Consider the following 57,671-nt stretch of genomic DNA (forward strand, 5'->3'; position numbering starts at 1 on the left):
GAGTTATATCAAAATGCATTGGAAAGATATTTGTCGGCTACAGTTGAAGCTTAATAGTTCTTATAATTACTGCTCTTTTTCTAGAATAATTTTCACTGCATTTAATTTTTTTGTTGCGACAAATTATTTTTAAATCATTGTGTGACTTATAATACAAATACATTCAAATTAACTTAGGAAATTGCATCCTGAATATTCAGAATTATATTGGATGGAACGAAAAGAACTATACCTTGTTAAAAAATTAAAAGTAATAATATGAAAAAGACTTTCCTGATTACTCTATTTATTTCGTTAAGCACAATGTTAATAACACAAACATCTTGCAATAAAACAGCAGATGCAAATGGTGGAAATTCAAAAAAAACATCTGAAGAAAAAAAACAAGAGGCATTCACAACAAATGACCAATGGAATAAATACTGGTATCAGGGTTTGGCAGAAATCAGCAGTTATACTTTGCAACAAGGAAGATATAGCCATGTGCATCCGGGTATTGTGGTAAATATTTTTGTTACCGAAGATTTTTCTAAATCTAAACAAGTGAAATTGGATGATCCTGCAAATGCAGGTGCTGATAAATTGCCAATATTAAAACTCAATCAGAGTTTTAAATTCAATACAGGTATTTATTCCTACAGTAGCATGTTGTCCGTATTTCAACCTTCAGATATTAATAATTATCCGCATGCAGTAAAAGTAACTGCAAGTGTTCAGGATTGGTGTGGTATGGCCTATATGCAATTGAATGCAAAAGGAAAGAAAAATGAAATTCAGCAGTTATCTTATTTTGAATCTGAAGGCGACAGAGATTTTTCTTTTGATCAAACAGTTTTAGAAGATGAGTTATGGACATTGATACGAATTGCTCCGGATAAATTACCTGTAGGCAATATGCAAATATTACCGGGTTCCATTTATTTGCGTTATTCGCACAAAGAAATAAAACCGTATTCTGCCTCTTTGAGTTTGCAAGATGTAAATGATACTCGAGTTTATATTATTCAAATTCCTGAGTTGAAAAAATCACTTACAATTACTTTTGAAAAGGAATTTCCTTACACCATTTTAGGATGGGAAGAAAGCTATCCGGGATTTGATGGTACTCTGTTAAAAACAACTGCAACACTCAACAAAACAATTATGAGTGAATACTGGAATAAGCATAATCTGGAAGACAGAGTTTTGAGAAAAGATTTGGGTTTGCCGGAAGATTTTCAATGATAATTCATTTGATAAATTTTATTCCAGACTGATTTTATATTTCGCACCAAAATCTTGTTGAATGGTAGCAAATTTTTCGCTTGCAATCTGCCATTTGGAATACATAATATCCGACAATGAATCCACTTTTATTGAATCTGCCGGAGTATAAATACTGTCGTGCATTAATTGATAAATAGTATTAAAATCCTGCTTTGCAATTTCTTCATATATCGTAGTTAAATCAATTGCCGCTAATCGGAGCGAATCATCTTTGCCCGGCGCTTCAATTGCTTTTAAATTGCTATTAATATTTTCAAAAGCCGAAGTGTAATTTCCCATTACTGTTGGATAGGCTTCAAAATCTTTAAAAGTGAATAGTTGCCGGATTGTACTGTCAGCAGATTTTACTTCGTTCACCACTTCATTATTATAATCTGCATATGCTACTTTATCTTGTTTACAACCATAAATAGTTGTGACTAACAGTGCAAAAAGTAAAACCGTATTTCTCATCCGAATTGTTTTTTAAGATATTTGTCGAATCCAAAATTAGATAAATGATAGTAATTACAGGAGCAGCAGGATTTATTGGCAGTTGTCTGGCAGCAGAATTAAATGCCGGCGGAGAAAATGCATTGGTATTGGTAGATGATTTTTCATCCGAAGAAAAAATAAAAAATATGGATGGAAAACATTTTAAACACTGTATTGAGCGTGAAAAATTTATTGAATGGTTTGCGGATAATGCCGATGAAATTAGTTTGGTTTTACATATCGGTGCAAGAACAGATACTACCGAATTCAATAAAGAATTATTATTTGCATTAAATACGCAATACACAAAAGAAATTTGGAAAATTTGTACTCAACATGCTATTCCATTAATTTATGCTTCCAGTGCGGCAACTTATGGTGCCGGTGAATTGGGTTATAATGATGATCATAAATTGATTCCCCAATTGCAGCCATTAAATCCGTATGGTGAATCAAAAAATGCATTTGATATCTGGGCATTGCAACAAGAAAAAACACCCCCGAAATGGATAGGTCTGAAATTTTTTAATGTGTATGGACCTAACGAATATCATAAGTCAAGAATGGCTTCTGTAATTATGCATGCATATAATCAAATACAGGAAAATGGAAAAGTGAAATTATTCCGTTCGCATAAAGAAGCATTTAACGACGGCGAACAATTGCGTGATTTTATTTATGTGAAAGATGTGGTACAGGTAATTAGCTGGATGTGTAATCATGATTTACCAAATGGTATTTATAATCTCGGCACAGGCAACGCAAGGACATTTTATGATCTTGCAAAAGCAACTGCAAATGCAATGGAAATTCCACTTGAAGTGGATTGGATAAATATTCCGGAGGATATCAGAAATACATATCAATATTTTACAGAAGCGACTATGCAAAAATTAAAAGATGCTGGATATAATTCTAATTTTTATTCATTGGAAGAAGGCATTACCGATTATGTAAAAAACTATTTGATTCCAAACAAATACTATTAATTATATCTCGATGATGATGCCGAGTGTTGGCAATAATGTACCCGAAGGATTTTGTATATAATACATTTGATAACGTGAAGGATCATCAGGATTAATGATAAGGTTTCCATCCGCATCTTTTTGTGCATCCAGAATAGGTTGTAAATCTGTTTTGAAATTCAATACATTTTGAACATCAGCATATAGATTGATATTGATTTTATTTAAGTACCATTTTTTATCAATTCTAATATCTACTTCTTGTGTAATTCCTAAACGAACAGTATTTAGTTGATCATAATCAGGCACACCGGATTTATTGATATCCCAAACATAAGTCAATGATGAAAAAGGAACATCATAAGGCGTATAAGGAAGTCCAGTATTAAATCGCCATTTTAATCCCAACTCCCAATCCTTTTTAAATTCATACCCACCGGTTAAGGAGATAATATGTCTGTTATCCCAAGAAGAAGGCACATACACATTATTCTTATCCTGAAATTGCGAATACACAAATGTGTAAGCAAGTATTCCATAGAAATTTTTTGTAAGACGTTGTTGTGCTAAAAATTCAAAACCAAATGCTCTGCCATCAGAAGTAGAAGAAACAGGTTCATCGCCAATTACGCCAAAATCCGCACCCAGATTTGCAAGTGAAATTGAATCTCTTATGGAAAAAAGATAGTTGGAATATTTTTTATAAAATCCTTCCAACGTAAATCTTGTACTTGTGCGGGGACGATATTCAAAACCGGCTACGATATGATTTGCACGAATGTAGGTTAGGCCATTTTCCTGATTCACTAAATTATTTTCTGCATCTCTATAACCTAAAGTAGTATAAGGAGGTAGTTGATAATAAATTCCTGTGTTTGCATTAAAACTCCATTTCGGCAAAAACTGATAACTGAATGATAGGCGAGGAGAAAGTTGATTTAATAAATTTTGCATCTCTTTATCATAACTATTTGCATCGGCACGCAAACCAAATGCAACAGTAACCAGGTTATCAAAAAAGGAATTGCTGATGCTTCCGAATAATCCCCATTTATGTAAGTCGAGATTTGAAGTATAATTTATAAAATCATATCCGGTATCCGTTGGCAATACCTGATAGGTCGAATTGAAATAACGTGCATATTCATACTGCGCACCACCGGAAATTTTCATATCACCAAAGCGCATGGTTTCTTCATATCTGAATTTATTTTCAATCTCTTGGGAAGTGTAATCAAAAATTAAATTGGAAGCATCGCTCTCATCATTATTTAAATATTTATAAGCACGATTATTCAACATATTTCTACTTGCCACTAATGTGTTATATCCATTTTCACGATAATGTTTATACACTGCACCTATAGTATAATTCCATTGTGTCTGCACTGGAATAGTCCCTAAAATATATTGTTGTAATGCAGAAGTATCGTCGGCAGTATTTAATTCGAAATCATCAATTGCACCTAATCCAATAAATGTGAGTTCATTTTTTTGATTGAGTTTTATTTTATACTTGAATTGAAAATCATTGTATGTCGGTAAAAAAGGTAGGCCGAGAACGCCAAATAATACTTGCAGATAACTACGCCGTGCAGAAAATAATAATGTAGATTTTTCATTTACCGGACCTTCCACTAAAATACCAATATCACTTGCCCCCAGAGTAAAAGATCCTCCCCATTTATCACTTCTTCCATCCCGTTGTTGAAATTCAAAAACAGAACTCAATGCATTACCTCTGTTTGCCGGAAATGCACCTGAATAAAAATCCACTTCTTTAATAAAATCCACATTGATTAATCCAACCGGACCACCGGAAGAACCTTGTGTTGCAAAGTGATTAATATTTGGCACTTCCACACCATCTAAATAAAAGCGATTTTCATTAGGTGCACCACCACGAATTAAAATATCATTGCGAAAAGAACTTGCTGAAGTAACACCAGGTAAACTTTGAATTACAATGGAAATATCTCTGTTGCCACCAGGACTGCGTTTTATTTCATTCACACCAATTGTGCGCAATGATAACGGACTTTCTTCAGTGCGGTCGCTTGGTGCAGCATTAATAACTACAGCATCTAAAAGTTTTACATCTTCTTCTAATGCAATTACCAATTCAAGAGGTTTTACATTAGAAACCTGCAAGTCTAAAATAGATTTCTTTTTAAATCCCACTGAGCTTACCTCAATATTATATATACCCGGATTTAATCCATCTAAAACAAATTTGCCATCAAAATCTGATTGTGTACCAATGCTTGTCCCGGTAATTAAAATTGTACTAAAAGGTAGAGGTTCATTACTAACAGAATTTACGACATTACCGGATATTATTCCGTTTTGAGCTGCAAGTAAACTTTGAAAAGCAATAAAGAAAATTACAATATATTGTTTCATAAAATGTGTAGGAGCAGAACACAGATAACTGTGCATAGTTTAATCACTACACCAAAATTATATTTTTTATTCAGAATGCTTTCAGAAAGCGATATTCCAATCCAAGCGTATGCGACTATTTTTTTCGAGAGTGGCGTCCGGATAATTTTGTTGAATTCCCTCTAAGAAATAAGCTCTGAAAACAAGATTGTTTTTTGGGCTTAATGCATAACCTAAACGAATCTCATGACCAGCAAAATTAGAGCTCCTTGTTCCAGGTGCACTATCAAAACCCCAACGTGTCCAATCATCCTGAGCAAAGTAATCAACAACAGAATATTTTTCAATATGAGAATAATAATATCCAATTAAAAAATTGCCTTTATTAGCTAATTGCCCTGCTTCTAAGTTTATAACATAGCCAAGCGTTTCATCTTCCATGGCATTTACAGTAATATTTGAATCAGCAGAATAATCTGTAAAATTCATCATCAAATCTACGCCGATGCTTATTGGTACTTTAAGTTTTTGTGTGTATTTAGCAGCAACTGTCATTATATCATAATCAAGAGTGTAGGTTCCTGATCCATCCGGTGTATTCGATAAATTATTAAAAGCAAAAAATCCTGCTGCAACATTTATTGCAGAAGTGGATACATTCTTTTTTATATATAATTGTCCGGCAGTTAATGATCTGTCTTTACCAAAAAAATCACCTTGTGAACCAACGATATAATATCCAATGGTTGGTTTAATTTCTAATCCCGATTCTGATTTAGAAGTATAGCCAACTGTTACACCTTCGGGATTCACATCATCATCCCAAAACAATTCATTATTGGTATAAAAAGGAAAGCTGTTTTTACCGGCCCACAGGAAAAAATTCTTTGAATTATATTTAATATATGCTTTATCAAGACCAATTGGAATTGTGCCGAATTCACCGGGAGAACCTAAGGTAATATGTGGTGATTGCTGATCCAAATTATTTCCTGTGCGAATTCGCATGCCGAAATCAAAATGCTCATTGAAATTATAATTGAACCCGAATCTTGCACGGATTCGCATTCTAATCCTATCATCTTGTTCAGAACCGGATGCAGTAATTCCATTGAAATCATTTTCTAATCTGAATCGCATATCACTGTTAAAGGTGAGTTTATTATAAAATGCAGGTAAGGCGGGTTGTGGTGTTATTTCTTGTGCGTAAACACCAATAGATATAGCAAGGGTATATACTATTATAAGTATTTTCTTCATAGAATTTTTATGGTAATTTATGAGAAGTAATGAATATTAAATGGAAGTCAGGTCAATTACAAAATGACCTACAAATGCATGGCGCTCGAAAGACAATAGCAATACATGCAATTTAGTATTATCCGATTCATCAATAAACATCAATGGACCATCAATACCGATTTCATGGCTGTCGAGCCAGAAATTATTTTCATCCATTAATACAGCAAAGTATGGATTATCTGATGCAGAATTATTGAGTATGGTTTGATAATCGGAATAGAAAGAATGGTTTGAAAATCCCATGGGTTGTTGCCAGCCCTTTTGCATATTTTCAATATTTAAAACCGGTAATTTTTCTATTTGTAAACCACCAATTATAAGACGAGTTGTTAAAGAATTATCGGAGTTGCTGAATATCAGTTGCAATTCATCAGATTGACTGCCTTTTAAATTAACCGAAATGGATTTACAATATGTAACTTTAGTTAAATCACTAAATCTACTTAAATATGTAGCTCTGGGATCTGACCTTGTGTAGTAACCCGGAGAAGCGTAGGTTGCGAATTTGGTATTATCATTCAAGAAATCATTTATAGAAGTATATTCAATCGGAGAAACGATATTTTTTGCCTTTGTTAAACGCTCCCCTTTTAATGGATATAATTCGTTGTTTAAGTTTACGAATGTGGCTTCCTTTTCATAATTCACTGTACGCACATGATCTAAATTTACTTGGGCAGATTGTTCTATCTTATAATTTTTAATAATATCATTATATGCATTAATTCCAATGCCATTTTTTTCATAGAACATTGCGTCATATAATTCTTCCGGAAACTGAAACCAGCATTGATAATATAATACATCATTGTTGTTTTCTTTGGTATATAATATCATTTCCCATTCTCCCTTGCTAAGACAATTATTAGCAAGATCAAACCGTGAGATTACAGATTCTTCATTTCCACCACCTGAAAGTTTATAATAACTATTGTTGAACCTCACCTGAATTCTATTCCATTCCTGATTGAGTATTGCTAAGTTAGTTAGGTAATTATCTGCTCTGAGATATGCAGGTGCAGCTGGCACCATTTCAATCAAATTAATATTCGCTAAAAAGATAGTATCACTTATTGCATTTCCCGGATATACGGTAATATCATAATAACCTTTACTTACTTCTGTAAATTGAATACGATTGTGTGCATAGCTTCCTACTAAATTGCTGCGGAAACCTATACTATTATTATCGGGATATTGGGCATCTGTCAATACTGTGATTACTGATTCATAACTCTTTTTGTTTTCTGATCCATTTGCCGCAGAAGCAAATCCATAAACAAGACTAAATAGGATAAATGTAATAGTGATTTTCATTTGAAATATTATTTATTTGCAAAAATAGATTCACTATAAATAGGACTTCAGGGAGTTTTGTTAACTAAACTCCAATTTAATATAACAGCAATATAAATTAATTAAAAAAACCACCCGAAGGTGGCTTTTGTAAAATAAATAAGAGTGGTAATTGTTATAATTTCGTTTTCCACTCGGCAATATTCTTTGTATTCATATCAATATATGTTTTGTAATTTGCTTCTTGTGCAAGCTTTAAACTATACTCTGCTTTTTCAATTGCTTCCTTATACATTCCTTTCGCAGCATACACACGACTAAGTGTATAAACATTCCAGAATTTCGGACTCATATCCACAGATTTTTTTGCCCAAGTAAGTGCCTGATCTAAATCCATGTTATTATCCATATAATATTCTGCAGCACCTTCATAAGTGCGGTATGATCCTTCTGCTTCTGCAATAGCCGAGTTAATATTTGCTAATGCTTTTTCTTTATAATCATTTTTTAATGGAATGCTCACTTTTGTATTTTCCCAATACAAATTCAAATTCGCAGTACCATCACCAAGATCAGAAAAATCTATTGTAAATGTTTGTGTAGTAGGAATCGTAGTTGGTGTAATTTCCATGCGGGCAACATCATCTTTTATATCATAACCACCTGATCCCCAAAGTCCGGTATTTTTATTTATTATAACAGTCCAGGTTGTTTTTCCGGGAATTGTATATAATGAATATTCTCCTGCTTCCACATTTTTTCCATTGATAGCAATTGCGTCATCAAAGGATATTTTAGTAGAGGCATTTGCACCTGTGCGCCATACTTCATCTAAGGGCACGATATCACCAAATATTTTTCTTCCTTTCATTGATGGTCGGGAATAAACTACTTTCACTTTTGCAAGACCTACCATTTGTTCAGTTTCTGCCCAAGGGCTTGGTTGTGGTAATTCTTGCGCCACTAAGAGTTTCGCAGTCAGCGAAAATGTAATTGTAAGTAATAATACAATTGTTAATTTCTTCATGTTTTTTATAATTTATGTTTAATAATTTGCAAACAAAATGGATAGCCTTTTGTTTTACAGGCCTCGAAAATAATGAATATACTTTTATTAATAATAGGATTAGTGCTCGTGGTTATTGGATCTAACTGGATGGTGGATGGCGCTTCATCACTTGCAAAAAAGTTAGATGTTTCTGATTTAGTAATTGGATTAACGATAGTTTCATTTGGAACTTCAGCACCGGAATTAGTGATAAATATTTTTGCATCATCCCGAGGAAGTGCTGATCTGGCAATTGGTAATGTGCTGGGTTCCAACATTTTTAATACGTTGGCAATTTTAGGAGTTGCTGCAATTATTTTTCCCATCTCAGTTCAAATAAATACCCTTTCAAAAGAGATTCCTCTGAGCTTATTAGCATTGGTCGTTTTATATGTGTTGGCAAATGATAGAATTATTGATGGAAATTCATTTTCAATTATTAGCCATTCCGACGGAATAATTTTACTTTCTTTTTTTGCAATATTCCTTTATTACTCTTTCATATTAGCAAAACAATCTACCAATGATACAATGGTTGTAAAAATATTTCCACTTTGGAAAAGCACTATTTACATAATAATTGGAATTGCCGCATTAGTTTTTGGAGGAAAATTTATGGTGGACGGTGCATCCAATATTGCAAGGAATTTAGGTGTAAGTGAATCTATTATCGGCTTAACTATTCTTGCAATAGGATCATCAATTCCGGAACTTGCTACTTCGGCAATGGCAGCATATCGCAAAAATTCGGATATTGCAATTGGCAATGTGGTGGGCTCCAATATCTTTAATGTATTTTTTATTTTAGGCGTTAGTTCATTAATAAAACCTTTGCCATTTAGTACCAATTCCAATATAGATTTATTGTTTGCAATTGCTATCACTATCTTATTATTCTTCTTCATTTATTTATATCGAGAGAACCAACTCATTCGCAAACATGGTATTGCATTTATTGTCATTTATATGGCATATATATCTTATCTAATTTTCTTCGAAGTCTGATTTTAAACATTTCACTTATGCATCTGTTGAGCAAAGTATATAATGATAGAATTTAATAAATTAAAAGATAAATTGAATGCGATATTATTTATATCCGCATTGTATTTTATTTTATGGGGAATATTAGTTTTAGTTGTTCCTAATTTGATGCAATTTATTTTAATCAAATCTAATTCAACTTCCATGATTTTTTGGGACATGGTAAGTATTACAACACTTATTCTTGGATTTGCTTTACTCATCGCTGCATTTGATCCGTATAAAAATTGGTTGATATTGTTAATCAATTTGTTATTCCATTTAAGTATTGTTTTCGGGTTTGTAATTGGTTATTATCAAAATATTTTTTCTATAGATTACTTGCCATTTGTTTTATTAAATCATGTACCCTGGGTGATTCCTTTAATTATTGGTTTACGTGCCACTTATCATCGCAATTATTTTTCTGATAGCACGCTTATGGAAACATTCAGCACAGATTCTTATCCTTTAGAAATATTTGATACAATTAAGGGTGAGAATTTATTGGCGATAAGTAATAAATCACCAACACTTATGGTATTCCTTCGTCACTTCGGTTGTCCGTTTTGCCAGGAGACTTTATTATATATGAGTGAGCATAAACATTTGATTGAAGAAAAAGGAATTCGGTTACTGTTAGTATATATGACGGAACCCCAAGTTGCAGCGGAATATCTGGAACATTTTAATTTACAAGATGTAGATCAAATCAGTGATCCTGAAAGTATGCTTTACAAACGATTCAAATTACATCGGGGTAAATTTCTTCAGCTATTAGGAATTAAAGTGATTACACGATGGATATGGCTTGCATTTTCCAAGCGTATTGTTTTTAATGGTGTGGATGGTGATATCTATCAAATGCCGGGATTATTTCTTTTACATAAAGGAAAAATTGTAAAACAATATAAATATCACAGCTCTGCGGATACGCCAGATTACAATCAAATGTTGGATTACTCATTGTAATTCCATCACACAGGAATCGGAAAGCTTAAATTTGCATAACTGGCAAATGCATGGCTAACTCCAATACATACGATTATCGTTTATTTATTCGAAAGAATATTTTAATTGTAGTGGACACATTGCTCATCCTACTTTCTTTATTTCTATATCTGCGTTTTTTCCATCCTACTGCTTTTGAAAGTTATTACACTTTCACTGATAATGTTATTTGGACACTTGCTATTGTGATACTCTGGTATTTTTATGCTGCTATCTTTGATATGTATAAAATCTCTCGCTTAAATAAAACTGCGGAGATAATTAAGAATACAATTATTACTGCAACACTTACCGGCATCACTTACATTTTTATTCCTTACATCAGCCCTACATTACCATTAAACAGAATGCCTGCTTTTGTGCTGATAGGTACAATGGTAATTTTGTTATTAATCTGGCGTGTGGTGTATTCGCTTGTGTTTCAACATCCCATTCTTGTAAAACGGGCATTAGTAATTGGTGCTGGTTGGACAGGCAGAGAGTTAGTAAAAACATTAACTCAAAATGAAAAAATATATCATAACACCGGATATTATTTTTTTGGTTTTATTGATGATGATGCAGAAAAACAACAACGCACCATTGATAATTTAAAAGTGTTGGGCGGTAGCAATATGTTATACAAATTTGTGCGGCGATTAAAAATTAATGAACTTATTATGGCAATCCCCGAGCATGAAAGTTTAAAGAGTCAGTTGGTGGGGGCATTGGTAGATTGCGAAAATTATGGAACACATGTTTCCTATGCCTTTGATATTTATGAAGAGCAAACAGGTAAAGTAATGGTGAAATTCAGGAACAATGAATATTATCTTGCGAATCCATATCGTATCATTCAAAGTAATGCATTTTATACAGTTACCAATCGTATTATAAATGTTATCTGTGGAATTATTGCAGGTGTAATTTTTATTCCTATAGCGTTTATGATTTATGTATTAAATCTTTTAGCAAGCAGAGGCTCTTTGTTTTATTCTCAGGAAAGAGTGGGCAAAAATGGCTCTGTTTTTACAATATTTAAGTTCCGTACGATGATACCTGATGCGGAAATAAATTCAGGACCTCAGTTTGCTTCGCTCAATGATCCTCGTATAACAAAGATTGGAAGATGGCTGCGCAAAACAAGATTGGATGAATTGCCGCAGTTTTGGAATATTTTAAAAGGTGAAATGAATTTAATTGGACCCAGACCTGAACGTAAAATATTTGTAGATGCATTATCACAAACAATTCCTTTTTTTAAATTGCGCAATGCAGTGAAGCCCGGGCTAACAGGTTGGGCTCAGGTGAATCATAAATACGCTTCCGACAGTGAAGATTCGCTGATTAAATTGCAATATGATTTATACTACATTAAACACCGTTCATTCACTCTTGATCTTTGGATTGTATTGCGCACTATTGGTGTAGTAATAAAATTTAAAGGCACTTAATTATATATTTACAGATTAATAAGTGCATTTGAAAAATCGTTTGGCAAATATATTTCCCGACACTTCCTTTATTTATAAAGTATTTTATTTTTTTGTGTTTGCAACAATTCTCGTATTGCCTTTTCATAAAATATTTGCTTCCTTTCCGCTCACTTTTGCTGGCATGGCCGGTGTAATTGCACTGCTGTTTTCAGGTGGAGTTAAGTCGGGTAATCGCAATCCGGAAATGTTATTATGGTGTTTGATATTTTTTGCATTTCTTCCCGGTTTTTTTATTGCAAACGATCAATCACTTGCATGGAAGGATGTGTCGGGAAAGTTATATCTGTTTGCTACTCCTTTATTATTTTTCTTTTTAAAACCTCCCGGCGAAAAGTTATTTCGCAGAATGCTTCGCTTGTTTGTTTTTTCATGTCTTGTTTTTATTCTTGTTTCAATTGTTATTGCAATCTTAAATTATTTAATGCATGGCGTTTCTCATTTTTTCTATAAAGAATTAGTGAGGTTCACTACAATGCATCCTTCTTATATTGGTATGTATATCAACTTCGCTATCGTAATTACCGGGATTGATTTTTTTAGAAATAATTCTAAACTTGAAAAAAAGCAGAGGATATTTTATTTAATTGCTTTGGCAATTATGTTTGTTTACTTATTAATACTTACTGCAAAAACTGCAATTCTGATTGGTGGGATTTCTCTTATCTGGATGTTTGTGTATTGGGGGAAGAAACAAGGTAAATTTAAACTTGCAATAACTTATTTAATTCTTGCTTTAGTACTATTATCTGCAATTGCACTTTCCAATAAAGATATACGCACAAGAGTAGGTATGTTATTTAATTATAATGAAGTGAATTACGACAACAGTGTGTTGTCTCGTCAGTATCAATGGTTATCTGCCTGGCAATTAATTAATGATTCCAACTGGCAGGGTGTAGGCGCTGATGTATCCACTGATAAATTAGTGGAGTATTATGCAAAAAATAATTTTCAAAAAGGTGTAGATGAACGGTACAATACGCACAATCAATATTTACAACTAGTGGTGGATGGTGGTTGGCCTGCATTACTGATGTTTTGTATTGCGCTTGCCGCATTATTACACGTTGCATACTGGAGCCGCAGATATATGTTGTTTTTTTTTCTACTCATTCTTTCTATTTCTATTCTCACTGAATGCATGTTTGAAACATTAAGTGGCATTCTCTTTTTTGCTTTATTCGGTCCTCTACTTATCTGGGAAAAGCCTTCGAAAAAGGCTTAACATTCTTTAACACAACTTATTTTACATCAGGTGTAACATTCGATTATACCTGTGCGCCTAATTGCTGTAACTCAAATTTTAAAAAAAACTAAACAATGAAAACTTTATTAATCTCAACAATCCTTTTCGCATCTATAACAGCACATGCAGGTAATACACCAGGCGGTATTAATGATGGAAATAAAAAAGAAATTAAAAGCCAAGTAAACGAAATTGTTACTGATAACATATTGGTAGAATCACTTGGATTAACTGGCGAAGCGAATGTGCGACTCACGGTTGACGACAACAATCGCATACATGTAGTAAGCATTAAAGCCAATGACTATTTATCTGAATATCATATCAAACAATCTTTGGAAGGTGTGTTTATGCAAGCGAAAGAATCTTTAATCGGAAAAACATTTGCAGTAGTAATTGATTTTGTACAATCCAAATAGATTGTCATCTCGGTTTGTACAATTAAGTCCCGTTCACGAGCGGGACTTTTAATACTACTTAACAAAAGAAATTCCCATTTAACTAACCAGCGAAATACTTAACACAAACTGAATTTTATTTAATAGGATTTAAACAAATCATAAGACAACTCACTGTTTATTTGCTATACAAATCGCAGGTTTATTTTTTACCCTTTAAAAATTAAAATTATGAAAACTACTTTCTTACTAATCGTTGCCGGATTATTAATTACAGGTAATACATTTGCCGGCCCGGATGCAAATTGCGCAGCAAAATCATATCCCGAAGAAATTAAATACCTGATGAGTAATTGCACATCATTTTTTGATGCAGATCTGAATGGAACTGTCCATATAACTTTTATTGTGGATGAAGAGAATAAAATCCAGATTCAGGATGTGGAATCAAAAAATATATTTCTCGAAAATTATGCAATGTGTGCTTTGGAAGATGCTGAAATTATCACTGAATGCTTAAACCCGGGGGCATTTTTTGAAATTAATATTGTGTTTTACGATACAAATTATGAATAGCAGTCATTTAGTGGTTATATAGAAGCTCCGGCATCCAAAAGGGTGTCGGAGTTTTTTATTTTTAACAAATGTATTTTTGCTGCTGATTATGAATAAACGAACATATCGTACTTGGTGGATAATTGTAATTGTTGTTTTGCTAATCACAGCAATTGCAGCGTATTATGTGTATAATAGAGTATTTAAATCCAATGTGATTACTACAGAGGAAAGTACCTATCTATATGTACCTACGGGTACTGACCTTGCCGGTTTAACGGCACATTTAAAAGATCAACAAATTATAAATAATGCAAATACTTTTTTGTGGACAGCAGAGAAAAAAAGATTTAGTAAGGTAATACCCGGAAAATATCTTATTGAAGAAGGTATGAGTAATAATGCGCTTATTAATTTATTGCGCAGTGGAAAACAAGAACCAGTGATGGTGACATTTAATAATGTTTTTACCAAAGAGCAATTAGCCGGAAAACTTGCAAAGAGTATTGAAGCAGATTCATTAGAGTTTATTTTTTATTTTGATACTGCAACTATATTTAAAAAATTATTTATTTCTCAGGAAAATATTCTCACCATTTTTATTCCTGATACTTACGAATTTTATTGGAATACTTCTGCCGAGGAATTTGTAGAACGCATGTTGAAAGAGCATGAAAAATTTTGGAAAGGAGACCGTGCAGATAAAGCGGCTTCTATTGGATTAACGCCACAGGAAGTATATACACTTGCATCTATAGTGTATGCTGAAACAAAAAAAGCTGATGAAGCAAAAAGAGTTGCCGGTGTGTATATGAATCGCTTGCGATTAAATATTCCTTTACAAGCAGATCCTACTTTAAAATTTGCACTCGGTGATTTTACTATTCAGAGAATATTGAAAAAAGATATGTCGGTGAACTCGCCGTACAATACTTATAAATATACCGGCCTTCCACCGGGACCGATATGTATGCCACCCAGAAATTATTTGGAAGCAGTGTTGAATTATGAAAAGAATGATTATATCTTTTTCTGTGCGAAAGAAGATTTTTCAGGCTACCATAATTTTGCAGTTACATTGCAGGAGCATAACCGCAATGCTAAGAAATATCAGGATGCATTAAATAAGAGTAAAATTTATCGTTGAGGTATAAAAAAAATATTTTTGATTTTTTATAATACAATTAAAATCTACATATAGTAAATTAAATATTTCTGGAAGGTGGCTGCAAACGTTTGGTTGTCATTTCATCAATAAATGAAAAAAGACTATCTGGTGTGTACTTCCGCCAATTGATATCATTTACCGGAAATCCCATCAACATATATTGATCAAGATGAGCAGATTTAATTTCATGTTCTACAAAATCACGAAAGTTTAATAATGCAATCCATCCATCATCAATTTCATCAAACCATTCCTCATAATAGCAATCATCATCCGTATGAAAGTTTAAGACATTTTCTCCGATTAAAATAAACTTATTGATTTTGTTCTTTATAAATACGTCAATGACATTGCGTTTTAGAAGCATAATATCGTTGTGCAAACAGTCATTCCATTCGCCAATCAATTCAATGATTACAAACCCATCATCGTAATCTGCAAATAATACTTTCAGATATAAAGTACTGGATTCGAAATCATCCCATTGCGGATGGATATAATAATTGTAAATGGTATTGCTGAATTCAAACTCGCTGTATTCTTTGCCATGGAAAGGACTCAATGCATCTGCTTCCGAAGAATAATATTCAAGCCAGTTATAATATGGTTCGAGATTTTGCATATTTCAAAACGCAAGGTAATAGCTATGTTGTATAAATACAATAGTTGTATAAAATGTTTGCAAAAAAATTATTTTTTATATTTATCTATTGCCAAACGAACACTACCTTCTTTTAATAATAATGCTTTTGCTTTATCGTATTCAATTTCAAGTGAGTCTGCAATCATTTTACTACCACGATCAATTAATTTATCATTCGTAAGTTGCATATCAACCATTTTATTTCCCTTCACTCTTCCGAGTTTAATCATTGTTGCAGTGGAAATCATATTCAAAACTAATTTTTGCGCAGTACCGGATTTTAATCGTGTAGAACCTGTAATAAATTCCGGACCTACAATAACTTCAATCGGATAGTCTGCATGTTTTGCAACAGGAGTTTCGGGATTACAAGTGATGCAAGCTGTAATTATTTTATGTTCTCTACATTTTTGCAAAGCACCAACCACATAAGGCGTGGAACCCGATGCAGCCACACCAATCACCACATCATTTGAACGTACCTGATATAAATTTAAATCTTCCCAACCGCCATTAATATTATCTTCTGCGTGTTCCACCGCTTTACGAATTGCAATATCACCACCTGCAATTATTCCTATCACTAAATTAAATGGCACGCCAAAAGTGGGCGGACATTCCGATGCATCTGTAATTGCTATTCTGCCTGAAGTACCTGCGCCGATATAAAATAATCTGCCTCCGCTTAACATTTTATCTGCAATCACATCTACTAACTTTTCAATTACAGGAATTACTTTTTCAATTGCATCAGGTACGCTGCGATCTTCCCGATTCATGTTTTCTAAAATAGACCGAGTACTCATTTCTTCTAATTGATTATAGTGAGAATCCTGTTCAGTTATTTTTTGCATGGTTAGAATTTAAATGGAATAGTTTGCATGAATAGTTTGAAATTATTTTTGAAGTTTGTAAAGATATTAGGATTTTATTTCAATCTGCATTCTTGTTCCTTGAACAAATTATATCTGTAATTTTCTGCTTACATTTAATGCACAACAAATAATTATCGTGAGCAGATATTTTTCATTAATAAACAGAGCACTTGATTTTATAAATCAATACAATGGTGATGCACCTTTAGAATATGTTTTAAAACAATATTTCAAGCAGAATAAGGTGATGGGTTCCACTGACAGAAAAAATTTTAAACAACTTATTTATAATTATTACAGAATTCTGGGCAATAATACATTTATAGATACAAACCAAGTATTGCATTTTGCCTCAGCGTTGATTCCGACAATTGCAAGGGCATCTTTAGAAATTCCAGATTTAGAAGATGAAGTTTCCATTGAAAATATACGAAGCAAATTGCAATTAGACGATACAGGTTATTTTCCCGCTCAATTAGAAATCAGTGATGAGATTGATACAAATATTTTTATAAAATCACATTTCTATCAACCGGAAATATTTATTAGAGTTAATCAAAAATATAGAGAACAATTAGAAAAATCATTTACAGAAAAAAATATACAATACTCAATAATTTCAGATCATACATGGTTAATAGAAGGCGTATATCCGCTTACTGATACCGAGGCATATCTGAATGGATTTTTTGAAATACAAGATTTTGCTTCGCAACAAACAATTGCATTTATGCAACCAAAAGAAAATTCCACATGGTGGGATTGCTGTGCCGGTTCTGGTGGAAAATCATTGTTACTGTTGGAGAAAATGAAAAATCTGAATCTGTTTGCATCGGATTCCAGACTTTCTATTTTAGAAAATTACAAGGAACGTCTTGCACGACATGGTTATAATAATATTAATGTGCAACATCTTAATTTAAGTACAGATGATGTTGATTTAAATGTAATACCAATGTGTGATGGAATCATTGCGGACGTACCATGTACCGGCTCGGGAACATGGAGGAGAAGCCCTGCATATCTGCAACATTTTAATATTGCTGATATTAATTTCTACGCACAATTGCAAAGAAGTATTTTAAAAAATATCGTTACAAAATTGAATACAGGAGGCGCATTACTTTATATCACTTGCTCAGTTTATAAAGTTGAAAATGAAAACAACGTAGAATATATTTCAAACGAATTACAACTACTATTGCAAAGCACTCAATATCTCACTTATTCTGATAAGGGAGCAGATACAATGTTTGTTGCCGTATTTAAAAAATAAAATACTAATTGAATTTTGCTTTTAATGCAGCCATAATAATATGCTCTTTTTCTGCTGCCGCCACTGCAATTTTTTCAGCTCTTTGAAGAATGTCTTCTACAAATTCATTATCCTTTATATCCTTGGCATTCACTTTCACATTCAGATACGCACCTTTTACAGCAGTGTTTGCACACAAGGCCCCAACACCTGCATCTGTAATTGAATTTGGATTGCCTTCTGCTGTCATTGCCTGCAACAAATCCATGCTTTCATAACATATTTCCATTACTTTGAAAGGAACTTCCGTCGCATATTTTGTAGCTTTCTCAACTGCATTTTTGCGAATTTCTTTTTCTTCTCCATTTGATTTTGGTAATGTAAAGGCATCCATAATTGCATTATAAGAATTGGTGTCTTCATCTACCATGTGTAATAATCTGTCTTTAATTTGTTGTCCTTTTTCAGCCCATGAAGAAAATGATTCAAGTTTATCTTCCCATCCTTTTTTCTGTGAGGATAAATTTGCCACCATAATACCTAAAGAAACTCCCAATGTTCCCACATACGCAGAAACGGAACCACCACCAGGTGCAGGAGATTCGCTTGCAGTTTCACCAGCAAATACATGCAATGGCATGCTCACTAATTTGCCATGTCTATTTTTTCCGGCAAGTTTATATTCAATAATTTTTTCTTCAGGATTAAATGGAGATAATTCATCTAAGCCCATAGACTTAATTGCAATCTTTATTAAATCTGATTCATTTACACCTGTAGATCGCTGTTGTTTTTGCAAAAAATATTTTCCTGCGTCAATCATACTTTGCAATGGAATTAATCCAACCAACTCACTTCCTGTTACACGCATACCTCTATTATATGCACTCTCAACACACGCATCAAATGCTATATGCACAGGGGTGATATTTGTATTGATTAAATTCATGGATACTTGTGCAATTCCGTATTCCTCTATAAACCAACCAATGCCTTTTACTGCTTTACATTTTCCTGCAATGCGAATTACCTCACCGTTTGCATCTTTGTTTCCGGATGGATCAACTCTGCCTTGTTCACGCACATCAAAGGCTACAGAATTTGCCCGCTTTATACTCGTAGTATTTAAATTCACATTAAATGCAATCAGAAAATCACGTGCACCGATAGCAGTATTCCCACTGCGCTCATTAAATGTTGCAGGACCGAAATCTGGTTTCCATTCAGGGCTTGTAATTTTTTTATTTATTCCTTCATATTCACCCGAACGAATATTTGCAAGATTTTTTCTTTGATCATTACTTGCAGCACTTTCATATAAATACACAGGAATACCTAACTTTTCACCTACCATTTCACCTAACTCTTTTGCACAGGCAATACAATCTTCCATAGTGGCATTCGCAACAGGTACAAATGGACATACATCAGTAGCTCCCATTCTCGGATGTTCTCCGGTATGTTTGCGCATATCAATTAATTCTGCCGCTTTTTGAATAGCGACAAATGCTGCTTTAACCACATCCCTAGGCTCGCCAACAAAAGTTACCACAGTGCGGTTGGTAGCTTTACCCGGATCCACATCTAATAATGTAACGCCTTCCACTTTTTCAATTTCGTCAGTAATCTTTTTAATGATATCCATGTTCCGACCTTCACTAAAATTCGGAACACATTCAATTATTTTTTTCATATTGTTATTTAACTTGTTTCGCAAAAATACATTTAGAATATACAAAACCATGAAATTCCATTTTGGTTTTTTGATTTAGCACGAGTGGTTTATATTTGCACTCCAATTGCGAGAGTAGCTCAGCTGGTAGAGCACGACCTTGCCAAGGTCGGGGTCGCGAGTTCGAATCTCGTCTCTCGCTCAAAGTCCACTCAAACTCCCTCTTTCAAGGAGGGAATTTAATTCAAGTTCTTTGTTGCCCGGGTGGTGGAATTGGTAGACACGCAGGACTTAAAATCCTGTGGACAGCGATGTCCGTGCGGGTTCAATTCCCGCCCCGGGTACAATAAATAAAAGATATGTTTATTGTTGATGCAATACAAAGCACAGTAAGAAACTACATTTATGTAGGGCTTACTTCTGATATAAAAGCAAGAATAGAAAGACATAATAATGGTTATGAAAGAACAACAAAACCTAACAGGCCATATCACCTAATTTATACCAAAGAGTTTGCAACACGCATTGAAGCAAGGTCACATGAAAAATATTTGAAGCATGCAAGCGGAAAAATTTTTTTAAGAAAATATTCAGCAGATAAAGGTAGTGCGAGCCTGCCTGACTGACGTCAGTCAGGCAGGTTCAATTCCGCCCCGGGTACTTATAAATAGAATTTATATCTTTTATTCATTCTCAAAAAAATGCAGATGAATAATCAGTTTGAAGTTTATATTTTTTTTAATTAGTTAAGTTTTCTCTACGGAAAGACAGATCTGTATTTCGGCTCATTCTATACACACCGATATAAATTAAAACCAAGCTCATCATCATGAACACATGGCTAATATCCTTAAAGTTGAACCATTCACTTACAGAGATTTGATAAGAATGAATGAGAAGAGTAAGTAATGATAAACTGAATGCCGCTACTATCCAACCGCTACCAAAATGGTTTTTAATCGTTGCAATAACATGCGTTGTAAAAATTAATGCGACACCAATACCTGTGTGGATTTTCAGTATTTCAAATTTATTCCAGGCGAGTGTTGCAATTACAAAGCCTATAAGGATAACTATATTAATAATTAAAAAAAGACGATTCCAAAACTTTTCTGCACCAATAAAAATGATAGTGGCTTGCATACTAAAAAACACCGCCATACTCACGCTAATATTCATCAGCATCCATAAAATATTATGCACTTTACTGCCCCATTCCTCATTAAATCCGTGAGCAAATGTGCCTATGGAAGTACTGATGCCCATAAATAAAAAAAACAATGCCCAGGAGTTGAAGAAAAATCCTTTTGTGCAATTCTTTTTTACTTTGGAAAATAAAATAAAAGCGATAACACTTAGGAATACATCTGTAAGACTCGTCATCGGTTCGGTAATAATAAGATTGCCTAAGGATATGCTGGTAAGGATCAATTTCGATTGGTTTTTATTTTATTTGATTATTGATTGTTGGCTATTGGCTATTGACTATTGACATTGACTATTGATAAAACAAAACTCATCCTTTATATAATGGCTATTAGCGATTAGCTTGTAGCTTTTAGCAAAATAAAATTCAATATTGAAAAACTCATTACTCATCACTCATCACTCATCACTCATCACTCACTATTCACCATTCACTACTCACTACTCACCATTCACCATTCACTATTCACCACTCACCATTCAAACAGTGCGTCCGGGATATACTTTCAAAGCTTGTTCAAGACAATCCATGGCGCTATTTAAATCTTTTTGTTTCAGTACATAAGCAATTCGCACTTCTTGTTTTCCTAATCCGGGGCTGCTATAAAATCCCGTAGCCGGTGCAAGCATTACTGTTTCATTATTCATATTAAATTCTTCTAAAAGCCATTGACAAAAAACATCGGAATCATCAATAGGTAATTGAGCCATTGCATAAAAAGCACCGCCCGGTGTTGGGCATTTTACGCCTTTCATTGCATTTAATCTTTGTACTAATAAATCACGACGAATTAAATATTCGGATTTTACAGAATCAAAATAAGTAGCGGGCACTTCTGTAAATGCTTCTGCCAAAATTTGTTCTAAAGTAGGAGGGCTTAATCTTGCCTGCGCAAACTTTAAAGCTGTTTCCATAAATTTATTATTGCGGGAAACCAATGCACCTATTCTTGCACCACATGCACTATATCTTTTGGAAATGGAATCCATCAATACTACATGCTCATCTAATCCATCAAGATTTAATACTGAAAAATGTTCGGCGCCATCATACACAAACTCTCTATACACTTCATCCGCAAAAAGAAATAAATCATGTTTGATAACGATATCTCTTAACTGTTGCAATTCACTCTTTGAATATAAATATCCTGTTGGGTTATTCGGATTGCAAATTAGAATCGCTTTTGTTTTTGGTGTAATCAGTTTTTCAAATTCTTCGATTGGCGGCAATGCATAACCGTTGTCAATAGAAGAAGTAATAGGTTTAATATGAATATTGCCAGCAGTGGAAAATCCCACATAATTCGCATACAAGGGTTCAGGTACAATTATTTCGTCTTCAGCATCTAAGCAACTCAGCATTCCAAATTGTATCGCTTCAGAACCACCTGTTGTAATCATTATATTATGGTGATTCAATTTAATACCGCATGAATTATAATAATCCACTAATTTTCTACGATAGCTTTCATTCCCTGCCGAATGACTGTATTCAATTACCTGAAGATCAGTTTTTTTAACCGCTTCAATCATTTCCGGAGGAGTGATTATATCGGGTTGACCAATATTTAAATGGTAAATTTTCATACCTCTGATTTTTGCTTTTTCAGCAAATGGTACAAGCTTTCGAATAGGTGATGCGGGCATTATTTGCCCTCTGTTTGATATGTTTGGCATGTGTCAAAAATAGAAAAAGTCCGTAAGCTTAATGCTTACGGACTTTTTATTAGAAGTTAAAAATTAATTATCTGAATTAAAGATTGTTTTTTGTTCAGGAACACTGCCTGTTTGCTCGGCTTTTTGAACAGTCCCTTTGAAATACAATTTTACATTTGGTGTTTTAGAATTTGACTGAACAGTAATAGCTTTTGTAAAGGGCCCTTCTTTAGCGGCATTAAATTCAGCAGCAACAAATCCCTTTTGACCAGGCATTACAGGTTCTTTTGTCCAATCGGTAACTGTACATCCACAAGTTTTCTGCACATTGCTTACGATAAGCGGTTCTTTACCTACGTTTTCAAAATAAAATTTATTAGTTACCGGAACGCTTTGTGGTATAGTTCCAAAATCATGAGTTTCTTCCACCCATTTAAATTCAGGTGCGTTGGGGTTTGCCTCTGTTAATTCCTGTGCAAATATAGTTGCCATTGAAAAGGAGACGATTGCAATAATTGAGAACAGTTTTTTCATTGTATTACATTTTTATGTTTGAAAATAATTTTTTTAAATAGCCCTATAGTTTCATTTTGAGCTGCGCAAAATTTAACAACAACCATACCATGAAACTATATCTACTGTGGTTTTACAGACATATTTAAAACCCAAATCGCATTTAATTATCTTTGTTAGCATATCTAAGAAATTATGCCGGAAAAAATAGCAATAGAGAAATTAACCTTTGAAGATTTTAAAAAAGAGGTTTTAGAAGATTTTAAAATAGCATTAATAAGTAGAGAAGCAAGCTTGTTAGGTAGAAAGGAAGTACTTACAGGTAAAGCAAAATTTGGAATTTTTGGTGATGGAAAGGAAGTGGCCCAGCTAGCAATGGCTCGTCAATTTCGTGAAGGAGATTTTAGATCCGGATATTATCGGGATCAGACTTTTATCTTTTCATCTGAGATGGGAACAGTGGAAGAATTCTTTTCTCAGCTATATGCAATTCCATCTGTAATTGATGATCCAAACTCCGCAGGCCGCCAAATGAATGGACACTTTGCAACACGCAGCTTAGATGAAAACGGTAATTGGAAAGAACTGAAGAACTTAAAAAACACCGCCTCTGATACTTCACCCACCGCAGGCCAAATGGCAAGAGCAGTAGGTTTAGCACTTGCTTCTAAAAAATACAGGTCTATAAAAGAATTACAGAATACTCCTTTTTCGGAAAATGGTGATGAAGTAGTTTTTACAACTATCGGTGATGCATCCACTTCCGAAGGTGTTTTTTGGGAATCTCTGAATGCTGCCGGTGTTTTAAAAATTCCAATGGCAATATTTGTTTGGGATGATGGGTATGGTATTTCAGTACCACGTAAATATCAAACAACAAAAGATAATATTTCTGAAGTGTTATCCGGATTTCAATTGGATGAAAATGGAAATGGTATTAGGATTTACGAAGTTAAAGGTTGGGATTATGCCGCATTGATGCAAACTTTTGAAGAAGGCATTGGTCTTTGTCGTCGTGAACATATCCCTGTTTTATTTCATGTAAAAGAAGTTACACAACCTCAAGGGCACTCTACTAGTGGCTCGCATGAGAGATATAAATCAAAGGAACGGCTTGAATGGGAAACAGAATTTGACTGCATTAAAAAAATGCGTGAATGGATAATAGCCAATAATCTTGCGGATGCTGCCGCCTTGGATTTAATGGTGGAAGAAGCAAAAAATTTCGCCAGACAAGCCCAGAAAAATGCATGGAACAAACATATCTTGTCTATTAAAACCGACATGGATGTATTATTTATTCGACTGAATGCGCTCATTTCTGCCACAACTCATACTGATGAAATGGAAAAGTTGGTTCAGGAATTAAAAAGTACTATGGATCCCATTCGTCGAGATATTATGAAAACTGCAAGACGTGCATTATTCATTTGTGCCGGTGAATCTAGTGAGCAATTAGATGAATTGAAAGCTTGGGTTAAAGAATATGAAGATATAAATGCTGACAGATATAATTCTTATTTATATAGTCAATCAGATAAAAGAATAGAAGCAATTAATGAAGTGAAGGCAGAGTATTCAGAAAATTCTGTTCAATTAAATGGATTTGAAATATTGAATAAATGTTTTGAAAATAATTTTAATCGCTATCCGGAATTGATTGCATTTGGTGAAGATCTAGGTAAAATAGGAGATGTGAATCAAGGCTTTGCGGGATTACAGGAAAAATTTGGTGAGGACAGAATTTTTGATGTAGGTATTCGTGAAGCAACTATTATCGGTCAAGGAATTGGAATGGCAATGCGAGGTCTCAGACCAATTGCTGAAATTCAATATCTGGATTATTTAATCTATGGCTTACAACCAATAACGGATGACCTTGCAACATTGCAATTCCGAACTAAGGGCGGTCAGAAAGCACCATTAATTATTCGCACAAGAGGGCATCGTCTGGAAGGTATCTGGCATACAGGCTCTCCGATGGGAATGATATTGCATAGCTGTCGAGGCGTGCGTATTTGTGTTCCCCGCAATATGGTACAAGCTGCGGGTATGTACAATTTATTATTGCAAAGTGATGAGCCTGCAATTGTTATTGAATGTTTGAATGGCTACAGATTAAAAGAGCAACTTCCCGATAATTATTCTGAATTTACATTGCCCTTAGGTATTCCAGAAATTTTAAAAGAAGGTACTGATATTACCATTGTTAGCTATGGTTCAACCTTGCGCATTATTGAAGAGGCAATAGTTCAGTTGGAAGCAATTGGAATTTCTGTTGAGCTAATTGATGTGCAGACATTATTGCCTTTTGATACAAATGAAATTATAAATACTTCTATCCGTAAAACAAACAGAGTGGTATTTATTGATGAGGATGTTCCCGGTGGTGCATCGGCTTATATGTTAGATATGGTTTTTAAAGATGAAAGTCTGTTTAGGTATTTAGATAGTTTTCCAAAAACACTTTCAGCAAAGGCGCATCGTACAGCTTATGCTTCCGACGGAGATTACTTTGGCAAACCAAATACTGAAGACATTTTTAGTTGTATCTATAATATAATGAATGAAGTGGATCCTGAAACATGGCCGGAGATTTAATGCGCAATTTCAAATTTTAAAAAGGTTTTAAAATTAAGTAGGCATACTTTCGTTTATCACCTCTATAACTTTATTATCTTTACGAATTATTAATTATTAATTTTTATTATTTATTACAATGGAAAAAGGAAAAATCAAATTCTTTAATGCAACCAAAGGTTTCGGATTCATAGTGAAAGACGGAACTAATGAAGAAATTTTTGTTCATCAGTCTGGCCTTATTGATCAGGTTCAGCAAAATGACGAAGTTACATTCGACATCATTGACGGACGTAAAGGAAAAAATGCCACTAATGTAAAATTGGCAAATTAATCTCCGAAGTTTAAAGAAAAAAAAGAGCCGCCTGATTGGGCGGCTTTTTTTATTTTGAAAATTTCAATTTATTCTTCTTCCATATTGTGAAATACATTCACCACATCTTCATCTTCTTCAAATCTGTCAATCAAACTATAAATTTGTTCCTGATCTTCATCACTCAACTTTACTTTAGTTTGTGGCAAACGAACTAACTCCGCTTGTTTTATTTCTAATTGCAGTTCTTCTATTTTGTGCGCCATTGTTCCAAAATCAGTAAATGGACAATAGATGTAAACCATTTCATCATCCTGCTGAATATCTTCTGCACCGCCATCAATTAAGTCCAGTTCTATTTCCTCCAGATTAATTTTTGATTTTTCAATTGTAATTAATCCTTTGCGATCAAACATAAAATTTACAGAGCCTTGTGTGCCCAACGAACCATTCCCTCTGTTAAAATGCATTCGCACATTTGCAACCGTTCTTGTACTGTTATCTGTAGCACATTCAATTATCATTGCAACTCCGTGCGGACCATAACCTTCATATACTATTTCTTCAAAATCGCCTTCGTCTTTTGAAGTAGCTCTTTTAATTGCAGCTTCAATTCGATCTTTCGGCATCTGATATCCTTTGGCATTTTGAATTGCCATTCTAAGTTTTGCATTAGAGTTGGGATCAGAGCCGCCTTCTTTTACAGCCATTGAAATTTCTCTACCTGCCTTCGTAAAATTTTTTGCCATGGCATCCCATCGCTTAAACTTTTTTTCTTTTCTGTATTCAAATGCTCTTCCCATAGTTTTAAGTTGTGTCGTAAAGTTAAGTTTCTGATGCAGCAGGTGCAAGCATATTATATTTTTATCAAAGCAAGTGTTGTGATTTCTTTTTCACTTTTTAAATGAACAAAGTAAACACCTTTAGTTAAGTTTGATGTTGTAATCTGCAGTTCTGCAATGCCACTATCAGGCAAACCATCATATAACGTTGCCACATTTCTTCCTGCTATATCGGTGAGAAATATTGTATATCTGGTATTGCCATCTGATTGAAAAAACAAGGATGAATTAATGTTGCTTGGGTTATTAGTAAGGTATGGATATTCCGGATTATTTACAGGTGGTGGTGCATCGTCTTGTTCATTATTATAACCTGGACTTGGAAATGGTAATACTTCAAGATTTCCCAAACCATTTGGTATTCTTCCGTAGGAAATATCTGCTGCTTGTTCTGAAAAAGAAAAGGAATCTACTACTGCAAACCAATTTGTGGCCGGAGAATAAAGTCCGATAAATTCTTCTGATTTACTCAATTTAAAATTGGTATGATATGCTCCTTGATCTACTTCATCATCTGCCCAAATTAATAGATAGCTATCCGGATTTATTATGGTTGAAGGAAACTGCCATTTGTTTGGATTTTCCGGATCATCGGTTAAAAAAAATCCGGTTATATCCTGAGGCAATTCACCCCAATTATATAACTCAATATAATCTTCATACTCACCTGCATTATCTGTAATCACTGAATTATTTTTTGCAAGAACTTCATTAATTGTAATTGAAGGAACAGAAGGATCAATATTAATTCGATAGTAATCACATGGAGGATAAACTCCTGTATTTCCATCCGCATCTTGCACTTCAATTAAAACATCAAAAAAACTTACACCGGTTGTAAATGGATATTCCTGTCCAAAAATTCCATCATTAGCAATTGCATCACCATACAATCCATCATCAAATAATTCTATAAAATTATCTTCGAAGATATTTCCGTTTGCATAAAAATGCGCAAGTACATACTCGATTTCACCATCGTCAACCACATTTACATTGATTGTAAAAGTTTGAAACCTGCCAGGTACTAACGGGTCGTGAGATATTTTCCAAACCACAGGTGGCATGGTATATTCTTCAAGTTGATTTTCCGTAAATGCATTCCTACTTTCCACAAAATTTGTAATACCATAAGGCGTATGTCCATCAATATCATTGGTATTAAATCCATCCCAGAAATCATCAAAAGTATATCCCCAATCATAAGTGCGATATTCATCTTCCGCAGCAGCTTCTGCAATTAAATCCCGCCATGCAAACACTTTTTCTGCAACAGAATCTTGTTGTAAATAAGTGTCCTTAATTATTTTTAAATAAGTACTGAATTGATTTCTGTATTCGGTCACTTCCAATACTCTTGTTGCAAGTGGTACATCATACCAACCTGTTGGCCAATTATAAATATCTTGTTCAGTCCAATCGAAACCCAACCAATCCACACCAAATGTATTATCAGTATCGAAAGAAAGAAATTCGAATTTATCCGTGAAGATATTATGATACAAATAGTAGTTATTAATGTTGCCCGTATAACTATCCCAATGCCCTGAAGAAATATCCAAAGCATAAATCCATAAATATTGTTGCACATTAAAAACTTCTTCCAAAGCGCAAACAAAATCTGCATCCGAAGAATTATTAATGACGTTAACCAATTCAATTAAATCATCCCAGTTATTTTCTTCTTTATTTGTTTCTAATTCATAACCCTGATCAATATAAGCAGATGCATTCGAACCACGGTAATCTAATTCAGCAGGATATGTACATTTAAATAAATTTCCCGAATTATCTCCGAATCTGTTCTTCAAAAACACTTCATCTATTTGCTCCATGTTTGTATAAAGTCCATAGTAATCATCATTCAAATACACTCTTACAAAATTGGAACGACGCTGTGGCATTCCCATCGCATTGTATGTATCGAAATATAATTTTTCACGCACCATTGTCGGGTCATTATGCATACCCAATAAATTCAATTTTTCAACACCTTCATATTTACGTCCCTGCACATAAGTATTAAAAGAAACTTTAAAAGATTTTTTTTCAGAACTCAATGAAGTATTTCCTCGTAATCTGAAACCGATATTTTCAACTGTATCATAACTTACTCCATCGTCGAAAATAAATAATGCAGTATGCTCATATTCATTTTCTAAATTATCATAAATATCTTCTAAGGAATCCGGATCTAAATAAATATAAATGCTACTTACTTTAGTATCATCAAAAAGTTTGGTGTATGGTAGTGTTTGAGAACTGACAGAGTCAATAATGAGGAGAGAAATACTTAAAAACAAAAGTTGTATTTTCATTCGCATATTCAAGAATACAAAGCTAATCTTTAAACAATGAAATGCATTTGTAATATTTTTTTGCTGCTGATTTCCTCAAGTATATTTGCGCAGGAAGTGGATGTACCTGAATGGGCGAAGAGTGCTGTTTGGTATCAGATTTTTCCAGAAAGATTTTTTAATGGTGATACATTGAATGATCCAACGAATGCAGATATAATTGGTGCCTGGCCACACGATACAAGTGGTGAATGGCAAGTGCAAAGCTGGACTAGCGATTGGTATGAAATGCAGCCCTGGGAAAAAGAATCAGGACATGATATTTGGTGGAATATGCAGAAGCGCAGATATGGTGGCGACATACAGGGCATCATTGATAAACTTGGTTATTTAGATCAGTTAGGAATAACTGCAATTTATTTAAATCCTGTTTTTTGGGCGCCTTCGTTACATAAATATGATGCGATTATGTATCATCATATTGATCCTACATTTGGACCTGATCCGGAAGGTGATAAATTATTAATTGCAAGTGAAGATCCTACTAATCCAAAAACTTGGCAGTGGACTTCCGCAGATAAATTAATGCTGCAATTAATTCGTGAATGTCATCAACGTAATATCAAAATTATTTTCGATGGTGTGTTTAATCATTTAGGAGTAACAAGTTTTGCTTTTCAGGATTTGAAATTAAATCAACAGCAATCAAAGTATAAAGATTGGTTTATTGTAAACAGTTGGGATGATACAATTGCAGGTACTACTTTTCAATATGAAGGTTGGTTTGGTGTGCCAGATTTACCTGAAATAAAGGAAGATGAAAATGGTATTGTTGCCGGACCAAAAAAATATATTTTTGATTGCACTGCACGATGGATGATGCCGGATGGAAATCGTGCAAATGGAATTGATGGATGGCGATTGGATGTGGCGTTTTGTGTGAATCATAATTTCTGGAAGCAGTGGCGATTGTTAGTGAAGGCAATTAATCCCGAAGCATATTTAACTGCCGAAGTAGTGGATAAAATTGAAGTGGTAAAACCTTATTTGGAAGGCGATGAATTTGATGCTGTAATGAATTATGGTTTTGCTGTGGTAGCTTCCGAATTTTTTATTAATCAAGAGCAAAGAATTTCTGTCAGTGAGTTTGATTCTTTATTAGCAGAATTACGCAATGCATTTCCGAAAGATATTACTTATGTGCAACAAAATTTATTTGATAGTCATGATACACAGCGATTCACTTCTTATATCGTAAATCACGACATTGCCCGCTTCCGTACATGGGGAGATTATTTCAATAAAACAAAAGCAACTAATCCAGATTATAATACACGCAAACCAACAGTGGAAGAATATGCAATTCAAAAATTGATGGTGATATTTCAAATGACGTATGTTGGTGCGCCCATGATTTATTATGGTGATGAAGTGGGTATGTGGGGAGCCAATGATCCTGACTGCAGGAAGCCGATGTTATGGAGTGAAAAAAAATATAACGACGAAGTTTTTAATGCGGATGGCACTAAAAGAATTATACCCGATAAAGTGGAAGCAGATGTGGCAATGTTTAATCTTTATCGCACATTAATTTTTATCCGTAAAACTTATGAGGCATTAAATACAGGTAATTTTGAATCATTGATATTGGATGATAAAAAAAATGTGTTTGCCTATAAAAGAAATAATGATGCGCAGGAAATAATTGTGGTATTAAATAATAATGCAGATACAAAAAAAATTGCAATAGGAGAAGTACTGAATGGTAACTATAAAGATGTGCTAAACAAAGGCGCTGAATATACTTTCACCGGTAAAAAAGTTAACATTATTTTACCCGCATTTTGGGGAGCAATTTTGGTGAAGCAATAACAATTAAATATGTTATTGCTTCACGTGTACTCTATTTGCATTTTGCTTCAAGAATACGATTGCAAATAATATTATAACCTTTCCAATTGTTTTCGCAATTTGTCTTCTACATCGGTTAAAAGTGCGTGGAAATTATCTCCATACGATGAAGCGAAAGGGTCATTACCTGGAACACCTAATCTTATACTCACTTGTTTTTGCTGAGTTGCCTTTTCCGCTTTGTCCTCAAGGTAAATATCTGCCCATTCTATTTTGTCAGAAAATCGACTAAGGCGTGTGATACTCTTGCGTATCGTGTCTTTTACGTCGTCTTCTATAATAATATCCACTGCTTGAACATTAATCTTTATTCCTGTAATATTTTCTGTATAATCCATAATTTAGTTTTTTTTAATTTCTGTTATGCCGGATAAATCCGTACTCGTTTTTCTTATTCAATAATATAATTACTCAAGCTCATTTGGTCCTTTTTATAAGTTCTGTTCACCCAAGAACTAAATGCAAATTACACTTTTTTTAAACTACCTATCAGGTCTGTTAAGTTTTTGAATCAACTTGAACGATGCATAATCTGCATAAGCGCCATAAGCGTTTACCAAAAGACCTTTTATCTTACCATCTGTTGAGGAAATGGCATATAAAACACTTTCATTATCAACATCAGACATTTCTTGAAATCGGTGTTTTTCATCAATTTCAAAATCATCAGGCTTTAATTGACATTGGTTTTCCGGACATTCTATAAAATCTTCTTTTATATTAAAGTTATGAGTATAACCTTTTTTTGTAAGGTCATTAATGGCTACAGATAAGCTTGTGTATTTTCCCATTATATTAAAGTTTAAATTGATTATTATTTAATTGACCAAATAGATCCATTTTTTGTTGTAAATTTTTTCAATGTTCCTTTTTCAGAAAGTTCATTCAATTTATTTTCACTTTCGTTTCTTGGTGTTCCTGAAAGTTCAGCATACTCTTTTGCTGTAAGCGTATGATATTTTGAAAAAAGTGTTTCCCAATTTTTACTGTATTCGCTTTTGTTTGTATTGGGATTTAATTTAAGAATGGCCATCTCATAAAATGCATAAGGTCTGGAGCCATAAACCGTTTCCATATTGCCAGCATTATCCATGAAGAATATAGTTGGAAATCCTCTTACTCCAAGTTCTTTAGCTAATTTTAAATCTTCTTCAAACAAAATTTTTGCTTTGCCTTCATAATCGGTTTTCAATTGCTCAACATTAAGTCCTACAGTTTTAGCTGCTGAAGCTAAATGTTCCCATTTCGCAATATTTTTCTTTTTCAGAAAAACCATTTCCCTGACTTCTCTCATAAACAAACGGGCTTTTTCTTCGTCTTGCATTTGTGCAGCTTTAAAAGCAATGGATGGCGGATAAGATGAATCAAGCGGATCTTCTAACCATAAATCTCCATCAATAGGCATATCGTAATGCACACTTACTTCGTCCCAATGAGACGCTACGTCTGAAGGTTTACCAATACCACCACTATTGTAACTCCAATCTGGTAATAAACCGCCCATTTTATAGTCTATGTCAATAGCATTTCCATATTCCAATTTAAGTTTTCGTATTTGCGGTTCTATTCCCCAGCATGATGAGCAAATTGGATCGGTGTAATATAATAGTTTCAAGGATTTCTCCTTTGCTTGTATATTGCTTTGAGCTGCACTATCATCATTTTCAATAGTGGTTTCGCACATTCCGGTTTCTATGTCGCATATAAGCGGATTGTGATTTGATTTATCCTCATTCATATTTTTCTTCTTTTTAATGCTTTTGTAATGTTGAAATACCTAACAAAAAAAAACTTTTTCACTTCTTCCGAAGTTGCAAATTATTCCATTTTTTTAATCAAATCGTTTTTAATAGAATATATCTGAACCGATTTTTCAAAGACTTCAATTCTTGGTCTCCATTATTATATTTATACAAAATTAAAATCTATACAAAGCATTGATTCTGGAATTAGAATTTGGCATTTCTTCTTTATCTAATAAATACACTTCGCCACCATTTAAAAATGTTTTTACCGCTGCTACATTCATCAAGGATATCGTGTTGTCATCTTCCTCTCTTTGGGTGACAGTTATAGTACCATTTTCTTCTTTATAGTTGCCAAAAATATCTGATATATTTTCACAAAATAACGCATCAACTTTTCCATTAATGGCGGCTGGTATAATTTCATCTATTCCGATAGCCGTTTTGCCTGTGCCTTGCTCATCGGCGAAGAGTGCTATTTTATCCTTTCTTTTCTGGTCAAATACAGAAGCCATCTTTTCCCACGCTAACTCATGGATTTCATAAATATCGGTATCTCCAAAATTGACCATTAAATTTTCTTCCATTACATTGGGATAAGTATTTACTTCTTTGTAGATATCAAATTGGGGGTCTTGCGCAGCAATCAGCATGGGAATGGTATCTTTCTTTAAAAGTGGGGATAGTCCATCATTTATTGCTCTCAAATATCTTTTGATTTCATTTCTCTGTTTCCCGGTAGCTGCTTCCTGGCCATGATACATAGCCCCATGCCCTGCTTGTCCCGTTCTGAATTGCAGGTTTTTTTGTTCATAATCATAACCCACAACATCTTGTTTCGTTTCAGGTATACAATCATCAATTTTGATTTCAGTGAAACTATGATGAGTGCATTCATATAACTTTACATTGCTTCTTTCAAGCATCAATAAATAGAAATTTCCATCCCCAACAAACATTGGCATCAAAGGTTTTAAATAAAAGGAATTTGAAACATAATTATATTCCTGGAAATGCACAGGTAGTGTATAAACTTTTGAAAAGCCTTCAGCTATAAAAATTGCAAGACCATCAGATTGTTCCCGCCAAAATGAAGTATCATCGATTAATTGCTGAACAGGTGCCATTATTTTCTTAATATCCCCAGCAGAGAAACCTTTATTTGTCAACTTATTATTGACTTCTTTTAATTGGTTTTTTAGAACTAGTGTATCTTCTCCTTGCAATACTTTTTTGCCTGCTCTATGTGTCGGAATAAAAATTGAAATACAATTTTCTTGATTTACATCGCTTAATTCAGCTATTTCTTTTTTAGTTATAAGTGGCATAATTGGTTTGTTTATTTTGTTTATGATTAATGATTTAATAATTTCAATAGTTCTTTATTGGTATTACAGAGAAGCATAATTTTAATTACAATAACAATCCATTAGTTTACTTCTTCCGAAGTTGCAAATTCTTCCATTTTTGTAATCAAATCGTTTTCAACCGTATAAATCTGAACCCAATCTTGTTTCAGTTCTCTTCCAGAGCTTTTTACTTTTTGATGTTCTCTTCCTAACACCACTACCATATTTCCTTCAACAATATATTGCAGCGGTTCAAAGTTGATGATTTCGGTTCGCTCCATAATATTATTATAGAAAGCTCTTACACCTTCCTTTTTTTCAAACTTTCCCTTAGGAATTATTTGTGTTCCATGATAAATCCAAACGGTATCATCTGAAACTGTTGCTACAAATTTATCTGCGTCGCCACTAATAAAGGCAGCAAACATATTTTCAACTATTTTTTTTACTGAATTTTCCATACTTAATCTGTTTAAGTGTTATTTTTTCAAACAGTAAGGAGTATCACAATGTTTAATTCTTTATAGTTTCTGAATACAGTGATCGGGAGTAATAACTAATTGCTGTTTATCTTTCCAAAAATACTTTTAATGCTCCACTTGTAAAATGACTTAGAATAGTTCAATGGCATTACATTGTTGCTAATAAGAATTGGATTTTACAATAAGACCTATTTTACCATAAGAAACTTTTTGCTTTGGGTGTTACACTTTTTATTTCCGAGAATTTTAAGGAACTACGGCAGTTCATGAAGAGCATCAGTTTTACCAGAGCTGTGCGGGTTGGCATTGCGGTTACCCTACCGGCTGTAATAGCTTTGCAATTCGGGCATTTAGAAATTGGAATGGCAATGAGTTTTGGTGCCTTTTGGAGTTCACCAAGCGATGCGACTGGAAGTTTTAGACATAAAAAGGTGGGCATACTAATTTCCGCTGCATTGGTTATGATTGTCAGTTTCATTAAGGGCTATTTGCATTTTGATTTCTGGCTGTTACTATCCGTATTGGGTTTGATGACCTTTGCCATCGCTTTTATTTCGATTTATGGCTTTCGAGCCTCACTGATCAGTTTTTCAGGACTTATGGCATTGGCATTAAGTTTCCCCAATGAATCTGAAGTACTGGAAGTTTACCAATACGCCGTTTTAATTGGGTTGGGTGGGCTTTGGTATTTATTCTTGTCAATAATTTGGAATCTAATAAACCCGAAAGCCGAGACCGAGGAGTTTTTGTCGGAAACCTTTTTACTTACGGCTGAATTTATAGAGTTACGAGGGAAATTGGTAGATCCAAATGAAGATCGTGAAAGTCTACAAGTTAAGCTACTAAAGCTTCAAAGCGAGCTTACCGACAATCACGAAACCTTGCGTGAAATTTTGGTTCTTACCAGAAAAACCTCCGGTAGATCCAACTATCAGGATAAACGCCTTTTGATATTTGTGCAATTAGTGGAAATGTTGGAAACGGCAATCGCCAATCCCGTAAATTATAATAGAATGGATGTGCTCTTTAGAAATCATGGGCAATACGTTAAAAGATTCCAGGACCTGATCTTTGAAATTTCTTTTCAATTGAAAAAGATTTCAGAGGCTGAAAATAATTATAAAAAACTGCCCAAGAACGATAAAATAAGGCAATGTTTTACCGATGTAAAGCTTGAAATAGCCTTGCTGCACAACAGGCTCTACTACGAAGAATATCTGATGCTTCAAAATTTTATCGAATATCAGGAAAAACAGTTCGAAAAACTAAAAAGAATAAAATGGCTGTTGGGAGACCCTGACCTCACCGAAATTGAATTTATAGATAGAAAAAATGCTAAGCGTTTTTTACCACTACAAGATTATGATCCAAATTTATTAGTGCGCAACTTTAGTTTTAAATCTCCAATTTTCAGGCATTCACTTCGGCTCGCAGCTACAGTTATTATTGGGTATGCACTGGGTTCAATCTTTGCTTTTCAGAATCCGTATTCAATCCTTTTGATTGTTATTGTTATCATGCGGCCAAGTTATGGACTCACAAGAAACCGTGCTAAGGATCGCTTAATTGGAACACTTATCGGCGGTGCAATTGCCTTTGGTTTGGTTTTCCTGATTCAGACCCCTTATATCTACGGAATCATGGGTGTGATTTCTTTGGTGATAGCGGTTTCCTTATTACAGAAAAACTATAAAGCTTCGGCTACTTTCATTACTTTGAGTGCCGTTTTTATCTATGCTATTCTAAGCCCAGATGTTTTGAATTTAATAAAATTCCGCATATTGGATACTCTTGTAGGGGTTGGACTTTCTTATGCGGCAATGAGGTGGCTTTGGCCCACTTGGGAGTTCACGGAAATTAATGAAAGTATTGAAAAAAGTGTGAAGGCCAACAAGGATTTTCTTTATAAAATTACCGAATATTATAAGCAAAAGGGAAACATACCCACCTCTTACAATATAGCACGTAAAGAAGCATTTTTGGAAACTTCAAATCTAAACGCTGCTTTTCAGCGTATGACACAAGAACCCAAATCGAAGCAAAAAGAATTGGATAAAGTTTACGAATTGGTGGTCTTGAACCACACCTTTTTAACTTCATTAGCCTCATTAAGCACATACATACAGAATAATAAAACTACAGAAGCATCTGTACGTTTTATAACTGCTACAGAAACAATAGATACAAATTTGGAACGAGTTCTCAAGTGCCTAAATGATAAGAAATGCGACGAGCCGGAGATTATTTCTAATAACGACCCTGTTTTTGAGGATCAGTTACCAAATTTTAAATCTTTAGAAATTAAAAATTTGACTCCCAAAGATGAAGCAATAGTGCGTAATCTACAAGAGACGCATTTGGTTTGGGAACAATTGAAATGGATGTATTCCATTAGCAATAAAATGCTCAAACTGGCTGCTACAGTGAAGCTGGATTAATGTCAGTAAACTTTTACTACACAGCTTTTTCAGTATAAATAAATTGTTTTGCAATGATCAGTTCAAAGCCTTTTTAGAAAAAATGGAAATGATTATTCCTGGAACGGACAATGCAATTGCAAGATAAACCAGACTCATTGGTGAATAAATTCCGAGCAGTAATCCGGCAGCGGAAGAAGCGATCATAATTGATAAATTGAACACGGAAGACTGAACCGACGTGGCAACGTCTTTGGCGGTTTCTACCTGTCTGCTAATAGCTGCCTGCAATAAAGTTACCAAGGGCCCAAAGGAAACTCCCCATAAAAAGAATGCAAGATGCCCCATTCCAATTGTGCCCCCAAACATTAAGAAAATTAGCATAGAGATTATTATCAAAGCAAACATTGCAATGGTTAGCAATCTCAGGTATTTATCAGTATATTTTATTGCCAACAACACAGAAATCAAAGAACCTATTCCGAAAAACAACAAGGCCATTTCTACTCCGCCTGCCAATTGAATTTCATCAACAAGACTTGTGATATATACATACACAGCATAATGTGCAATAACGCCAAGTATTGTGAGTAGTAAAATAAGTAAAACAGCAGGTATTTTCAGGATTGCAAAAGGTGAAGAGCTTTTTGTCAGTTTCTCTCCTGGTGTTGAGGGCAAAACAAAAAAACTGATCAAAGCAATAACGATGATAAATCCTCCAAGACCTATGAATTCAGTTCGCCAGCCATAATCATTACCGATAGCAGTCATAATTGGCATTCCGATACTAATACCCAAAGTAGTTCCTGCCATGATTACTGCAATGGCTTTTCCGTGATCTTTTTCATCTACTATTCGCATACCATAAGCGGCAATCATTGGCCACATTACCCCAGCACAAATTCCACCAATAATTCTTAAAATTATTATTATTGTATAATCGTGCACGAGACCTGCAATTATATTAGATACAGCAAATCCGCCTAATAAAATAAGCAACAAATATTTACGATTAAACTGCATGGTAAGCGAAATAAGTGGAATAGCGAAAATGGCCGAAGCTATGGCATAGTATCCTACCAGATTTCCAGTTTGCACTTCACTGATATTTAAATCGGCCATCATTAGTGGAAGTACGCCAGAAGGCATTAACTCGGATAGTATTCCCACAAAAGTTACCGATGACATTAAAATCATCATCAGCCACGGAAAATATATTTTGGCTTGTGCTGAAATTTGTTTTGCTCATAGTTGTTTTTTATTGTCTTTGGGAAATATTGTAATTAATTGAATTCATTTATTTTCAATTTTTTAATGAAAAATCAAAAATGAAATATTTAAATAAATACTTGATTTTAAATTAAATACCTAAAGGAATATCATATGCCGTTTCTTTTTTACGGAACAAGAATTCTCCATTACGCACAGAAGCCAACACATCTACTCTTCTGCGAATAGCCTCATAAACAGTTGTTTCATTTAATACAATAAAGTTTGCTGCTTTACCAACTTCTAAACCATAAGTATCCTGAATATTTAAACATCGAGCTCCATTATAGGTAATTAAATCGAAATTTGTTTCTACATCTTTTTTAGACATAATTTGGGCGAGGTGAATTCCATTGTCAAGAATATTCATCATATTTCCATTTCCCATTGGATACCAAGGGTCATTAATGGAATCTTGGGCGAAAGCTACATTTATTCCAGATTCAATGAATTCTTTTACTCTGGTTAATCCACGACGTTTTGGATAGGTGTCTTGACGACCTTGTAGATATGCATTTTCAGTTGGACAAGAAATAAAATTAATCTTGCTTTTTTTGAAAATATCCATCATTCTAAATGCATACGAATCATCTGCTGAACCAAAAGAACACGTATGACTTGCGGTGGTTCTACTTCCATAGTCTTCTAGATAAACAAGAGCATTTAATAACTCCAAAAAACGAGAATGTGGGTCATCGGTTTCATCGCAATGAACATCAATCGGCTTATCATATTTTAATGCGAGCTTCACGATATCATGAATGGATTTTTCGCCGAACTCTCTGGCCGGTTCATAGTGGGGAATACCTCCTACTACATCAGCCCCCATTTTAAGAGCCTCTTCCACTAAGTCTCGTCCACCTTTATACATGTACATGCCTTCTTGTGGAAAAGCCACAATTTCAATATCAACAATGTGCTTAAGCTCTTCTCTCATTTCCAGCATTGCCTTCAGTGCGGTAAAGTTTGGGTCTGTAACATCTATGTGTGTTCGAATGTGCTGTACGCCTTGAGAAACTTCATCTTTAATTCCCCTCATTGCTAATCTTTTTACACTTTCTTTGGTCAAGGTTTTTTTGAATTGAGGCCACAGTTCAATTGCCTCAAACAAAGTACCTGAACCTGCACCATCCTTACCAAGTTCAGAAAGGGTATATACATAATCCAAGTGTAAATGAGGATCTACATAAGGTGGTAAAACAAGTTTCCCGTTAAGGTCAATTTCTGTATCACATTTAGGCAGATTAGTCCCGATATGAGTGATTTTTCCATTTTCAACCACCATTTCGGTTGCTGTATCATTGCGATAAATTTTCGCATTAAAAAATTTTTTTTTCATAATAGAATAGTTTTATGTTTTTTTAAAAAGAAGTAAAACTTTAGGAATTTGTTTTCTAACAGTTACTTCCATTTCCAATAAATCCAATCAAAAATAAGTTGAGCGGCAAGCTTGGCGGTCTGCAAATCAATATCATAATTTGGATTAAGTTCAGCGATATCCAGGGAAACCACTTTATTATTGTTTGCCAATAGTTTCATTATTTCTTGGAATGTATAATCATACAAAATACCAGCAGCTGAGGGGGCACTCACGCCAGGAGCAATACCCGCAGAAAATACATCTAAGTCTAAGGTTAAGCAAACCACATCAGCTTTAACAAGAAAATTTTGCACTTGCTCTTTTATTTTTTTTAAATTTTGTAAATGAAAATCATGCGCTAGCACATATTCTGCCTTTAGTTTATCTACTCTATTAAAAAGTTCTGCCGTGTTGCCAGAACGTTGAATTCCGAGCGCCAAATACAAGAATTCATTTTCTTGGTTCGAAGGATCTGGAGCTGCTTGGTAAAAACCAGTGCCTGAGCTAATGCCACTATTTTTTGGTTTTCTAATATCTAAGTGAGCATCGAAATTAATAATGCCCACTTTCTTTTTTTCAAAGTGTTTTGAAGTACCACTAAAATGTCCAAATAAAATTTCGTGTCCACCACCTAATAAAATTGGAAAACCATTGTGTTCTAAAATGTCTTGGACAGCTTGAGCCAATCGTACTTGTGCTTTTTCTAACTGGGTGCCCACACAATTTATAGTGCCTACATCATAAAGTGAGACCGAAGGATTATGAATAGGCAAGTTGGAAAGAACTTTACGTAAATATTGAGGCCCTGCAGCACTTCCTATTCTTCCTTTATTACGTGCAACACCTTCATCACTGGCAAAACCAAGAATTACCGGAGATTGTTGAAAATCAGGTAACATCTCCTCTATGGATCGTAATTGAATATGCTGCCACCATCGCAGTTGGCAGGGCTCGAAGCCATCATTTCTACCTTGCCACCAATCTTGCTCAGGAGAATCGTACGGAGCTATTTTTTTGTACTTTTCTTTCACGTTTTACGGGTTGAAATGGGAAGCAATGTTAAGGAATATTATCTGCTCCTTTATACTTTTATAATATGTTTCAATTATCACGGAAGCTGGTTGAAACGGGTGAAGCTTATACCCAAAAACTAAGTGCAATTTAAAGAGTTATAAAAATTGATTTTCTTTCAATATTCTGAATATTTCTCGTTTTATGACCTTTACCCTCAGTATCTTCCAATAACAAGATTTCGCCACCTTTGAAAGTCCTTTTTTCACCCAGAGAAGTTTCAATTTCAATTTCTCCATCCAACAATATGATATATTGCTTTTGTGGTGCAGTATGAAAGTCATAATCATAGCCGGACTTTACCTTTCTAAAAATCAGTTCTTTAACGGGAATTCTTGCTGAGAGAAAACCGATATCACCTTCATTCCGTAATGGTAATTCAATATCCTCAAAGTGACTTTCTCCGTTTTTATCGCTATAAACTCTGGTAACTCTAATCATTTTATTGTTTGATTATTAATCTTCATTATTAATTAAAAATCAGTCGATTTGCTTCTTCTATCTCTTCTGGAGAGATGCTGTGTGGCCGGCCATCATACACTTGCAGGTGCACCTCGGCATTCATTTTTTGCAGGATACTGACACTTTCATTTACTCGCTCAATAGGTACGTGCGAATCGGGATTTCCGGTGCCGATAAATATGGGTGTCCCATTAAAGTTGCCGGAATAATTCTGTTGATATATTTTGTCACCAATAAGTCCGCCTGTAAATGCTACAACACCACCCCATTTTTTAGCATTACGTGTAACAAATTCCAAGGACATACAAGCTCCCTGCGAAAACCCCAAGAAGTATATATTTTCTGTGGTAATACCTTGTTCGGTTACTTCATCTACTAGGTCTTTGAGCAATTTAAGTGCTGAAGAAAGCCAGGGTTCATTTGCCTCTGGTGCAGCCATAAACGAGTATGGATACCAGGTATTATTTGTTGCCTCAGGAGCTAATAAGGCATAGTCAGACACATTTAAATGTGCAGAAAGCCCTAAAATATCACGGGCATTCGCTCCACGACCATGTATCATTATCAATACTTTTTTGGCTTCTTTTATAGATTTACCAGCTGATTGAATATTTTTCTCGTGCATAAGGTTTTTTAATTTGTTTGAAGCGGCGGTAGTCCTTTTTCAATTTCATCTCGCATCGCTTTATATTGATCGGGTAATTGCAGCGAACTTCCCAGGTTTTCTACCGTCTCATCCGTTGCGAACCCAGGGTTGTCTGTCGCAATTTCAAACAGTACGCCTCCCGGCTCACGGAAATAGAGTGAAAAGAAATAATCCCGATTTATTTTCTCGGTAATGTGATGGCCCCTTGCCGCAATTTTTTCTCTAATCGCCATCAAGACCTCTTCATCTTTTACCCTAAATGCCACATGATGATTAGTGCCCCCTGCATTTAAACCTCTTTGGGCTTGTGGCATTTCCAATAGGTCTACGATTGCCGCATTTTCAACCGCATCAGTTTGATAGCGAGTTAAATTGCCTTCAGTTTCAATATGCTTGTAACCGAATATTTCGGTTAATATATCCGCAGTTGCTTTGATATTATTAAGGGTTAATGTCACCGTGTGAAATCCTTTGATCGCAACATCGGCTTTTATTTCAGCGGTTTCATATCCTCTTCGCTCATCGTTATATTTCGCTTCGATTAAAGTGAGCCATAAACCGTCAGAATCCTGAAAAGTGATATATTTTTCTCCGAACCGTTTGCCTGTATCGTAATTGATATTCAGATTTTCAAAACGGGTCTTCCAGAAATCCAAACTTCCTTTCGGTACGGAATAACCAATATCTGTTGCCATACCGGCACCGTTCTTACCTTGCCTCACATTTGCCCAAGGGAAGAAAGTGAGGATAGTTCCTGGAGAACCCACCTCATCTCCAAAATAGAAATGGTAGGTCTGGGGGTCGTCAAAATTAACGGTCTTTTTGACCAGACGAAACCCAAGGGATTTGGTATAAAAGTCGTAATTGCGTTGGGCATCACCAGCAATGGCGGTGATGTGGTGAAGTCCTAATAATTTATTCATATTTTTTGTTTTTATTATCTCAACATGATATCTCCACCATCTGCCATAAGTGTTTGACCTGTCATATACTGACTGTCATCACTCAATAAAAAGGCAACAATAGGTGCAACATCTTTTTGTGGATCTCCAAAACGACCAATTGGGTTTTTACTAATGATCTCTTCATATTGCTCTGGGAAGTTATCTTTCCATTTTTTAACACCTTCGGTAAAAGCCAGCGGGCAAACAATATTTACTCTAATTCCATCTTCTGCCCATTCATTAGCTGCTACCCGAGATAATCCTCTAATAGCTTCTTTAGCTGCAGCATAACTTCCTTGATTTTTTTGACCCAATAGTCCTGCGCCAGAACCAAAATTAACAATGACTCCTTTCGTCTTTTTAAGCTCCGGATAGGCAGCTTTCATAAAATTCAATGTTCCTTTTAAACCTGTATTCATTGACAATGCCCAATCATCTTCGGTCAACTCCATCAATGGTTTTTGACGAGATGCATGTGCATTATTCACTACACTAGTAAGTTTTCCAAATTTGGAAATAGCTAATTGAACAGCTTCTTTAGCAACGGATTCTTTCGAAATGTCTCCTTTTAAAAATGCGATTTGTGCAGGATTGGATGCTTCTTTTTTCTTTCCAGCATCTTCATTTAAATCTACTGCAACTACACAAGCTCCTCTTTCAGTAAATACCGAAGTCATTGCCCCTCCAATTCCTGCTGCACCTCCTGTTACGATTATTACTTTATCTTTTAAATTTTTCATGGTATTATCTATTTGAATGAAGGATAAGGAATAAATTCAGTTTCGTCTCCTTTAATTTTATCAAACTCCTGGGCCTTCCATTTCTGCTTGGCTTCTTCAATACGCTCTTTACTTGATGAAACAAAGTTCCAGTCAATAAATCGTTCTTCCGGAAACGGCTCCCCGCCAAAAATATAAATGGTGCTATTTTCCTGAATCGTAAATTCACAAAGTGAGCTGTCTTTTGCCACTAACAATTGTTTAGGCTCATATGCATTGCCTTCACTTTCAATAGCTCCTTTTAAAATATATAAACCAGCTTCACCATAAAGTTCATTACCAATATTCACTACTTGTTTTGATTTGCTTTTTATTTCAATCATAAACAATTTGCTGAAAACCGGAACAGACGATTTTCTACCAAAGGCTTCACCAGCTACCAGTTTAAACTGAAGGTCTCCTTCTGTCCATGCAGGGATTTGACTCTCTTCAATATGCGAAAATTGTGGTTCCATTTCCTCCAGATCTATTGGCAATGCCACCCAAATTTGCAAACCATGCATATATAATGGAGAGTCCCTCAAATATTCGGGAGTGCGTTCAGAGTGAACAATGCCTTTTCCGGCTGTCATCCAGTTAACTGCACCCGGTTTTATCTCAACTGTGTTACCAAGAGTATCACGGTGCATTATGCTACCTTCAAATAAAAATGTAAGGGTTGAAAGACCGATGTGAGGATGAGGTAATACATCAAAATTTTCTCGCTCATTTAATTTAACTGGTCCCATGTGATCTATGTAAATAAAGGGACCCACCATTCTTTTTTGACGGAAGGGTAACAAACGCCCCACCATAAACTTCCCAATGCTAACCGCTCTTTCTTCTATAATAAGTTTGATATTTGACATAGTGAGTAGTATTAATTTTATGGTTTAGGCTCGAAGTGTCTTTGCGTTAATGGCTACTATAATAGTGCTTAAACTCATTAACACGGCACCCATAGCCGGACTGAGCATAAAATTCCAATTATACAATACACCTGCAGCCAGTGGAATGGCAAGAATGTTGTAGCCCGCAGCCCACCATAGGTTTTGTATCATTTTGTTGTAGGTAGCTTTGCCAAACAAAATAAGGTCGGCTATATCTTTGGGATCAGAGTTTACCAAAATAATATCTGCGGTTTCTGCGGCCACGTCAGTACCCGAACCAATCGCAATGCCTACATCTGCTTGTGCCAATGCAGGTGCATCGTTTACGCCATCACCTACCATTGCAACATACGCTCCTTTTGATTGCAGCGTTTTAACTTTCTCTAATTTCTCATGTGGCAAGACATTGGCATAATAGCCGTCCATTTTCAATTCATCGCTTACTTCTTTTGCCACATTTTCATTATCGCCCGTAAGTAGTAAATTTTTAATCCCAGATTCTTTAAGTATTTGAATGGCTTCAAAAGAACTTTCCCTTATCTGGTCAGAAAAGGTAAAATACCCTGCCACCACTTTTTCTATCAAAATAAATACAATTGTTCCCGTGAAATCATCAGCGGTTTTAGGGATGCTGATGTTTTGTTCTTTAAAAAAATTAGGTCCTACAACTTGTATTTCCTTTCCTTCTACACTGCCTTCTAATCCCTGGCCCGGCAGATAATTGAAGTGTTCTGATTTAGGAACTGTAATGTTCAATTCCTTTACCTTTCTCATGAAACCAGTTGCGATGTAATGTTCTGAATGTTGCTCGATGCCGGAAGCCAGGCGAAGTAATTCTTTATCGTCAAAGTTTGTGTTCAACACTTTCACTTCCTGCAATTCATGCGAACCTTTCGTAAGCGTACCGGTCTTGTCAAAGATGATAGTTGTAATCAATCTTGCATTTTCAAAAGCCGTTCTGTTGCGGATGAGCAATCCTTTTTGTGCGGCAATTGAAGTTGAAATCGCTACTACCAAAGGCACAGCCAGTCCCAAGGCGTGGGGGCAGGAGATAACCATTACCGTTACCATTCTTTCCAATGCAAACACAAAAGGAAAGCCTAAAACCAACCATACTGCGAGGGTTAAAAAACCTCCGCCCAATGCAACAAAAGTTAAAATCTTTGCGGCACGGTCGGCAAAATTTTGTGTTTTGGATTTCACTTTTTGGGCATCTTCAACCAGTTTCACCACCTTGTTGAGATAACTGTCTTTTCCAGTGCTTACTACTTTGATTGTTAGCGAACCCTCGCTATTTACAGCTCCACCAATAACTTTACTGTCTTTTTCTTTTTTTACAGGTTTGCTTTCGCCCGTGAGCATACTCTCGTCTAAATAGCTTTCTCCTTCTATCACTATACCATCAACGGGAATTTTTTCACCCGGTCTGACCATCACTACATCATCTATTTTAAGCTGACTAACAGGTATTTCATGAATTTGTCCATCTACCAACTGATGGGCAGTTGACGGCATCATTTTAACAAGTAACTCCAACGAGCGAGATGCACCCATGACCGATTTCATTTCAAAGTAATGGCCGATGAGCATGACGTCTATCAAGGTTACCACTTCCCAATAAAAGTCCATTCCCTGCAGGCCAAAAGTGACGGCAACGCTATAAGCCCATGCAACTGAAATCGCCACGCCAATGAGTGTCATCATTCCAATGGCGTTGATTTTTACTTCATCGTATAATCCTTTTAAAAATGGGTGACCACCATAAATAAAAATGAAAGTGGAAAGAATGGCTAACACATATTTATCTCCCGAAAAAGTCAATTCGAAGCCCAAGAACTGCTGTATCATTGGAGACAGCAGGAGCACCGGGACAGACACTATTGATGAAATAATAAACCGTTTCCAGTAATCGGAAACGTGATCTGCATGGTCGTGGTGACCATCATCTCCCGCTGACGAATTCATATTATGTTGGGAATGGTCTGGTGATGTATGTTGATGGTCCATTGCTATAGTTATTAATCAATGTTGTAAGTGTTTAGGGGGTAAAGTCGGCAATAGTTTAGCATATTTTGCCACCGCCCAGGTAAGGGTCTGACAAGCGTTTTAACACCGTCTGTAAATGCCGGGCAAAAGTTTTCCCGGCACTACTGTCACTTCCGCATAACAACTACAAAGTAGTTACTTTAAATACGCTGAGTACATCCAAACCAATTTTTCCTGCTCACGAATGTAATCGCTCATCAGTGCATTGGTTCCTTCGTCATCTGCATCTGCTGATAAGTCTAACAATTCTCGTTGTAGCGTGATAATGATCTTTAAAGATTCAAGTGTGTCTTTTACATCCTGTACACCGTCTGCTACTTCGGTACTTTCTTTAATTTTAGCTTCTTTCTGATAGTCAGAGAATTTGTGGTTAGGGGTGTGACCCAATGTCCTGATTCGTTCTGCCACTTCATCAATTTTTATAAATAAATTCTCATACAGCTCTTGAAATTTATCGTGTAATTCAAAGAATTTATCCCCTTTAATGTTCCAATGATAACCTCTGATATTCTGATAAAAGATGGAATAATCTGCCAAGAGCTCATTGAGCTTTTCTGCAAGTACTTTGGATTTTTCTACGTCCAATCCGATTGAATTTAATTTTGTCATTTTGCTTAAATTTTATTGATTTATAATAATGTTTATTTTATCTATTGGCGATTGATATCAACCAATATTTTTACTTCTGAGGGGTCATTAATAAGCGCCTCAAATCCTTTTTCTACAATTTCATTCAGGGAAATCACACTGGTGACTAATTTTTCTACAGGTACCCGCCCGCTGCTGATCAATGCAATAACCTCGGGGAAAATATTACGATATCCAATTATTCCTTTTATGGTCAATTCTCTCATCGCTTGGTCTAATGCATTGTGCTGCACTTTATTCATAAAAAGAGCAACCAGTACAGCTGTACCACCATTTCGGAGGCTGTTAATTCCGGTATCAAAAGAAGCTTGAACACCAGCTGCATCAATAAAGACGTCAACCCCATGCCCTGTCAACTCTCTGATTTTTTGAGGGATGTCTTTATTTCTTGCGTCAAAAGTATGCGTAGCTCCAACTTCCTTTGCCTTTTTTAACCTGTTGTCTGATACATCCGATACAAATATTTGGGAAGCACCGGAGGCAAGAGCAACCTGAACGGTAAGTAACCCGATGGGCCCAGCTCCCGCCACAAATACCGTATCGCCCATTTTCATTCCACTTTGTTGGAGCCCGTAAGCTGCAACTGCCGCAGGTTCCACAATGGCACCTTGCTCAAAGCTCATAGTCTCAGGCATTTTATGTACCATGTAATCCTCCACTACTGTATATTTAGCAAATCCACCGTTGGAAGTCAACCCTACAAATCCAAGCGGCTCGGAAAGGTTGTATTCGCCTGTGGTGATAAACGGACTTTCAGGATTTCTAAAAATAGGCTCCACCGTTACACGATCACCTTTTTTGATGTTTTTTACGTTGTTGCCAACCTCTTCAACCACCCCTGAAAATTCATGTCCAAGGGTTGTTGTTCCCTGATGGCCGTTGAGTGAATAGGGTTGATCAACAGGAATTAGTTGTGGACCATTGCTATATTCATGCAGATCCGACCCACAAATACCGGTGAACTTTACTGCAATCTTCACTTGATTGTCCTTGGGAATTGGGATTGATGTTTCCTCTACTCTAATATCTTTCGCTGCGTACCAGCGTGCTGCTTTCATCTTGTCCATAATTTTTGTTTTAAAGTTATCATTAAATATATACCAACAAGCGTATTTTTTGAATTCAATTGAAGAATTCAAATTTGATTCCTACAGGCATAAAATGCATTCCTTTGAAATCGGTAATCGCTGTAATCTGATGTTTCGTGTCGGGTGGTATTACATGGCCCTCTCCCTTTTTCAAAACAATATCTTCTTCATTTATATTAAGGTTACATTCTCCTTCATGAATGAAAAGTATTGATTCCAAATCCGCCACATGTTTTGGCAATAAGTCACCAGCATTAGCCTGCATTTGTTTGGCTATTAAATTTTTGCCAGAGGCTATGGTTCTAACATTCGGTTTAGTTACTTTATCCATGTGTTTTGATTTTTAATAATGTGCTGTTGGTGGTAATTAATTATTAAAAACAGTTTTCCCGTCTTTCTTCAAAGTATAATTGTCTCCTTTGCCCCTTAGTTCATAATGGTCGTTTTTATACCAAATTCCTGAGGCTGCTTTTTCTTCCACCAAATCAATTTGTGCTCCACCGTTTAGATAGGCTTTAACTGTTCCTTCTGTGTTATTGAAGGTCATGTTTAAAACATCGCCAAGATTATTTTTTGCCTCTACATTGACCTTGTCATCTTGATGTTCAAAAATTACGTTTCCATCCTTTGTTAGTTGAATGTCGTTTCCTTTTCCTCTCAATTCGTAATTCTCATTTTTGTACCAAATTCCGGATGCAGATTTTTGGGCAACCAATTCAATAGTTTCTCCATTCAAACTTAGAGTTGCAGTTCCCTTTGTATTGTTAAAAGTTAATTCTAGTTTTTTCCCGTCTTTATCGGTAAACGTACTTGTTACAATATCGTCAACCCCGTTTTTAAAGGTTTCTGATGTAGTGTTTTCTGCACTTTCTTGTGTTGGTGTTTCTTTACATGAATTTAAAAACAGTACGGTTAGCATTGCAATTACCAAAATTTTATTTGCCATATTCTTTGTTTAATTATTGTTGTAAACTTAGTTGTATCTGGTATTTTACATTTACTCGAGAAGTTGTGGTAACTTATCGAGTGCATGTATCTCAGTTATTAAATTATGTGTTTATTGGCCGATAGTTCTCATTCAACTCCTTCATTATCTCCGCAAACAATTCAAAAGATTGAATACGGACTTTTGCATCATAAACATGAGTGACGGCAATCAGTTCGTCAGCTTTTGTTTGTTTCATAAATTCTTCTACCTGAGCCTTTACATTGGCTTTATTACCGATAAAAGAATACTTGAGCATTTGGCGAATTTGTGGGTTCTGCATAACTTCCTTAAGCTCACCGGTCATAGCTGTTGGTGGTTGCACATAATCACGCTTGCCCGTAAAAATCCCCACAATCATACGAATTAAGGAAGTTGATAAAAGTTCGGCTTCCTCATCCGTATCCGCAATAATAATATTCACCCCAACCATCACATAAGGTTTTTTTAATGCTTTTGATGGTTGAAATTTGTTGCGATAAATTTCCAGTGCCTCAAATAAATGGGTTGTTGCAAAGTGGCTGGCAAAAGCATAAGGCAAACCTTTTAACGCAGCTAAATGCGCACTATCAGTACTAGAACCTAGAATATAGATGGGCATTTCAACCCCTTCGGCTAAGGGGACACGTACTTTAGAATTAGAGTTTTCTTTAGAAAAGTATTGTTCAATCTTCGCTATTTCATCAGGAAAAGAAAGTGTTGCATTCATAAAATCAGATCGGATGGCCAATACTGTTTCTCTGTCGGTTCCCGGAGCTCGGCCCAAGCCCAGATCAATTCGATCAGGATATAAAGCGGCCAACGTTCCAAACTGCTCGGCAATGATCAATGGTGAGTGATTAGGTAGCATGATGCCTCCGGAACCGATGCGCATCGTGTTCGTACCTTCGGCAACATATCCAATTAAGACGGAAGTGGCACTACTGCCAATATTAGGTGAATTATGATGTTCTGCTAACCAAAAGCGTGTGTAACCGAAGGTTTCTGCATGCTGCGCCAAATCAAGAACATTATTAAATGTTTCTTTCATGCTATGACCTTTAGAAACCAAAGCCAGCTCTAAAATGGAATAATATGTCGCTTGAATTGTCATTTATGTAATCTTTTAAGAGGTCTTTAAATCTATCCTAAAACGGGTGAGTTACCGATTCTGTAGTCAGAAGACTAATCTTGGTATCTGCCTAAATTTTATCCATTTAAGTTATTGTAGGATGATTATGAATATTCTATTAGTGAGTTGATTATTACATCTTGTTGGATAAAGAGCCGAATTGAATATTTTAAACTTTTATCCCAAATAGCACTTTTTTATGTGGTAAATTTTTCTAATCACCCATTTTTCACCCAAATAAAACCATGCGTGAAATATCAACTACGATCAGTGCTGAATTTTTTATTTTCTTTATTTAAGGTTATTGTTTTGCAAACTGTAAGTAGAGGATAATGCTTACGTCTTTTCCAACTCCAGCAGCACCTGGATCAAAATTAATATTGTAATCAAACCGATTAATTGTTGTTTTGGCTTCTACACCAAGCTTTTCGCCTTGTTCACTCTTGGCTGTTCCCCCATAGTGCACATCAAAAATGACGTCTTTTGTAACATCTTTTATAGTCAGCTTGCCATATAATAAATATTCGTCCGGTTTTCCTGTAGCCAGGATTTTGGTACTCTTAAAAGTCATTTCAGGATATTTTTCAACTTCAAAAAAGTCAGCACTTCTTAAATGGTTATCCCTATCTTCTACATCTGTATTAATGCTTTTTACTTCTACTTTGAATTCAACTTTAGCATTTGTAAGAGCTTCTCCATCTGTTGTTAAGTTTCCTGAGTAATCCAAAAATTTTCCATTCACAATACTTATTCCTGAATGTGTTATATTAAAATTTAAAGAGGAATGGTAGGGATCTACCTTCCATTGTGTTTGTGCAAATGAGCTAACCGATAGCAATATCGCTACAACTGATGTTATGAGATTTTTCATTGTATTTAAATTTTTAAATGTTTTAATTATTTGAATAGTACAAGCTGTTTATGCTTTTTTGATTGTTGTGGTTTGATGTTAAAGCTTAAGGGGTGAAATTCCTTTTGAGAATCCCACCAATCCTTATGCGATATCTAAGCATTGGTATCAACCCACTTTTCAAAGGCTTCCATAAAATTCTTTAAGAATCCTTTGGTAGAATCATTAATAAGTTCACCATTGTCATCAAAAAGTTCAGGAGCTCCACCAATATATGCTTCTGGTTGTGCCATGGTGGGTACATTTACAAATGTTAGCTGCTGTCTTAAATGGTGATTAGCTCCAAATCCGCTAATGTTACCTATGGAAACACTAACAATAGCACCGGGTTTTCCATCCCAGGAATTTTGACCATAAGGTCGAGATCCCACATCAATAGCATTTACTAAAACCCCAGGTACAGAGCGGTTATATTCAGGGGTCAGAAACAGAAGGCCGTCCACAGCCCTAATTTTTTCTCGGAATGTTACCCATTCCTTCGGTGGATTTTCTTCCAAATCTTGGTTAAACATCGGAAGATCACCTATGTCGATTATTTCCAGAGATAAAGATTCCGGTGCAAGCGCTATCAATGCTTTGGCCATTTTCAGGCTAAAGGATTCTTTACGAAGACTTCCTACAATAACTCCTATTTTATGTTTTTTCATAAAGTTGCTTTTTGTTTTGTTTTAAAAAATTTAGAAAACCTATCTGTTGGTTGGTTTTGGTACTCATTTATTATATTATAAGGTGTCATATCAAAGTTATTCACTTCACTCATACTTAACCCTCGTGTTTTTGCCACTCCTTGTCCATATTCAGGATCTGCTTTAAAGCAGTTTCTAATATGACGAATCTGAATAAATCTCTCTGCACCACCTACTTGAGCTGCTGTTTTGTTACATAACACATCTGCTTTGCCAATGGTTTTAAAATTGCGGTATAAATCGCTTGGTTGTGTGAAGCAATCTTCTTCATCAGAAAAGTTTTCAATGTCTTGTTGGGTTACAAAATGAAACTTTACCCAATGTCTAATATTATCTTGGTTGATATAACTAAAGAGGTGTGGCTTCCAAAAACATGCATGTGTCTATAACCTTTAGGAATGCCTCGTTGGCTAATGGTTATTGTAACTTGATGTAGGAATTCAGGCAGTAAAGTCCAAAAATCCCAGTTGCTATTGGCACTTCTTAAATTGGTTTTAGGATCCCGTATTACAGCACGATTCAAGTCGGGGAATTTCATTGGATCCCGAAAGAAAAATACAAGTGTGTTATTTCCTACTAAATTCCAAATAACTTCTTCGGTATAAAATTTTAGTGCGAAACCTCTAATATCTCTTTCAGCATCTGCAGTTCCTCTTTTTCCACCAACTGTAGAAAATCGGTCTGCTCATTCTTGTTTCTTCTGCTATTTTGGTCATACCAATTGCCTTAGCTATATGTCAGATTGCAATCACGATTTCATCATCAATTCCCACTTCCAAAACTGTATTTAAATATTCGGCAATCATTTCATTGCTGTCTAAATAATCTGCTATATCAAATTTTGTTTTTTCCATTGTTCATTTTTTTAGTTTGTCCCAAATTTCTTTCCTGAAACCAACCAATAAATATAAGTTTAAGTAACCTATAGTTTAATTATCGAAAAAACATTTACCAATTGAGTGTTTAAATCAATTACTTCTATTAAATAATAACCCGGTGTCAATGAATTTACATCTTCATTAATTACATCACCATAAATATTTTGATACGAGAATAATACACTTCCTTGCAAATCTTTAATAAAAATATTCACTAAATTATTTGATGAATTTTTTAAATAAAAATAATCATGCATCGGATTTGGATAGACATATATTTGAGAGCTGAAATTTGTTTGGTTGACAGCTAATGAATAATCTTTGAAAATAACAGCCAATCTAATTTTAATTACATTGTCTTGTGGAATGCATTCTAATGCTGCTGTTTCTGAAAAGATGTCAATGTAGTTTGTGTAAAAGAAATTATAATCACTGAAGTCATCACTCAATCTATTAAATATAGTTGCATTGGTGCCATTGATTGCTTCTAAATAACCTGTTTGAGCATATAAAGATGCCTGAGCCATCATATATTCTCCATCTTCATATAAATAATCGGTACTATCCCATTTTATTTGAGGTGGTAGTCCGGGCGAATCATCATACACAATATAAAAAGTATATTGTCGAACATCTGCAAATGGAAGAATTTCACTTTTTAAATTCACACAATTATCCAAATTAAATTCTGCATCTACTTCAGGACTAAAAGCACCGATTGAAATTGGATATTCAAAAGTATTATCTAATAAGTCGAGTCCTTCATCAAAACCATCGGTAGCATTTTCATCACAACCCACCCAAAGTGTATCAGTATAACCATCAGGATGATAAACTATAAACTTTGCATTCCATGGTGGATGTTGAGCAAACATAAATTGATGCACAAAAAATAAAATGAAAATTGTATAAATACTTTTCAATGTTTTATAATTAAATGGAAGGTAGTAAAATTTATTTGATGAGAAGGAGAGAATTGTGTAACTGTAGAATTGTAGAATTGTGTAACTGAAAATGCGATAGCGAAGGCTATTGGCGATGGCTTGATTTAATTAAAATTGAAACTTGAATTTTTTTTTCCAAAAGCAAATAGCTAACAGCCAATAGTTGATGGATGTAGAATTGTAGAACTGTAGAATTGTAGAACTGTTGAATTGTGTAATTGAAAATGTAGAGCTATTATTTTCCCCCTATCGGTAGGTATCCTTGCCAACCGAAACCTATTGCACAACTCGGTAGGTGAGGAGAGGCTGACGGTTAAAAAAAGCAATCTCAAAAATGTACAGTGATTATTGATTTCCAATAATCAAAAATCTGACTACATGTAAACAACTCTTTATAGTCGTTTATCTATCTTCGCTACATATTTATGCGTCAACTCTTCGCAATTTTCATAATCCTTTTGCAGGTTTTTTACCTAAATGCCCAAACAAATATTTCGGGTATTATTAATCGCTATGAAAAGGTTTTGCTCGTAGATTTTTGTAATAATAAAGTAGTGGTGGAATCTGCAGTGGGTTATAGTGTTGGCGATCGTGTTATGCTCATTCAAATGTCGGGTGCGACAATTGATCAGACAAATACATCTGCCTTCGGGTCTATAACAGATTATGCATTAGCAGGTAATTATGAAATATTGACTATTGGAAATATCAGTTTCAACGTAATCACTTTTGAAGAAACGATGGAGCGGTATTATGATGCTGTCGGTGGCAAAGTACAATTAGTAGATATTCCCGAATATGATAATGTGATTATTGAAGATGAAGTAATTGCGATGGAATGGAATGGAAGCAAAGGTGGAATTGTGGCTTTCACTGCAACCGGCACAGTAACTTTTAATGAAGATATTGATGTAGAAGGGCAGGGCTTTTATGGTGGTGATGATTACAGTCATTTACTCTGTTATGGCGGCACAGGAAATTATACAGGCTATGTATGTAATGAAGCTGAATATTGTGGCAGCAGAAAAGGCGAAGGTATAGGAGTTGAACTTGGTGCAGATAGTTTAGGAAGAGGTGCACCTGGTAATGGTGGCGGTGGTGGCAACGATAGTAATTCAGGTGGCGGCGGCGGAAGTAATTATGGTTCAGGTGGTATAGGTGGAAAAAGATTGAATGTTACCGGTAGCGATTGTGGTGGTAATTATCCGGGTTTGGGTGGATACAATTTAGCGTATTCAGCGGCTTCAAATAAAATTTTTATGGGCGGTGGAGGTGGTAGTGGTGATCAAAATGAAAATGACGGTACCAGTGGCGCCGATGGTGGAGGTATTGTGTTTATCCGTGCAGCAGAAGTTATAGGAAATAATTTTACTATTAAAGCGGGTGGTCGCAGTGTATTTGCTGTTGCCGGACGAGATGCTGCCGGTGGCGGCGGCGGTGGCGGAGCAGTTATTTTTGATGTGCCTCTCGTATCATCTCCAATTAATATTCTGCTTACCGGTGGTGACGGCGGGGATGTAGATAATAATAATGATGCAATAAGTTGTAACGGTCCCGGCGGCGGCGGCGGTGGTGGGATTTTAATTTTACCCGATGGTGCTTTACCGGCAAATGTGCTATTAAATGCAGATGGCGGCGCTGTTGGAGAAACAATAAATGCAAGTGCACCGGCAGCTTGTAATGGTAGTAGCAATGAAGCAACGGCAGGGCAGGCGGGTGGTTATCTTACTGAATTTGTATTAGCAGAGCCAACCACTATTTTTATTCCATTGACTTTAAGTCTTGATCCGGAAGATATTACTATTTGTTTTGGTGAAAGTATCAGCATTACAAGTACAAGTGATGGTACAGGCACTTTAACTTATGAATGGAATGATTATCTCAATTCTATTACTCCCGATTTAAGCATTGTTCCAAATAATTCTATTGCGTATGCTTTAACAGTTACCGATGAGCGGGATTGCCAGATTACAAAAGCTTGTGATGTTACAGTAATTGATAGTGTGTATGCGCTTGCAATACCTGATGCTACAATTATTTTGGGTGAGTATGTGAATTTGTATGCGAGTGTTATCGGTGTTAATTATGATTACCTATGGACACCAACGGATTATAATATTTCTGATCCCACTTCTGCAACTCCGGTTGTAAATCCATTTACTACTACTACTTATTGTCTTGAAGCATCTGATGCGCAAAGTGGATGTATTTATAATTCATGTATTGAAATACAAGTGATAAATGATGTAGTAATTCCAAATGCATTTTCTCCTAATGGCGATGGATTAAATGATGTGTTCTCTGTTCCTTATCTCGGGGATATTTGCAACTCAATTACTTTCTTCCAGGTATTCGACAGATGGGGACAAGTGGTGTATGATTATTATCTGGATACAGATCAGAATGGTTGGGATGGTACACATATTAATAACGGACAACCCGAACCTATCGGCAATTATATTTATCTTATAAAATTAGATTGCGACAGCGGAGAACGGATTTTTGCTAATGATGTCATCTTATTGCGCTGATTGTTTTTTGGCGATTCTTTCTAAATCTTACTGTTTTTACCTATTTCATTGATTAAATCTTATCTTTGCAGCCCGCTTGTAAAATGATGTTCTAATCTTTCACAAGCACGACATAAACTAATTATTTAACCATTTAAAAACTTGTTTTTTGACAGAAAACGAAAATTTGGAGCAGGAAAATGTTCAGAACACTGACTCCGATGTTACATCACCGGAAGTAGAAACTACAGAAGTGGAAACAAATGAAACAGAAACTAATGAAGTAGAAACTAATGAAGTAACAGAAACCACCAAACCTGTAGCGTTCGACGATTTTGATTGGGACGCTGACAAACGCAACCGGGTATCCTACCCAAAAGAAAAAGCCGAAGAGCTTGAAAAAATTTACGAAGCCACTTTCCGCACTCTTAACAATGATGAAATTGTATTAGCCACTATTGTGGGTATTACGGATTCTGATGTGGTAATGAATGTGGGTTATAAAAGCGACGGATTAATTCCTAAAACTGAATTCAGAGATATTGAAGATTTGAAAATAGGTCAGGAGTATGATGTCTATGTTGTTTCCAAAGAAGACCTGAAAGGTCACCTTGTGCTTTCCCGCAAAAATGCCAAGATGATGAAAGCCTGGGATAAGATTGTGGATGCATATAAAAATGAAGTAATCGTAACCGGAAATATTGTAAGTAAAACTAAAGGCGGACTTATCGTTGAAGTATTCGGATTAGAAACTTTCTTACCCGGATCTCAAATTGATGTGAAGCCTATTACTGATTATGATATTTATGTGGGTAAGAAAATGGAATTCAAAGTAGTGAAGATTAACGAAGCAATTAAAAATGCAGTTGTTTCTCACAAAGCACTTATTGAATCCGATATCGAAAGTCAACGTCAGGAAATTATTGGTAAACTTGAAAAAGGTCAGGTACTCGAAGGTCTTATTAAAAATATTACAGACTTCGGTGCATTCATTGATCTTGGTGGTGTTGATGGTTTATTATACATCACGGATATTTCATGGGGACGTATCACTCATCCAAATGAAGTATTACAACTCAATCAAAAACTGAATG

General features: G+C 35.1%; 53 protein-coding genes, 2 tRNA genes and 2 pseudogenes (2 of these 57 only partly in view). 20 read left to right on the forward strand and 37 right to left on the reverse strand.

From position 1 onward, the window contains the following. Both purL and IPN31_00940 read left to right on the forward strand, forming a co-directional pair. Window positions 1-54, forward strand: partial view of a phosphoribosylformylglycinamidine synthase subunit PurL gene (purL, locus tag IPN31_00935; GenBank protein ID MBK8680483.1) — the 3' end only. 2,181 nt of this gene lie to the left of the window's left edge; 54 of the gene's 2,235 nt are visible here — the last part of the coding sequence; the start codon falls outside the window, past its left edge; it ends in the stop codon at window positions 52-54. A 204-nt stretch (window positions 55-258) separates the two neighbouring features. Then, window positions 259-1,224, forward strand: coding sequence for a hypothetical protein (locus IPN31_00940; protein MBK8680484.1), 966 nt, complete (start codon window positions 259-261; stop codon window positions 1,222-1,224). Between the two features lie 18 nt (window positions 1,225-1,242). On the opposite strand, the gene IPN31_00945 is transcribed toward IPN31_00940, so the two are convergent. Further along, window positions 1,243-1,719, reverse strand: coding sequence for a hypothetical protein (locus tag IPN31_00945; protein ID MBK8680485.1), 477 nt, complete (start codon window positions 1,717-1,719; stop codon window positions 1,243-1,245). 44 nt (window positions 1,720-1,763) lie between these two features. On the opposite strand from IPN31_00945, the gene rfaD reads away from it, so the two are divergent. After that, complete coding sequence (rfaD, locus tag IPN31_00950; protein MBK8680486.1) at window positions 1,764-2,729, forward strand: ADP-glyceromanno-heptose 6-epimerase; 966 nt, start codon at window positions 1,764-1,766, stop codon at window positions 2,727-2,729. On the opposite strand, the gene IPN31_00955 is transcribed toward rfaD, so the two are convergent. The 4 genes from IPN31_00955 to IPN31_00970 form a co-directional block, all read right to left on the reverse strand. After that, window positions 2,730-5,111: a TonB-dependent receptor gene (locus tag IPN31_00955; protein ID MBK8680487.1), complete on the reverse strand. Its 2,382-nt coding sequence runs from the start codon at window positions 5,109-5,111 to the stop codon at window positions 2,730-2,732. Between the two features lie 81 nt (window positions 5,112-5,192). Then, window positions 5,193-6,350: a putative porin gene (locus IPN31_00960; GenBank protein MBK8680488.1), complete on the reverse strand. Its 1,158-nt coding sequence runs from the start codon at window positions 6,348-6,350 to the stop codon at window positions 5,193-5,195. 36 nt (window positions 6,351-6,386) lie between these two features. Beyond that, window positions 6,387-7,709 (reverse strand): hypothetical protein, encoded by a 1,323-nt coding sequence (locus tag IPN31_00965; GenBank protein ID MBK8680489.1) that lies wholly within the window; start codon window positions 7,707-7,709, stop codon window positions 6,387-6,389. Window positions 7,710-7,863: 154 nt separating this feature from the next. Continuing rightward, the gene (locus IPN31_00970) at window positions 7,864-8,715 is read right to left on the reverse strand and encodes a DUF2911 domain-containing protein (GenBank protein ID MBK8680490.1); all 852 of its coding nucleotides are present in this window, start codon (window positions 8,713-8,715) and stop codon (window positions 7,864-7,866) included. Window positions 8,716-8,787: 72 nt separating this feature from the next. Between IPN31_00970 and IPN31_00975 the strand changes: the two genes are divergently transcribed. From IPN31_00975 to mltG, 7 genes are all read left to right on the forward strand, one after another. Beyond that, on the forward strand, window positions 8,788-9,741 hold the full coding sequence (locus tag IPN31_00975) for a calcium/sodium antiporter (protein ID MBK8680491.1): 954 nt from the start codon (window positions 8,788-8,790) through the stop codon (window positions 9,739-9,741). Between the two features lie 42 nt (window positions 9,742-9,783). Beyond that, entirely contained in the window at window positions 9,784-10,731 is a 948-nt protein-coding gene (locus IPN31_00980; GenBank protein ID MBK8680492.1) for a redoxin domain-containing protein, read from the forward strand. 50 nt (window positions 10,732-10,781) lie between these two features. Next, on the forward strand, window positions 10,782-12,203 hold the full coding sequence (locus IPN31_00985; GenBank protein MBK8680493.1) for a sugar transferase: 1,422 nt from the start codon (window positions 10,782-10,784) through the stop codon (window positions 12,201-12,203). Between the two features lie 40 nt (window positions 12,204-12,243). Then, window positions 12,244-13,470 carry an O-antigen ligase family protein gene (locus IPN31_00990; GenBank protein MBK8680494.1) on the forward strand — a complete coding sequence of 409 codons (1,227 nt, stop codon included), beginning with the start codon at window positions 12,244-12,246 and terminating at the stop codon, window positions 13,468-13,470. Between the two features lie 95 nt (window positions 13,471-13,565). After that, on the forward strand, window positions 13,566-13,910 hold the full coding sequence (locus tag IPN31_00995) for a hypothetical protein (protein MBK8680495.1): 345 nt from the start codon (window positions 13,566-13,568) through the stop codon (window positions 13,908-13,910). 210 nt (window positions 13,911-14,120) lie between these two features. Then, window positions 14,121-14,465 (forward strand): hypothetical protein, encoded by a 345-nt coding sequence (locus tag IPN31_01000; GenBank protein MBK8680496.1) that lies wholly within the window; start codon window positions 14,121-14,123, stop codon window positions 14,463-14,465. Window positions 14,466-14,553: 88 nt separating this feature from the next. Next, window positions 14,554-15,591 carry an endolytic transglycosylase MltG gene (mltG, locus tag IPN31_01005; protein MBK8680497.1) on the forward strand — a complete coding sequence of 346 codons (1,038 nt, stop codon included), beginning with the start codon at window positions 14,554-14,556 and terminating at the stop codon, window positions 15,589-15,591. A 58-nt stretch (window positions 15,592-15,649) separates the two neighbouring features. Here the strand turns inward: mltG and IPN31_01010 are convergent, their stop codons facing one another. Beyond that, window positions 15,650-16,234: a hypothetical protein gene (locus IPN31_01010; GenBank protein ID MBK8680498.1), complete on the reverse strand. Its 585-nt coding sequence runs from the start codon at window positions 16,232-16,234 to the stop codon at window positions 15,650-15,652. A 68-nt stretch (window positions 16,235-16,302) separates the two neighbouring features. Then, entirely contained in the window at window positions 16,303-17,109 is an 807-nt protein-coding gene (gene murQ, locus IPN31_01015) for an N-acetylmuramic acid 6-phosphate etherase (protein ID MBK8680499.1), read from the reverse strand. Between the two features lie 157 nt (window positions 17,110-17,266). Here murQ and IPN31_01020 point away from each other — a divergent pair, with 157 nt between their 5' ends. Further along, window positions 17,267-18,406, forward strand: a complete 1,140-nt coding sequence (locus IPN31_01020; protein ID MBK8680500.1) for an RsmB/NOP family class I SAM-dependent RNA methyltransferase — start codon at window positions 17,267-17,269, stop codon at window positions 18,404-18,406. Between the two features lie 4 nt (window positions 18,407-18,410). Here IPN31_01020 and ftcD read toward each other — a convergent pair whose 3' ends face one another. After that, window positions 18,411-20,078 carry a glutamate formimidoyltransferase gene (gene ftcD / locus IPN31_01025; GenBank protein MBK8680501.1) on the reverse strand — a complete coding sequence of 556 codons (1,668 nt, stop codon included), beginning with the start codon at window positions 20,076-20,078 and terminating at the stop codon, window positions 18,411-18,413. 108 nt (window positions 20,079-20,186) lie between these two features. Here ftcD and IPN31_01030 point away from each other — a divergent pair. The 3 genes from IPN31_01030 (at window position 20,187) to IPN31_01040 (ending at window position 20,683) form a co-directional block, all read left to right on the forward strand. Further along, window positions 20,187-20,259 (forward strand) — tRNA-Gly (locus IPN31_01030). A 56-nt stretch (window positions 20,260-20,315) separates the two neighbouring features. Then, window positions 20,316-20,401: transfer RNA gene (locus tag IPN31_01035), tRNA-Leu, on the forward strand. A 15-nt stretch (window positions 20,402-20,416) separates the two neighbouring features. Further along, window positions 20,417-20,683, forward strand: coding sequence for a GIY-YIG nuclease family protein (locus IPN31_01040; protein MBK8680502.1), 267 nt, complete (start codon window positions 20,417-20,419; stop codon window positions 20,681-20,683). Between the two features lie 112 nt (window positions 20,684-20,795). Here IPN31_01040 and IPN31_01045 read toward each other — a convergent pair whose 3' ends face one another. The 3 genes from IPN31_01045 to IPN31_01055 all read right to left on the reverse strand — a co-directional run bounded on the left by IPN31_01045 (window position 20,796) and on the right by IPN31_01055 (window position 23,456). Then, window positions 20,796-21,488, reverse strand: coding sequence for a hypothetical protein (locus IPN31_01045; GenBank protein MBK8680503.1), 693 nt, complete (start codon window positions 21,486-21,488; stop codon window positions 20,796-20,798). Between the two features lie 255 nt (window positions 21,489-21,743). Next, complete coding sequence (locus tag IPN31_01050; protein MBK8680504.1) at window positions 21,744-22,943, reverse strand: pyridoxal phosphate-dependent aminotransferase; 1,200 nt, start codon at window positions 22,941-22,943, stop codon at window positions 21,744-21,746. A 63-nt stretch (window positions 22,944-23,006) separates the two neighbouring features. Beyond that, window positions 23,007-23,456, reverse strand: coding sequence for a DUF1573 domain-containing protein (locus IPN31_01055; protein ID MBK8680505.1), 450 nt, complete (start codon window positions 23,454-23,456; stop codon window positions 23,007-23,009). Window positions 23,457-23,630: 174 nt separating this feature from the next. Between IPN31_01055 and IPN31_01060 the strand changes: the two genes are divergently transcribed. Both IPN31_01060 and IPN31_01065 read left to right on the forward strand, forming a co-directional pair. After that, entirely contained in the window at window positions 23,631-26,036 is a 2,406-nt protein-coding gene (locus IPN31_01060; GenBank protein ID MBK8680506.1) for a transketolase, read from the forward strand. Window positions 26,037-26,154: 118 nt separating this feature from the next. Next, on the forward strand, window positions 26,155-26,349 hold the full coding sequence (locus tag IPN31_01065; protein ID MBK8680507.1) for a cold shock domain-containing protein: 195 nt from the start codon (window positions 26,155-26,157) through the stop codon (window positions 26,347-26,349). Between the two features lie 68 nt (window positions 26,350-26,417). Here the strand turns inward: IPN31_01065 and IPN31_01070 are convergent, their stop codons facing one another. Both IPN31_01070 and IPN31_01075 read right to left on the reverse strand, forming a co-directional pair. Further along, window positions 26,418-27,131 (reverse strand): YebC/PmpR family DNA-binding transcriptional regulator, encoded by a 714-nt coding sequence (locus tag IPN31_01070; GenBank protein ID MBK8680508.1) that lies wholly within the window; start codon window positions 27,129-27,131, stop codon window positions 26,418-26,420. 53 nt (window positions 27,132-27,184) lie between these two features. Further along, on the reverse strand, window positions 27,185-29,488 hold the full coding sequence (locus tag IPN31_01075) for a CotH kinase family protein (GenBank protein ID MBK8680509.1): 2,304 nt from the start codon (window positions 29,486-29,488) through the stop codon (window positions 27,185-27,187). A gap of 36 nt (window positions 29,489-29,524) precedes the next feature. Here IPN31_01075 and IPN31_01080 point away from each other — a divergent pair, with 36 nt between their 5' ends. Further along, window positions 29,525-31,339: a glycoside hydrolase family 13 protein gene (locus tag IPN31_01080; protein ID MBK8680510.1), complete on the forward strand. Its 1,815-nt coding sequence runs from the start codon at window positions 29,525-29,527 to the stop codon at window positions 31,337-31,339. Between the two features lie 71 nt (window positions 31,340-31,410). On the opposite strand, the gene IPN31_01085 is transcribed toward IPN31_01080, so the two are convergent. The 5 genes from IPN31_01085 to IPN31_01105 form a co-directional block, all read right to left on the reverse strand. Continuing rightward, window positions 31,411-31,716, reverse strand: coding sequence for an HPF/RaiA family ribosome-associated protein (locus IPN31_01085; protein ID MBK8680511.1), 306 nt, complete (start codon window positions 31,714-31,716; stop codon window positions 31,411-31,413). Window positions 31,717-31,860: 144 nt separating this feature from the next. Continuing rightward, window positions 31,861-32,169: a phosphoribosylpyrophosphate synthetase gene (locus tag IPN31_01090; protein MBK8680512.1), complete on the reverse strand. Its 309-nt coding sequence runs from the start codon at window positions 32,167-32,169 to the stop codon at window positions 31,861-31,863. A 23-nt stretch (window positions 32,170-32,192) separates the two neighbouring features. Further along, window positions 32,193-33,116, reverse strand: a complete 924-nt coding sequence (locus IPN31_01095) for a DsbA family protein (protein ID MBK8680513.1) — start codon at window positions 33,114-33,116, stop codon at window positions 32,193-32,195. Between the two features lie 180 nt (window positions 33,117-33,296). Continuing rightward, window positions 33,297-34,451, reverse strand: a complete 1,155-nt coding sequence (locus tag IPN31_01100) for a hypothetical protein (protein MBK8680514.1) — start codon at window positions 34,449-34,451, stop codon at window positions 33,297-33,299. Window positions 34,452-34,552: 101 nt separating this feature from the next. Then, window positions 34,553-34,933, reverse strand: a complete 381-nt coding sequence (locus tag IPN31_01105; GenBank protein ID MBK8680515.1) for a nuclear transport factor 2 family protein — start codon at window positions 34,931-34,933, stop codon at window positions 34,553-34,555. A gap of 287 nt (window positions 34,934-35,220) precedes the next feature. On the opposite strand from IPN31_01105, the gene IPN31_01110 reads away from it, so the two are divergent. Beyond that, on the forward strand, window positions 35,221-37,392 hold the full coding sequence (locus IPN31_01110; protein MBK8680516.1) for an FUSC family protein: 2,172 nt from the start codon (window positions 35,221-35,223) through the stop codon (window positions 37,390-37,392). A gap of 57 nt (window positions 37,393-37,449) precedes the next feature. On the opposite strand, the gene IPN31_01115 is transcribed toward IPN31_01110, so the two are convergent. The 19 genes and pseudogenes from IPN31_01115 to IPN31_01205 form a co-directional block, all read right to left on the reverse strand. Then, the gene (locus IPN31_01115) at window positions 37,450-38,559 is read right to left on the reverse strand and encodes an MFS transporter (protein MBK8680517.1); all 1,110 of its coding nucleotides are present in this window, start codon (window positions 38,557-38,559) and stop codon (window positions 37,450-37,452) included. Window positions 38,560-38,731: 172 nt separating this feature from the next. Then, a complete protein-coding gene (locus IPN31_01120; protein MBK8680518.1) occupies window positions 38,732-39,979 on the reverse strand; it encodes an amidohydrolase family protein in 1,248 nt (415 codons plus the stop codon). 62 nt (window positions 39,980-40,041) lie between these two features. After that, entirely contained in the window at window positions 40,042-41,031 is a 990-nt protein-coding gene (gene hutG, locus IPN31_01125; protein ID MBK8680519.1) for a formimidoylglutamase, read from the reverse strand. Window positions 41,032-41,161: 130 nt separating this feature from the next. Continuing rightward, entirely contained in the window at window positions 41,162-41,512 is a 351-nt protein-coding gene (locus tag IPN31_01130) for a hypothetical protein (protein ID MBK8680520.1), read from the reverse strand. Window positions 41,513-41,540: 28 nt separating this feature from the next. Next, the gene (locus IPN31_01135; protein MBK8680521.1) at window positions 41,541-42,158 is read right to left on the reverse strand and encodes a dienelactone hydrolase family protein; all 618 of its coding nucleotides are present in this window, start codon (window positions 42,156-42,158) and stop codon (window positions 41,541-41,543) included. An 8-nt stretch (window positions 42,159-42,166) separates the two neighbouring features. Next, on the reverse strand, window positions 42,167-43,102 hold the full coding sequence (locus IPN31_01140) for a ring-cleaving dioxygenase (protein ID MBK8680522.1): 936 nt from the start codon (window positions 43,100-43,102) through the stop codon (window positions 42,167-42,169). Between the two features lie 14 nt (window positions 43,103-43,116). Then, window positions 43,117-43,863 carry an SDR family oxidoreductase gene (locus IPN31_01145; GenBank protein MBK8680523.1) on the reverse strand — a complete coding sequence of 249 codons (747 nt, stop codon included), beginning with the start codon at window positions 43,861-43,863 and terminating at the stop codon, window positions 43,117-43,119. A gap of 8 nt (window positions 43,864-43,871) precedes the next feature. Then, a complete protein-coding gene (locus IPN31_01150) occupies window positions 43,872-44,750 on the reverse strand; it encodes a pirin family protein (protein ID MBK8680524.1) in 879 nt (292 codons plus the stop codon). A gap of 24 nt (window positions 44,751-44,774) precedes the next feature. After that, complete coding sequence (gene cadA / locus IPN31_01155; GenBank protein ID MBK8680525.1) at window positions 44,775-46,778, reverse strand: cadmium-translocating P-type ATPase; 2,004 nt, start codon at window positions 46,776-46,778, stop codon at window positions 44,775-44,777. 174 nt (window positions 46,779-46,952) lie between these two features. Next, window positions 46,953-47,426 (reverse strand): DNA starvation/stationary phase protection protein, encoded by a 474-nt coding sequence (locus tag IPN31_01160; protein MBK8680526.1) that lies wholly within the window; start codon window positions 47,424-47,426, stop codon window positions 46,953-46,955. 41 nt (window positions 47,427-47,467) lie between these two features. Next, window positions 47,468-48,532: a 2,3-butanediol dehydrogenase gene (locus IPN31_01165; protein MBK8680527.1), complete on the reverse strand. Its 1,065-nt coding sequence runs from the start codon at window positions 48,530-48,532 to the stop codon at window positions 47,468-47,470. Window positions 48,533-48,587: 55 nt separating this feature from the next. Continuing rightward, window positions 48,588-48,818 (reverse strand): AraC family ligand binding domain-containing protein, encoded by a 231-nt coding sequence (locus tag IPN31_01170; protein MBK8680528.1) that lies wholly within the window; start codon window positions 48,816-48,818, stop codon window positions 48,588-48,590. A gap of 102 nt (window positions 48,819-48,920) precedes the next feature. Next, window positions 48,921-49,499 (reverse strand): MliC family protein, encoded by a 579-nt coding sequence (locus tag IPN31_01175; GenBank protein MBK8680529.1) that lies wholly within the window; start codon window positions 49,497-49,499, stop codon window positions 48,921-48,923. A gap of 103 nt (window positions 49,500-49,602) precedes the next feature. After that, a complete protein-coding gene (locus IPN31_01180; GenBank protein ID MBK8680530.1) occupies window positions 49,603-50,631 on the reverse strand; it encodes an LLM class flavin-dependent oxidoreductase in 1,029 nt (342 codons plus the stop codon). Between the two features lie 319 nt (window positions 50,632-50,950). Beyond that, a complete protein-coding gene (locus IPN31_01185) occupies window positions 50,951-51,520 on the reverse strand; it encodes a YceI family protein (GenBank protein MBK8680531.1) in 570 nt (189 codons plus the stop codon). A 134-nt stretch (window positions 51,521-51,654) separates the two neighbouring features. Then, window positions 51,655-52,206 (reverse strand): NAD(P)H-dependent oxidoreductase, encoded by a 552-nt coding sequence (locus IPN31_01190; protein ID MBK8680532.1) that lies wholly within the window; start codon window positions 52,204-52,206, stop codon window positions 51,655-51,657. Beyond that, window positions 52,203-52,924 (reverse strand): annotated as a pseudogene (locus tag IPN31_01195) (catalase). Before IPN31_01195 ends, IPN31_01190 begins: the two are co-directional and overlap by 4 nt. Next, window positions 52,923-53,099: pseudogene (locus IPN31_01200) on the reverse strand (putative addiction module antidote protein). The pseudogenes IPN31_01195 and IPN31_01200 overlap by 2 nt, the downstream one beginning before the upstream one ends. A 68-nt stretch (window positions 53,100-53,167) precedes the next feature. Next, window positions 53,168-54,046: a T9SS type A sorting domain-containing protein gene (locus IPN31_01205; protein ID MBK8680533.1), complete on the reverse strand. Its 879-nt coding sequence runs from the start codon at window positions 54,044-54,046 to the stop codon at window positions 53,168-53,170. Window positions 54,047-54,492: 446 nt separating this feature from the next. Between IPN31_01205 and IPN31_01210 the strand changes: the two genes are divergently transcribed. Together IPN31_01210 and rpsA are read left to right on the forward strand one after the other, a co-directional pair. After that, the gene (locus IPN31_01210) at window positions 54,493-56,598 is read left to right on the forward strand and encodes a gliding motility-associated C-terminal domain-containing protein (protein ID MBK8680534.1); all 2,106 of its coding nucleotides are present in this window, start codon (window positions 54,493-54,495) and stop codon (window positions 56,596-56,598) included. Window positions 56,599-56,764: 166 nt separating this feature from the next. Continuing rightward, a protein-coding gene (gene rpsA, locus IPN31_01215) for a 30S ribosomal protein S1 (protein MBK8680535.1) crosses the window boundary here: on the forward strand, window positions 56,765-57,671 show its 5' portion. The gene runs 1,253 nt beyond the window's last position; the window shows 907 of its 2,160 coding nt (coding positions 1-907); the start codon lies at window positions 56,765-56,767; its stop codon lies off the right edge, out of view.

It is taken from the genome of Bacteroidota bacterium, assembly GCA_016715425.1.
Lineage (GTDB): Bacteria > Bacteroidota > Bacteroidia > Chitinophagales > BACL12 > JADKAC01.

Excerpts from the sequence above, each read along its gene's own strand:
- IPN31_01050 (MBK8680504.1), bottom strand. The coding sequence starts at position 22,943 with ATGCCAAACATATCAAACAGAGGGCAAATAATGCCCGCATCACCTATT.
- IPN31_01130 (MBK8680520.1), bottom strand. The coding sequence starts at position 41,512 with ATGATTAGAGTTACCAGAGTTTATAGCGATAAAAACGGAGAAAGTCAC.
- IPN31_01060 (MBK8680506.1), top strand. The coding sequence starts at position 23,631 with ATGCCGGAAAAAATAGCAATAGAGAAATTAACCTTTGAAGATTTTAAA.
- murQ (MBK8680499.1), bottom strand. The coding sequence starts at position 17,109 with ATGCAAAAAATAACTGAACAGGATTCTCACTATAATCAATTAGAAGAA.
- IPN31_00975 (MBK8680491.1), top strand. The coding sequence starts at position 8,788 with ATGAATATACTTTTATTAATAATAGGATTAGTGCTCGTGGTTATTGGA.
- IPN31_00980 (MBK8680492.1), top strand. The coding sequence starts at position 9,784 with ATGATAGAATTTAATAAATTAAAAGATAAATTGAATGCGATATTATTT.
- IPN31_00970 (MBK8680490.1), bottom strand. The coding sequence starts at position 8,715 with ATGAAGAAATTAACAATTGTATTATTACTTACAATTACATTTTCGCTG.
- IPN31_01070 (MBK8680508.1), bottom strand. The coding sequence starts at position 27,131 with ATGGGAAGAGCATTTGAATACAGAAAAGAAAAAAAGTTTAAGCGATGG.
- IPN31_01100 (MBK8680514.1), bottom strand. The coding sequence starts at position 34,451 with ATGCCACTTATAACTAAAAAAGAAATAGCTGAATTAAGCGATGTAAAT.
- cadA (MBK8680525.1), bottom strand. The coding sequence starts at position 46,778 with ATGGACCATCAACATACATCACCAGACCATTCCCAACATAATATGAAT.
- IPN31_00960 (MBK8680488.1), bottom strand. The coding sequence starts at position 6,350 with ATGAAGAAAATACTTATAATAGTATATACCCTTGCTATATCTATTGGT.
- IPN31_01160 (MBK8680526.1), bottom strand. The coding sequence starts at position 47,426 with ATGACAAAATTAAATTCAATCGGATTGGACGTAGAAAAATCCAAAGTA.
- IPN31_01085 (MBK8680511.1), bottom strand. The coding sequence starts at position 31,716 with ATGGATTATACAGAAAATATTACAGGAATAAAGATTAATGTTCAAGCA.
- ftcD (MBK8680501.1), bottom strand. The coding sequence starts at position 20,078 with ATGAAAAAAATAATTGAATGTGTTCCGAATTTTAGTGAAGGTCGGAAC.
- IPN31_00965 (MBK8680489.1), bottom strand. The coding sequence starts at position 7,709 with ATGAAAATCACTATTACATTTATCCTATTTAGTCTTGTTTATGGATTT.
- rfaD (MBK8680486.1), top strand. The coding sequence starts at position 1,764 with ATGATAGTAATTACAGGAGCAGCAGGATTTATTGGCAGTTGTCTGGCA.
- IPN31_00945 (MBK8680485.1), bottom strand. The coding sequence starts at position 1,719 with ATGAGAAATACGGTTTTACTTTTTGCACTGTTAGTCACAACTATTTAT.
- IPN31_01180 (MBK8680530.1), bottom strand. The coding sequence starts at position 50,631 with ATGACAATTCAAGCGACATATTATTCCATTTTAGAGCTGGCTTTGGTT.
- IPN31_01115 (MBK8680517.1), bottom strand. The coding sequence starts at position 38,559 with ATGTCATCGGTAACTTTTGTGGGAATACTATCCGAGTTAATGCCTTCT.
- IPN31_01055 (MBK8680505.1), bottom strand. The coding sequence starts at position 23,456 with ATGAAAAAACTGTTCTCAATTATTGCAATCGTCTCCTTTTCAATGGCA.
- IPN31_01075 (MBK8680509.1), bottom strand. The coding sequence starts at position 29,488 with ATGAAAATACAACTTTTGTTTTTAAGTATTTCTCTCCTCATTATTGAC.
- IPN31_01090 (MBK8680512.1), bottom strand. The coding sequence starts at position 32,169 with ATGGGAAAATACACAAGCTTATCTGTAGCCATTAATGACCTTACAAAA.
- IPN31_01110 (MBK8680516.1), top strand. The coding sequence starts at position 35,221 with ATGAAGAGCATCAGTTTTACCAGAGCTGTGCGGGTTGGCATTGCGGTT.
- IPN31_00955 (MBK8680487.1), bottom strand. The coding sequence starts at position 5,111 with ATGAAACAATATATTGTAATTTTCTTTATTGCTTTTCAAAGTTTACTT.
- mltG (MBK8680497.1), top strand. The coding sequence starts at position 14,554 with ATGAATAAACGAACATATCGTACTTGGTGGATAATTGTAATTGTTGTT.
- IPN31_01165 (MBK8680527.1), bottom strand. The coding sequence starts at position 48,532 with ATGGACAAGATGAAAGCAGCACGCTGGTACGCAGCGAAAGATATTAGA.
- IPN31_01010 (MBK8680498.1), bottom strand. The coding sequence starts at position 16,234 with ATGCAAAATCTCGAACCATATTATAACTGGCTTGAATATTATTCTTCG.
- IPN31_01040 (MBK8680502.1), top strand. The coding sequence starts at position 20,417 with ATGTTTATTGTTGATGCAATACAAAGCACAGTAAGAAACTACATTTAT.
- IPN31_01140 (MBK8680522.1), bottom strand. The coding sequence starts at position 43,102 with ATGAATAAATTATTAGGACTTCACCACATCACCGCCATTGCTGGTGAT.
- IPN31_01105 (MBK8680515.1), bottom strand. The coding sequence starts at position 34,933 with ATGGAAAATTCAGTAAAAAAAATAGTTGAAAATATGTTTGCTGCCTTT.
- IPN31_01170 (MBK8680528.1), bottom strand. The coding sequence starts at position 48,818 with ATGCAGGCTAATGCTGGTGACTTATTGCCAAAACATGTGGCGGATTTG.
- IPN31_01145 (MBK8680523.1), bottom strand. The coding sequence starts at position 43,863 with ATGAAAAATTTAAAAGATAAAGTAATAATCGTAACAGGAGGTGCAGCA.
- IPN31_00940 (MBK8680484.1), top strand. The coding sequence starts at position 259 with ATGAAAAAGACTTTCCTGATTACTCTATTTATTTCGTTAAGCACAATG.
- IPN31_01210 (MBK8680534.1), top strand. The coding sequence starts at position 54,493 with ATGCGTCAACTCTTCGCAATTTTCATAATCCTTTTGCAGGTTTTTTAC.
- IPN31_01135 (MBK8680521.1), bottom strand. The coding sequence starts at position 42,158 with ATGCACGAGAAAAATATTCAATCAGCTGGTAAATCTATAAAAGAAGCC.
- IPN31_01095 (MBK8680513.1), bottom strand. The coding sequence starts at position 33,116 with ATGAATGAGGATAAATCAAATCACAATCCGCTTATATGCGACATAGAA.
- IPN31_01065 (MBK8680507.1), top strand. The coding sequence starts at position 26,155 with ATGGAAAAAGGAAAAATCAAATTCTTTAATGCAACCAAAGGTTTCGGA.
- IPN31_00995 (MBK8680495.1), top strand. The coding sequence starts at position 13,566 with ATGAAAACTTTATTAATCTCAACAATCCTTTTCGCATCTATAACAGCA.
- IPN31_01150 (MBK8680524.1), bottom strand. The coding sequence starts at position 44,750 with ATGTCAAATATCAAACTTATTATAGAAGAAAGAGCGGTTAGCATTGGG.
- IPN31_01000 (MBK8680496.1), top strand. The coding sequence starts at position 14,121 with ATGAAAACTACTTTCTTACTAATCGTTGCCGGATTATTAATTACAGGT.
- IPN31_01080 (MBK8680510.1), top strand. The coding sequence starts at position 29,525 with ATGAAATGCATTTGTAATATTTTTTTGCTGCTGATTTCCTCAAGTATA.
- IPN31_01120 (MBK8680518.1), bottom strand. The coding sequence starts at position 39,979 with ATGAAAAAAAAATTTTTTAATGCGAAAATTTATCGCAATGATACAGCA.
- IPN31_01175 (MBK8680529.1), bottom strand. The coding sequence starts at position 49,499 with ATGGCAAATAAAATTTTGGTAATTGCAATGCTAACCGTACTGTTTTTA.
- IPN31_01190 (MBK8680532.1), bottom strand. The coding sequence starts at position 52,206 with ATGAAAAAACATAAAATAGGAGTTATTGTAGGAAGTCTTCGTAAAGAA.
- IPN31_01185 (MBK8680531.1), bottom strand. The coding sequence starts at position 51,520 with ATGAAAAATCTCATAACATCAGTTGTAGCGATATTGCTATCGGTTAGC.
- IPN31_00985 (MBK8680493.1), top strand. The coding sequence starts at position 10,782 with ATGGCTAACTCCAATACATACGATTATCGTTTATTTATTCGAAAGAAT.